Annotated in this window: 40 protein-coding genes, 1 pseudogene and 1 CRISPR repeat array (1 of these 42 cut by a window edge); of the genes and pseudogenes, 30 read left to right on the top strand and 11 right to left on the bottom strand. The window is 45.8% G+C overall.

Features of this window, described 5'->3' with window-relative positions:
• The 4 genes from QUB10_RS07785 to QUB10_RS07770 form a co-directional block, all read left to right on the top strand.
• Positions 1-1,303, top strand: partial view of an ATP-binding protein gene (locus QUB10_RS07785; protein ID WP_333201017.1) — the 3' portion only. Its footprint begins 2 nt before the window's first position; 1,303 of the gene's 1,305 nt are visible here — the last part of the coding sequence; only part of the start codon is in view: it crosses the left edge, with 1 base visible at position 1; the stop codon is at positions 1,301-1,303.
• A gap of 369 nt (positions 1,304-1,672) precedes the next feature.
• A complete protein-coding gene (locus QUB10_RS07780) occupies positions 1,673-2,119 on the top strand; it encodes a tellurite resistance TerB family protein (protein WP_333103984.1) in 447 nt (148 codons plus the stop codon).
• Positions 2,120-2,268: 149 nt separating this feature from the next.
• Positions 2,269-2,694, top strand: a complete 426-nt coding sequence (locus QUB10_RS07775; protein WP_333201014.1) for a thioesterase family protein — start codon at positions 2,269-2,271, stop codon at positions 2,692-2,694.
• A gap of 77 nt (positions 2,695-2,771) precedes the next feature.
• Positions 2,772-3,743 carry a putative 2-dehydropantoate 2-reductase gene (locus QUB10_RS07770; protein ID WP_333201012.1) on the top strand — a complete coding sequence of 324 codons (972 nt, stop codon included), beginning with the start codon at positions 2,772-2,774 and terminating at the stop codon, positions 3,741-3,743.
• A gap of 113 nt (positions 3,744-3,856) precedes the next feature.
• Here QUB10_RS07770 and QUB10_RS07765 read toward each other — a convergent pair whose 3' ends face one another.
• From QUB10_RS07765 to menA, 4 genes are all read right to left on the bottom strand, one after another.
• Complete coding sequence (locus QUB10_RS07765; RefSeq protein WP_333201010.1) at positions 3,857-5,278, bottom strand: 2-succinylbenzoate--CoA ligase; 1,422 nt, start codon at positions 5,276-5,278, stop codon at positions 3,857-3,859.
• A 75-nt stretch (positions 5,279-5,353) separates the two neighbouring features.
• Positions 5,354-6,487, bottom strand: coding sequence for an o-succinylbenzoate synthase (locus tag QUB10_RS07760; protein WP_333201008.1), 1,134 nt, complete (start codon positions 6,485-6,487; stop codon positions 5,354-5,356).
• Between the two features lie 11 nt (positions 6,488-6,498).
• Positions 6,499-7,299, bottom strand: a complete 801-nt coding sequence (gene menH, locus QUB10_RS07755; RefSeq protein ID WP_333201006.1) for a 2-succinyl-6-hydroxy-2,4-cyclohexadiene-1-carboxylate synthase — start codon at positions 7,297-7,299, stop codon at positions 6,499-6,501.
• A gap of 142 nt (positions 7,300-7,441) precedes the next feature.
• Positions 7,442-8,338 carry a 2-carboxy-1,4-naphthoquinone phytyltransferase gene (gene menA / locus QUB10_RS07750; RefSeq protein ID WP_333201003.1) on the bottom strand — a complete coding sequence of 299 codons (897 nt, stop codon included), beginning with the start codon at positions 8,336-8,338 and terminating at the stop codon, positions 7,442-7,444.
• Positions 8,339-8,721: 383 nt separating this feature from the next.
• On the opposite strand from menA, the gene QUB10_RS07745 reads away from it, so the two are divergent.
• Positions 8,722-10,155, top strand: a complete 1,434-nt coding sequence (locus QUB10_RS07745; RefSeq protein WP_333201001.1) for an isochorismate synthase — start codon at positions 8,722-8,724, stop codon at positions 10,153-10,155.
• A gap of 15 nt (positions 10,156-10,170) precedes the next feature.
• Complete coding sequence (gene menD, locus QUB10_RS07740; protein WP_333200999.1) at positions 10,171-12,207, top strand: 2-succinyl-5-enolpyruvyl-6-hydroxy-3-cyclohexene-1-carboxylic-acid synthase; 2,037 nt, start codon at positions 10,171-10,173, stop codon at positions 12,205-12,207.
• A 130-nt stretch (positions 12,208-12,337) separates the two neighbouring features.
• Here the strand turns inward: menD and grxC are convergent, their stop codons facing one another.
• Positions 12,338-12,652, bottom strand: a complete 315-nt coding sequence (gene grxC, locus QUB10_RS07735) for a glutaredoxin 3 (protein ID WP_333200997.1) — start codon at positions 12,650-12,652, stop codon at positions 12,338-12,340.
• A gap of 251 nt (positions 12,653-12,903) precedes the next feature.
• On the opposite strand from grxC, the gene QUB10_RS07730 reads away from it, so the two are divergent.
• Positions 12,904-13,119, top strand: a complete 216-nt coding sequence (locus QUB10_RS07730) for a hypothetical protein (protein WP_190731630.1) — start codon at positions 12,904-12,906, stop codon at positions 13,117-13,119.
• Between the two features lie 174 nt (positions 13,120-13,293).
• Here QUB10_RS07730 and QUB10_RS07725 read toward each other — a convergent pair whose 3' ends face one another.
• Positions 13,294-14,160 (bottom strand): WYL domain-containing protein, encoded by an 867-nt coding sequence (locus tag QUB10_RS07725; protein WP_333200995.1) that lies wholly within the window; start codon positions 14,158-14,160, stop codon positions 13,294-13,296.
• 97 nt (positions 14,161-14,257) lie between these two features.
• Here QUB10_RS07725 and cas3 point away from each other — a divergent pair, with 97 nt between their 5' ends.
• From cas3 to QUB10_RS07650, 16 genes are all read left to right on the top strand, one after another.
• A complete protein-coding gene (gene cas3 / locus QUB10_RS07720; RefSeq protein ID WP_333200994.1) occupies positions 14,258-16,450 on the top strand; it encodes a type I-D CRISPR-associated helicase Cas3' in 2,193 nt (730 codons plus the stop codon).
• 249 nt (positions 16,451-16,699) lie between these two features.
• Positions 16,700-16,987 (top strand): hypothetical protein, encoded by a 288-nt coding sequence (locus QUB10_RS07715; protein WP_333200992.1) that lies wholly within the window; start codon positions 16,700-16,702, stop codon positions 16,985-16,987.
• 34 nt (positions 16,988-17,021) lie between these two features.
• Positions 17,022-17,471, top strand: coding sequence for a type VII toxin-antitoxin system MntA family adenylyltransferase antitoxin (mntA, locus tag QUB10_RS07710; RefSeq protein WP_333200990.1), 450 nt, complete (start codon positions 17,022-17,024; stop codon positions 17,469-17,471).
• Complete coding sequence (gene hepT / locus QUB10_RS07705; protein WP_333200988.1) at positions 17,468-17,899, top strand: type VII toxin-antitoxin system HepT family RNase toxin; 432 nt, start codon at positions 17,468-17,470, stop codon at positions 17,897-17,899. Before mntA ends, hepT begins: the two co-directional genes overlap by 4 nt.
• Before the next feature lie 3 nt (positions 17,900-17,902).
• Positions 17,903-21,403 (top strand): type I-D CRISPR-associated protein Cas10d/Csc3, encoded by a 3,501-nt coding sequence (gene cas10d / locus QUB10_RS07700; protein WP_333200986.1) that lies wholly within the window; start codon positions 17,903-17,905, stop codon positions 21,401-21,403.
• A 57-nt stretch (positions 21,404-21,460) separates the two neighbouring features.
• Positions 21,461-22,516: a type I-D CRISPR-associated protein Cas7/Csc2 gene (cas7d, locus tag QUB10_RS07695; protein WP_333200984.1), complete on the top strand. Its 1,056-nt coding sequence runs from the start codon at positions 21,461-21,463 to the stop codon at positions 22,514-22,516.
• 5 nt (positions 22,517-22,521) lie between these two features.
• A complete protein-coding gene (gene cas5d, locus QUB10_RS07690; RefSeq protein ID WP_333104006.1) occupies positions 22,522-23,229 on the top strand; it encodes a type I-D CRISPR-associated protein Cas5/Csc1 in 708 nt (235 codons plus the stop codon).
• 343 nt (positions 23,230-23,572) lie between these two features.
• A complete protein-coding gene (gene cas6 / locus QUB10_RS07685; RefSeq protein ID WP_333200982.1) occupies positions 23,573-24,406 on the top strand; it encodes a CRISPR-associated endoribonuclease Cas6 in 834 nt (277 codons plus the stop codon).
• Positions 24,407-24,555: 149 nt separating this feature from the next.
• Positions 24,556-25,149 (top strand): CRISPR-associated protein Cas4, encoded by a 594-nt coding sequence (gene cas4, locus QUB10_RS07680; protein WP_333200980.1) that lies wholly within the window; start codon positions 24,556-24,558, stop codon positions 25,147-25,149.
• A 27-nt stretch (positions 25,150-25,176) separates the two neighbouring features.
• Entirely contained in the window at positions 25,177-26,178 is a 1,002-nt protein-coding gene (gene cas1d, locus QUB10_RS07675; protein WP_333200977.1) for a type I-D CRISPR-associated endonuclease Cas1d, read from the top strand.
• Positions 26,179-26,180: 2 nt separating this feature from the next.
• Positions 26,181-26,456 carry a CRISPR-associated endonuclease Cas2 gene (gene cas2, locus QUB10_RS07670; protein ID WP_333200975.1) on the top strand — a complete coding sequence of 92 codons (276 nt, stop codon included), beginning with the start codon at positions 26,181-26,183 and terminating at the stop codon, positions 26,454-26,456.
• Positions 26,457-26,707: 251 nt separating this feature from the next.
• Positions 26,708-33,487: a CRISPR direct-repeat array (repeat unit 37 nt; unit sequence GCCGAAAACAACCTAAAACCCTACCAGGGATTGAAAC).
• A gap of 135 nt (positions 33,488-33,622) precedes the next feature.
• Positions 33,623-33,778 (top strand): transposase, encoded by a 156-nt coding sequence (locus QUB10_RS34205; RefSeq protein ID WP_445251122.1) that lies wholly within the window; start codon positions 33,623-33,625, stop codon positions 33,776-33,778.
• 124 nt (positions 33,779-33,902) lie between these two features.
• A complete protein-coding gene (locus tag QUB10_RS07665) occupies positions 33,903-35,021 on the top strand; it encodes an alkene reductase (RefSeq protein WP_333200972.1) in 1,119 nt (372 codons plus the stop codon).
• Between the two features lie 255 nt (positions 35,022-35,276).
• A complete protein-coding gene (locus QUB10_RS07660; RefSeq protein WP_333099251.1) occupies positions 35,277-36,284 on the top strand; it encodes a protochlorophyllide reductase in 1,008 nt (335 codons plus the stop codon).
• 803 nt (positions 36,285-37,087) lie between these two features.
• Positions 37,088-39,148, top strand: a complete 2,061-nt coding sequence (locus QUB10_RS07655; protein WP_333200971.1) for a ShlB/FhaC/HecB family hemolysin secretion/activation protein — start codon at positions 37,088-37,090, stop codon at positions 39,146-39,148.
• Between the two features lie 13 nt (positions 39,149-39,161).
• Positions 39,162-39,401 carry a hypothetical protein gene (locus tag QUB10_RS07650; RefSeq protein ID WP_333200969.1) on the top strand — a complete coding sequence of 80 codons (240 nt, stop codon included), beginning with the start codon at positions 39,162-39,164 and terminating at the stop codon, positions 39,399-39,401.
• Positions 39,402-39,508: 107 nt separating this feature from the next.
• Here QUB10_RS07650 and QUB10_RS07645 read toward each other — a convergent pair whose 3' ends face one another.
• The 4 genes and pseudogenes from QUB10_RS07645 to QUB10_RS07630 form a co-directional block, all read right to left on the bottom strand.
• On the bottom strand, positions 39,509-39,952 hold the full coding sequence (locus QUB10_RS07645; protein ID WP_333200967.1) for a hypothetical protein: 444 nt from the start codon (positions 39,950-39,952) through the stop codon (positions 39,509-39,511).
• Positions 39,953-39,998: 46 nt separating this feature from the next.
• Positions 39,999-40,230 (bottom strand): annotated as a pseudogene (locus QUB10_RS07640) (DUF433 domain-containing protein).
• A 131-nt stretch (positions 40,231-40,361) separates the two neighbouring features.
• Complete coding sequence (locus QUB10_RS07635; RefSeq protein WP_333200965.1) at positions 40,362-40,652, bottom strand: hypothetical protein; 291 nt, start codon at positions 40,650-40,652, stop codon at positions 40,362-40,364.
• Positions 40,649-41,200: a DUF6036 family nucleotidyltransferase gene (locus QUB10_RS07630; RefSeq protein ID WP_333200963.1), complete on the bottom strand. Its 552-nt coding sequence runs from the start codon at positions 41,198-41,200 to the stop codon at positions 40,649-40,651. Before QUB10_RS07630 ends, QUB10_RS07635 begins: the two co-directional genes overlap by 4 nt.
• Positions 41,201-41,400: 200 nt before the next feature.
• Here QUB10_RS07630 and QUB10_RS07625 point away from each other — a divergent pair, with 200 nt between their 5' ends.
• The 7 genes from QUB10_RS07625 (at position 41,401) to cruG (ending at position 55,732) form a co-directional block, all read left to right on the top strand.
• Entirely contained in the window at positions 41,401-44,298 is a 2,898-nt protein-coding gene (locus tag QUB10_RS07625) for a two-partner secretion domain-containing protein (protein ID WP_333200961.1), read from the top strand.
• A 65-nt stretch (positions 44,299-44,363) separates the two neighbouring features.
• Positions 44,364-47,255 carry an S-layer family protein gene (locus QUB10_RS07620; protein ID WP_333200959.1) on the top strand — a complete coding sequence of 964 codons (2,892 nt, stop codon included), beginning with the start codon at positions 44,364-44,366 and terminating at the stop codon, positions 47,253-47,255.
• Positions 47,256-47,320: 65 nt separating this feature from the next.
• Positions 47,321-50,239 carry an S-layer family protein gene (locus tag QUB10_RS07615; RefSeq protein WP_333200957.1) on the top strand — a complete coding sequence of 973 codons (2,919 nt, stop codon included), beginning with the start codon at positions 47,321-47,323 and terminating at the stop codon, positions 50,237-50,239.
• A 119-nt stretch (positions 50,240-50,358) separates the two neighbouring features.
• Positions 50,359-52,974 (top strand): CHAT domain-containing protein, encoded by a 2,616-nt coding sequence (locus tag QUB10_RS07610; RefSeq protein ID WP_333200955.1) that lies wholly within the window; start codon positions 50,359-50,361, stop codon positions 52,972-52,974.
• 6 nt (positions 52,975-52,980) lie between these two features.
• Positions 52,981-53,232: a hypothetical protein gene (locus QUB10_RS07605; RefSeq protein ID WP_333200953.1), complete on the top strand. Its 252-nt coding sequence runs from the start codon at positions 52,981-52,983 to the stop codon at positions 53,230-53,232.
• A 123-nt stretch (positions 53,233-53,355) separates the two neighbouring features.
• Positions 53,356-54,297 (top strand): gamma-carotene 1'-hydroxylase CruF, encoded by a 942-nt coding sequence (cruF, locus tag QUB10_RS07600; protein ID WP_333200951.1) that lies wholly within the window; start codon positions 53,356-53,358, stop codon positions 54,295-54,297.
• Positions 54,298-54,529: 232 nt separating this feature from the next.
• Positions 54,530-55,732 carry a 2'-O-glycosyltransferase CruG gene (cruG, locus tag QUB10_RS07595; RefSeq protein ID WP_333200949.1) on the top strand — a complete coding sequence of 401 codons (1,203 nt, stop codon included), beginning with the start codon at positions 54,530-54,532 and terminating at the stop codon, positions 55,730-55,732.
• Between the two features lie 88 nt (positions 55,733-55,820).
• Here cruG and QUB10_RS07590 read toward each other — a convergent pair.
• The coding region (locus tag QUB10_RS07590) for a calcium-binding protein (protein ID WP_333200947.1) at positions 55,821-57,671 on the bottom strand (1,851 nt) is incomplete at its 5' end.

The raw sequence follows: 57,671 nt of genomic DNA, 5'->3' as shown, positions 1-57,671 counted from the left end.
GTCAGCCCTAACTTCTGGTGCGATCGCCCAAATCCGTTACCTCCAGCGCCTCGCAGCATCCCTGCTGCTGTATCAATCGGTTCTCAAAAGCCCCGCCGGTCAAGCCTTTCTCGATTTGCTGCAAGCCCTCCACCACAGCGAAGTCAGCGGTTTGGAATGTCAGGTAGCTTACGGGAACTGGTTCAAACTTCAGGCTGCTAAAAATTTAAGCTGGAAAGATTCTCTGATTTGGGAAATTCTCAAAGACGAAAACCCCTTTTCACGCCGAGCACAGCAAACAGATTTTGCAAGTTTGCCCCCCGCGTTGGTGGAGGCCGCCCGACATGATTTAGAAGTGCTGCAAAATATTTACGAATGCAGCAGCGAACAGTTGAGCAAGTGGGTGCGGGTAGCGGGTCAACTTGACGCAGTGCCTCCGATTTGGCATTCAGAAACTCGAGCAGAACAGGGAGATTTGCCACTGCACGGAAAACTGGAAAAATGGTCGAGCGCGGCGGAATCTTTGGCAGTTTATTACCGACAGTTTGGCACGGGTTTGTTTGCCGAATATCGCGCTTTTGCGTGGCGGGGAGGGCAGTTGGCGAGTATTTCTCATCCCGATCGCATAACTTTAAAAGAGTTGGTTTGCTGCGACTGGCAGCGGGATTCTCTGGTGAAAAATACGGAGTTTTTGCTGGCAGGTTATCCGGCTTTGCACGTCTTGCTATACGGCAGCCGCGGTTCGGGCAAGTCTTCTTTGGTGAAGTCGCTGTTAAATGAGTTTGGATCTCGCAATCTGCGCTTGATTGAAGTATCTAAATCGGATTTGCAAGATTTGCCGCTAATTGTCGAGCAGTTGCGGGGAGTTCCTCAAAAGTTTATTATTTTTGTGGACGACCTTTCCTTTGAGGAAGATGACGATGCTTTTAAAGCTCTGAAAGTGGTCTTGGAGGGGAATGTCACTGCTCGCTCTCAAAATGTGGTAGTTTACGCCACATCTAACAGGCGGCATTTAATTCGAGAGTTTTTTGACGACAGGCCTCGCCCCCGCGATGGAGACGAAGTTCACGCTTGGGATACTGTGCAGGAAAAACTTTCATTTAGCGATCGATTTGGCTTGACTTTAACTTTTGAACCTGCAGATCAAAACACTTATTTAACAATTGTCCGACATCTGGCAGAACTTGCTGACATCAAACTCGCTGCTGAGGATTTGGAACACCGCGCTAAAGAATGGGCAACTCGTCGCAATGGGCGATCGGGCAGGACTGCGCGGCAGTTTGTTGATTTCCTGAAAGCAGAGTTAGCCCTTTTTGACAAGTAGATCGTCTGCGCTGGGAGGGCGGGTTTTAACTGAGATGTTACATCCTTCTCAATAAGTTTTTTATGAACAGGCTTTTCGGCCTGTTCCACAATAAAATTCACTCTTTGTGGAACAGGCCGGAAAGCCTGTTGCTTACAAGGGTGCAAGATGCCTGTTTTAGCCGATATATGGGAAGGCAATTCAGGATCTGAATAAACCCGCCATTGCAGCGCCGAAGGGCGAAATAAAAATTCTTAATTTTTTCATAATTTTCTTGATAATAAATAACTAACCAAATTTGATATAATTATCAAAATCTCCCAAGAAACCTCCAGAGCCAGAACCCATCCTGACTCCATAAATCCACCACTAAATAATGAGGAAAATATCATGGGTTTATTTGATAAAGTATCGCAGACTCGCCAAGAAACGGAAGTAACGTTAGGGCCTGCCGAATCATTTGCGGCGATCGCACTAATTGCGGTAGCAGCCGACGGTTACATCAATGACAGCGAAAGTAAAGCGATTAGCATGACGCTATCTCGGATGCAACTGTTCCGCAGCTATCCCGATGACGTGATGAGAAAAATGCTCGATCGCCTGCTGATGATTCTGCAACGGCAAGGAGTTGAGGTACTGTTTAATGCTGCTTTGGCAACGCTTCCCGACGAACTTAAAGAAACAGTTTTTGCTGTGACAACTGATATCGCTTTAGCAGATGGCGAGGTTTCAGAAGAAGAAGAACAACTTTTGAACGATCTTTACAGTGCATTGGGGCTTTCGGAAGATATTGCACTCAAGATTATAGATGTGATGTTGATTAAGAACAAAGGTTAAGAAAGAAGGGAAAGGAGTGAGGAGGGCGAGTTTTACAATATAAAAAATTAGCACTTACTTAGCTGATAACTTCTCCCAAAGTGCGGGTTTACCGATATGATGGTTAGTAAAATTGCGATCCCATTTGCGATCGCCCGTTACTACCTCAAATGCCTTTCACTTACACCCGCACTGTTCGCTTTCAAGATACCGATGCTGCTGGAGTCGTTTACTTTGCTAACGTTTTGGCGATGTGCCACGAAGCTTACGAGGCATCTCTAGCAGCATCTGGAATTAATCTCAAAGCATTTTTCAGCAATCCCGAGGTTGCCTTTCCCATAATTCATGCTAGTGTAGATTTTTATCGCCCAATGTTTGCGGGCGATCGGCTGATAATTCAATTGACGCCCAAACAACTTACTGGCGATGAATTTGAAATTGCCTATCAAGTATTTTCTGAGGAAGTTGCAGGAAGAAGCGCTGCTAAAGCTCTGACTAAGCACGTCTGCATCGATGCACTTAACCGAACTAGAAAACAGCTATCTGAAGACTTGATGCAGTGGATGAGGAAATTTGAGATTGAAATTTCCGATTAGTTCTATCTTTAAATAATAACAGGGAATGACTGTCAAATTTCTGTTTGGTTGATAATTATTTCTGAATAGTTGATATTATGTCAAATCGCAATTATGCCATTGTGGGCACGGGAGCTTTAGGCGGATTCTACGGTGCTAGACTGCAACAAGCAGGTTTAGAAGTCAATTTTTTGCTACGCAGCGATTACGATTACGTCAAAAAACACGGTTTGATTGTCGAGTCTCCCGAAGGCGACTTCACCCTGCCCCACGTCCGCGCCTACCACGACGCGCACAAAATGCCTCAGTGCGACGTAGTAATTCTAGCGCTGAAAACAACTCAAAATCACTTGTTGCCCAAAATTTTGCCTCCTTTATTAAAGGATAACGGCGCGGTTTTAGTATTGCAAAACGGATTGAATACAGAACCGGAAGTAGCTAAAATTGTCGGTGCAGAACGAGTGGTTGGCGGGCTGTGTTTTCTCTGTTCTTATAAAGTTGGGCCCGGTCACATCTGCCACCTAGATTACGGCACTATCACGCTGGGAGAATATTCCCAAGAGTACAAAGCAATCGGTATTACTAATAAATTGCACCAAATTGCTGCGGACTTTAAACGTGCTCATATTCCCATAAAAATGAGCGATGATTTGCTATTGTCAAGGTGGAAAAAGCTGGTTTGGAATATTCCTTATAACGGGCTGTCTGTAGTTTTGGATGCGAGAACTGACGAACTGATGGCTAATCCTGATACTCTGATTTTAGTTGAGGAAATCATGGGGGAAGTGGTAGCGGGAGCCAAAAGTTGCGATCGCATTATTCCCGATGACTTTATCCCACATATGCTCGAATACACTGAGAAAATGAAGCCTTACCGCACGAGCATGAAAATCGATTATGATGAATCGCGGCCCCTGGAAGTTGAGGCGATTTTTGGTAATCCGATACGGGTGGCGCAGCAAGCAGGTATTAAGTTGCGGCAAATAGAGGTACTTTACCGAATGTTGAAGTTTGTGGATTTTCAAAGACAAGAAGCGGAGAGGACGAGAAGGCTATTAGGTTTGTCCTAATTGGCAATTGGCAATTGGGCGGGGCGGGTTTGTGAGATTTCTCGCTGGTGTTGTAGATATTGGTGAACCCGCCCTTACAGGAATTACTGTCAAATCCGGTTAATTCTATCGATTTACCGGCGATGACACATCGCAATTTCTTGCAATTGTTCTCGATTGACTTTGCCTTGAGAATTGCGCGGCAATTGTTCGACGATTACCCAATATTTCGGCCGCTTAAACTTGCTCAACTTATCTTCTATTGCCGCTTGCAGATTTTTGACAGTAACTTCGGAATTAGCGGGAACGTAGATAGCCGTAACGACTTGACCCCAATCTTTGTCTGGCAAGCCAATTACAGCAATATCCGCCACTAAATTAGTCGATCGCACAACGGCTTCGACTTCCGCCGGAAAGACATTTTCTCCGCCTGTGATAATTTTGTCGCTGCTGCGTCCGACGATATTTAAGTAGTTATTTTTATCAAAAAATCCCAAATCGTCTAATTGGAAATATTCGCGATCGCCAAATTGTTCAGGATAATAACCCAACGCCAAAGATTTAGCATTTACCACAATATTTCCGATTTGATTCTCGCACAAAATATCGCCCTTGGCACTGCGAATAGTTATTTTAGCGTGCGGTAAGATTTTACCGGAACTGTTATTGCCAGCGAGAAAATCTTGGGGTTTTAGTGTAGCAATTTGCGAGGCAGTTTCGGTCATGCCATAACTGGGCGCTAATTTGATGTGATAGTTTCTAGCTGTTTCTAAAAGTTCCGGCCAAGCGGGAGCACCGCCCAAAAGTACAGCACGAAACCGTCCCAGCCAATTAGCTGTATCTGGGTTTTGCAGCAGCCGTTGCAGTTGAGTTGGAACTAAAGAAATGAAAAATTCTTCTGGCTCAATCTGACATATTTTACCATTTTCTAATTCTTTAAATGGCTGAATAGCCAGTTTTCCTCCGGTAGTAAAGGAACGCATGAATTGCATTAAACCGCTGACGTGGTATAATGGCAAAACGCAGAACGAGTTGATTTTGTCAACTTGAAAATATTGTTTAAAGCCTTGCACTGATGCGGTTAGTGTTTCCCAAGTGTGGATGGCAAAACGAATTTTTCCCGACGAACCGCCGGTGGGAATCATAATCGTATCAGTACCGTTTTTAGTCGGCGAATGGAATTCGCGGCTATACAAACGAAGTCCGCCTTCGCGGACTGGGATATGGGGATTTTTGGGAAGCGGGCATTGTCCCCAAATTAAGTCTGGTTGAACTAAATCAAAGACTTGTTGCCATTCTTGTTTTACCCAGTTGGGATTGCAGAGAAAAATCGGGCATTTGGCGGCGCGGGCGGCGGTGAAACTGGCCAGGAATTGCACTGGTTCTGGTTCGGCGAGGCAAATTTTTGGGGGTGTTTTTTGTGCGGGATTTTGGGTGATTTCTTGAAATAACCGATCGACAATTCGGGCAAATTCGCGACTGTCACAACCGATCAGCCAATTATCGGCCAAGCCAGACGCGATATCCAGGATATTTACTGTTAGATTTGTTGCCATAGATGCTTTCACCAAGTTTCTCGATTCAAAACAATTACCTAACCGCTTGATTTAGTCGTGGGAGTAATCTAAAATCTAAAATCTAAAATCTAAAATCGAATGATTGTCATCGAACCAGCAATCTGTGCCGAAGCCGAGTGCTCTATTATTTAAAGACAATTCTGTTGCTAAGTTTAAGGCTGCTTGTCTGCCGATTTCGGTTTCAAATACTGATGATAAAACAGCGTCTATATTGTGAGTTTGACAAAATTTTCGCAGTTGGGATGGGGAACCAGCAATCGCAGGTTTAATGACGAAAATTCCCCGCCAGCCTTGGCTGTAGCACTCTTGGATACGATCGAGGTTGGCTGCAGATTCATCAAGGGCGAGATCAGTTGCATAAATAGCATTCAATGCTACCATTTCCTGAAACTGTGTTACTGGCAGCGGCTGTTCCAAAAATTCAATGCTTGCGGAAAAGTCACTTGCTTTTACCTCGTCGCAAGCTTCCAGCCATGTTTTAGCCTCCGAGTAAGTGAGTCCCCCGTTGGCATCTAACCGCAAAAATGCTTTTTCGCGATCGCACAAATTGTGCATTGCTTGGATTAGCTGCTGAAAAATCTTTAATTCTTGTTCAATTGCAGCAACACCAATTTTCCATTTAAACGTCCGATATCCCTCTAACCAAAGCACTTGCACAGCCTGCAAAGCTGTTTCTCCTGCAGGCAATAAACCGCTGAACCGATTTTTTTCTTCCTCATTCCCAACCTCTCTCCATTGGTGACTGCTTAAGACTGAACCCGCAATCAATCTCGATTTTAGGCGAAGTCTAGATCCCCCTAAATCCCCCTTAATAAGGGGGACTTTGAGAATATTTCTTGTCCCCCCCTTAGTAGGGGCGGTGCCCCCGTGCCCGCCCTTAGTTAGGGGGGATCTAGAGTTTGATAGTGCCGACTCAAAGCCAAATTGACAAGCCGGCAATTCAGCGGAAATAGCAAAAATCATTTCTGATGAAATATTACCTGACAACAGGTGACAAAAATCTAAAGCTTGCTCAAAACTTTCGGAACCAAACCAACTCAAAGGGGCAATTTCTCCCCAACCAATTCGACCATTTTCGTCAGTAAGTCGCAGGATAATTCCTGATCGAATATCCCAAATGCCGTGACTTGTTTGCAAAGGACGCTTAAATTTTCGCTGATAAGTGCGAAACTCGAATTGATAAAGCATTAGTTTTTTAGTTAATCATAAAATTCTCTCACAACTGATCCAAAGTTATCAATATTTTCAAAATGGATATTATGACCAGCTTTTGGTACAATTTCCAGAAGGGCGGCTGGACACAAGCTGGCAATTTCGGTATTTATACTTGTAAATTTATCATCATAAGCTCCCGCTAGCAAGAGGATGGGAATTTGATTTTGTGCGAGTTTTTCCCAGAGAGATGGCTGGTTGCCGGTTCCCATGTTGCGGAGTGATTTGGCTAACTCTAAGGGATTGTTTGCTAAGCGGGTTTCTATGAGTTTGTCGAAGTGGGGAGAGTTTTTTAAAGATTTGAATAAAGGGCGATCGTACCAGTTGAATAAAAAATCTTTAAGGTTGCTATTTTCCAGCTTTTGTGCTATCTGTAAATCGGCTTCGCGGCGGTGCGATCGCTCTTTTTCTGTCTTCAATCCTGGCGAAGCTGACTCTAACACTACTTTCTCGAATCTTTCTGGAAAATGTAATGTCATGTAAAGTGCCAATCGCCCGCCCATTGAATACCCCAATAACAAACATTTGTCTATTTGTAGATTATCTAATAAGTGTATCAATGCTTGGGCTGTATTTGATATATTGTAGCAACTTTCGTCGCCGTTGACTTGGGTTTTTCCGTGGCCGGGAAGGTCAACTGCTAAGCAGCAATAACTGTTAGAAAGTAAGGGAATGACCCTGCTAAAGTCTTGACTGCTGCCCGTGAATCCATGCAAAAATAAAAGTGTCGGCTGATTCTTGTTGCCAGTTAAGGAGTAGTTAAACTTATAATTATTAAATAGGTCCATATACACTTATACGATTCAATGTGAGGTACGGATTGCTAAATTAAAGAAGATTTTGAGAAGTCACCCAACTCGGCCAACTCTCCCAACTCCCTCAGCTTAGCAAACCATACCTCAATTTTACCGAAATTTTTGATTAGCCACTCTACAAAACAAACCCCAATGCCAGCAGCAATCCGCTCGAAAAATGCAGCGTAACTGCGATAAACTTAGAGTTGCTGACCTTTGCCGGTTGGTCGTGATAGTCTGTGACATGGCGGCAAAGGTCGATCGCAAATGGCAAACTTCCAAAAATCAACAGCGTCCAAATTGGGAACATTCCCAAAGCCACAAATAGCACAGTCAAAGCATAAATGCTACCGCATAACCACTGCAACAACTGAGCACCTTTTTTCGTACCGAGTCGCACAATCGGCGATTTTTTCCCCGCAGCCAAATCGTCCTCAACTTGATGAAAGTGAGAACAAAATAAGATGATACTCGTTGTAATTCCCACGATTGCAGAACCCACAAAATTAGTTGCAGACCAAGTTTGAGTTTGACTGTAATAAGCCGCGGCCAAAGCTAGTGGCCCGAAGGTGAAAAAGCAAATAATTTCTCCCAAACCCTGATAGCCAAGACGAAACGGAGGCCCTTGATAAGTGTAGCCGAGAGCACAGCACAAAACTACTAGCAAAATTACTGTTGGGTCTTTTTGCCACCAGCTTATGGCGCAGATTCCTGACACTCCGACTGCTAAAAACAGGTTTGCCAGCCCGAAAATTAAAGCTTTATTTCCGGTTAAGTTAACTAGAGAATGTGCCTTGTTTTTATCGATGCCTGTTTCTGAGTCAAATACATCATTGCTGAGATTCAGCCATGCTATAATCAAAATGGCTGACATTAAAAATGTCGAAAAAATTGACGAATTAATCGTTTGAGTTTCGGCAAAAGCAACTGCTGTTCCTACTGAAATAGGAATCACCGCAACGCTGTACATGGGCGGCTTGATTGCCGCCAGCCACAATTTACTATTTGGACGTTCAATTAACTTTGTTGTCATTACACAAACTTGATTCAATTGATAGCAGCGTAGTAATTTTACAATTTTATTGGTGAAGAAACTCTACTCTGTATCGGGTTGAGTGCGCGGCGGACATCCACACAGAGGCTGTGGCGGTACTCAAACAGCGCAAGTAGCCCGTGTGTAAACCTCTGCGGGGGGCGATCGACTTTTGGGAAATTTAGCCGATCGATCTTAAAGTTTTGTGTCTAAATGTTTCGATTGATCGCCCGACGGTCGGTTTTTTTCCCCAACAGAGCCCAAACAGGGAGGGAAACTCAAAAGGTCGTGTTTTGCGATCGCCCTCCCGTGCTTAGATCGAAATAGGGGTTTTAGCCGGACAAACCCACACTCTATCTGACAAATCTGCTATTCTCGCTTTCATGACAGTAATACCGCACCGCGCTAATCTCTTGCAAGACCGCAATCAACTGCATCAGTTTCTGTTAAATTGCCAGCAGTCTTTAACTGAAAAAGATCGCACAAAAATAGTTAGTATTTCTCAGGAAATTTACCCCCTCGATCCGCTAGCTGTACTGCAAGAGATTTCCGAACCTTGTCAGCGGCACTTTTACTTTGAAAAAAGAGACCCGATTGCCGGCAAAAGTTTTGCAATTGCCGCCCTTGATTCGGCAATCCATCTCACCGTAGCAGGAAGCGATCGATTTGTGGCAGCTCAAAACTTTATTCGTTCAACAGTTGCCAATACAATTACCATTGGTGCGGAACGCTTGCCATTTAGCGGGCCTCACTTTTTTTGTAGCTTTGCTTTTTTTGATGAGAACATTGCTGCTAATTCTTACTTTCCGCCCGCCACCATATTTTTACCAAAATGGCAAATTACCAGACAGAAAGATAGCTGCATTCTCGTCGCAAATGCAATCATAGAAAAAGATCGAAACGTTAAAAACATTGCTGAAAATATTTGGCAAACCTTTGATAAAATTGAATCTCGCAAATACCATAAACTAACTACTGCGATCGACAGTTCGATATCTTTGAAACAAATCCCCGTCAATGATGCCAGTCAATTTAAAACATCAGTCAAGTCTGCTTTAGAATTGATCGCATCTAAATATTTTAGTAAAATTGTTTTATCCCAAGCAATCAATGTGATTTCTCAAACCCCTTTCAGTTTAATAGATTCATTAAACAACTTGCGCCTCAGCTATCCAGATTGCTATGTATTTTCAACCAGTAACGGCAAAGGACAAAATTTTATCGGTGCCAGTCCAGAACGCTTAATTAGCATTCACAACAATCAGTTATTAACAGATGCTTTAGCAGGTTCAGCACCGAGGGGAAAAACTGAGGCAGGAGATACGAAATTAGCCCAGGGATTGCTAGAAAGCGAGAAAGATATTCGAGAACATCAGGTTGTGATTGACTTTATTGTCGATCGCCTGTCTAAACTCGGCATAACTCCCAATTTTTCCCCAGTTCCCAGACTGCTGCAACTATCAAACATTCAGCATTTGTGGACACCCATTACAGCTCAAATTCCCGCCGATATTCATTTATTAAAGATTTTAGCTCAACTGCATCCAACCCCAGCGGTAGCGGGCGTGCCGAGAGATATTGCCCTAGAACAAATTCGCCGCTGCGAAAGCTGCGATCGCTCTTTGTACGCAGCACCCCTCGGCTGGATCGATCGCACCGGCAACGGCGAATTTGCCGTGGGCATTCGATCGGCATTAATCGATGGCGATCGGGCTATACTCTATGCTGGTGCTGGTATTGTGGCGGGTTCCGAACCCGAAAAAGAACTAGCAGAAATTCAGCTCAAATTACAACCACTTTTAAACGCTTTGGTTTAGCAATATATTATAAAAATGATTGATTTTCGCAATACCAACACTCTCTGGTCTTCAATATTAGCAGAGACATTGCAACGACTGGGATTAACTACCGCCGTCATTTGTCCCGGTTCGCGATCGGCACCGCTAACAATAGCTTTTGCCCTGAACAACAAAATAGAAACTATTCCCATACTCGACGAACGTTCAGCCAGCTTTTTTGCATTAGGAATTGCCAAAAAATCCTCTTTGCCAACAGCACTAATTTGCACATCGGGAACCGCCGCAGCCAACTTTTATCCTGCGATAATAGAAGCGAGAGAAAGTCGAATTCCACTGCTAATATTCACCGCCGATCGACCTCCAGAATTGCGCGACTGTCACGCCGGACAAGCGATCGACCAAGTGAAAATATACGGCAATTATCCCAACTGGCAAGCTGAATTAGCGATACCTTCTGCGTCCAGAGGAATGCTAGACTATCTGCGGCAGACGATCGTGTATGCTTGGGAGCGATCGCAATTTCCAACACCAGGCCCCGTCCACCTCAACATCCCCTTTCGCGACCCACTTGTACCCGTTCCAGACATAGCTGTAGAAGTTTTAGAAACACAATTCAATCCCGAAGATTTCTTTGCAGGATTAGAACCAATTTTTGCAGGAGAAAGCTCTACCCCCCCCAGCCCCCCCTTGTTAAGGGGGGGAGAAGAAAGTAGAATGCAACAATGGCAAAAGTGCAGCAAAGGGATTATTATTGCAGGCGTTGCACAGCCCCAATTTGCCGAAAAATACTGTAGTGCGATCGCCCAAATTTCCAAATCCTTAAACTGGCCAGTTTTAGCTGAAGGACTATCTCCAGCTAGAAACTACGCCCAACTAAACCCCCATCTAATTTATACCTACGATTTAATCCTGCGAAACCGCGAACTAGCGGATAAATTAACCCCAGAAATCGCCATTCAAATCGGAGACTTACCCACAAGCAAAGAACTGCGAAACTGGCTAGACAAAACCCAACCAAAACGCTACATAATCGACCCCAGCCACCACAACTTCGATCCGCTACATGGCAAAACAATTCACCTGCGAACCTCCGTAGAAAATCTCGCAACTATATTAACTCTTGTCCCCCCCCTTATTAAGGGGGGGTTAGGGGGGGATCTAGCCCCTGCTGCCACTAATATCTCCCCTCAAGTCCCCCCCCTTAATAAGGGGGGGTTAGGGGGGGATCGAGCCCTTGCTACCACGAATATCCCCCCTCAAATCCCCCCCCTTAACAAGGGGGAATCAACTCAAATCCCCCCCCTTAACAAGGGGGAATCAACTCAAATCCCCCCCCTTAACAAGGGCGAGTCAACTCAAGTCCCCCCCCTTAACAAGGGGGGGTTAGGGGGGGTTCAAACCTCTCCCTCAAACGAATACCTCCAACTTTGGCGCAACACCGAAATCCAAGTCAGACAAACAATAGACCAAAAAATATCAGCAATTAACACCATAATCGAACCCAAAGTTTCCTGGCTGCTTTCCCAGATTTTGCCACCTGGAACACCGATATTTATTGCCAACAGTATGCCCGTCAGAGATGTAGAGTTTTTCTGGAAGCCGAACAACTTAGAAATCAAACCCTTTTTCAATCGCGGCGCTAACGGTATAGACGGCACATTATCAACAGCTTTGGGAGTTGCTCACCGCAATCAAAGCAGCATCATGCTAACAGGCGATTTAGCACTTTTGCACGATACAAACGGTTTTTTAATTAAGAATAAATTTGTCGGTCATCTGACAATCATATTAATTAATAACAACGGTGGCGGGATTTTTGAAATGTTGCCAGTTGCCAAATTTGACCCGCCCTTTGAAGAGTTTTTTGCCACGCCGCAGCAGATAAATTTTGCTCAGTTGTGTGCAACTTACGGCGTGGAACACGAGATAATAGACGATTGGGAACAGTTCAAACAAAAATTAAGTTGTTTGCCAAATAGCGGGATTCGCGTCTTAGAATTGCAAACAGACAGGCGATCGGATGCTAAATGGCGGCAAGATAATTTAGGTAAATTTGCTCAAGGTTCCTAGTAAGGACTTTTGTCAATAAGCCTTTCGCGGGCGGGCTCTTCGGCCCAACCCCTACTCCCCACAAGCAGAAAATTCACTCTTTGTGGAACAGGCATCTTGCCTGTTCCGGGAAATGCTGCAATATCTCAGTTTAAACTGCTGGTTGAGCTAGCAGCGGATCTAACTGTCCTTCTGCATCGAGTTTGTGAATGTCATCGCAGCCGCCTACGTGTTGGTTATTAATGAAAATTTGGGGCACGCTGCGGCGTCCGTTAGCGCGATCGGACATTGCCTTCCTAGCCACTTCGTCGCCATCAATTTTGTATTCCGTGAAATTTACGCCTTTCCACCACAGCAAAGTTTTGGCGCGGATGCAGTAAGGACAGGTTTGCCAAGTATAGATTTCCACATTGGCTTTGATGCGATCGGGCTTGCGGCCCAAGATGGGATTGAGAAAATCAAGCATTTTCAGTAGGGGGCTAAGGGTGGAACTCATTTAGACATCATACCCAATGTATAAATTCCGCTGGTATGGGCGCATCTGCCAGAGGTGGGTTTTAAGCTGTCGGGCGATCGCCCTGTGACCCAAGTCACAACTTTACTCTACTCGGATCACTTGCTTTCACCCCTGACAATCACCTTCGCGGCCTCATTAATATCACCGATCTTTTGAGGAAACCAGAAGATGATAAATATATCGAATTCAACCGCACTGCCATGCACCCCGTACAACTCCTCCCCGGCGCTATCTCTGAAATCCTCGCTTCTGTAACCGATACAGGCGTTTTGACTCTGGCGGATCGCTACGGTTTGATGGCCGCCACCTTCGACGACTCTCTGAATGACGAAGACAGAGGCTGTGTCAACCGCTTGCTGCGGGCGGTGCTCCGAGGCCGAGTGAAAGTAGTCAACGAACTTTCAGCAGCATTCTAATCGGGATTTGAAGTTTTGTTCTGAAGGCAGGGTGAGTCAGCGGTAGATGAAAATAGTGGAAACTCAGGCAGGAGTGGAAACAGCGGTAATTTGAATTCGATTTAAAAGTTTTCTCCTCTAACTCAACAACGGTTTTTTTGTCAAAGCAGCCTTTACCGGCTGCTTTTTTTTGATCTAATCGCGGATTTCGAGGTTGTACTGGCGGCAGAGGGCGATCAGTTTTTGTTGGAAGCGATCGCGCACTGACTCTGGGGCAACAATCGCGCAATCTTCCCAGTAAGGAGCGATTTCGCGAAAAAACCAGAAGGTATTTGAGATATTCCGAATCACTCGCTTGATAGGCGGATCGCCTTCTGGTTCACTGACTTCCTCATCTTCCTGCTTGCGTCTGTAGTTAAAGGCAAGTCTGCCGGATAAATGAAATTCTACGGGAATCCGCGCTAAATTTGGCAGCCAAGGTCGATCAACCGACATCACCGCAGCATCTTCAATGCGATCGAGCAGCAGCGTCCAGTTGTGTTCGAGTCCTGGTACGTCTTGATTACCTTCCGATTCTTCGCAGCGACACATTAAATACTGTCGCTTTTCTATGGGGACAATGCGAGCGTGCAAGATGGTGTAATGCCAAAGGCGATCGGTTGCATCCCGGTAAGACAGGCGGAAGGGTTGCTGTCTGTGAATAAAATTGTCGATTTTTTGCCGCCAAGTAGGTAAGGGGTTGCTCAAAAACTGATCGATTTCAGCCCGGAAAGGGAGAGTCAGTTCGCTGCGATCGCTCAACAATTGGGCAATAGCCAGCGCTTCATCAGTTTTGCCCAAGTCAAGCAATTGCTGTCGGGCGATGTCTAGGGCTTTGATGCGGGTTTGGGGCCAGTCGTGGTTGGGGGCGATCGTCAGTTGGCGGCGGGCGATGGCTTCTATCAGTTTCGATATGTTCGGGCGATCGCCCCACGTCTTCCCGAATTCTTGGGCCAAGGCTTCCAACTGGGATTTATCTCGTTCAGAAACCGATAGGGTGATCGATTGACCTTTGCGACTCATAAATATACGGACACTTTATCTTGGTACAGGGTTGATTATCTCTATTGTCGGTGTCAATATGGGGAATATCCACTTTCTACGGACACACTTTCAGCATATGTCCGACTACCAAATTACCCTCAAATCCGTTTATTCCTGTCCCGCTGCGGAGATTCCCCAGGAAGTCAAATTACCGGAAGGTTGGACACTTTCTTGGCATCAACTCGAAACTTTAAAGGCAATTCGCGATCCGAATATTGATGTCATTATCAATACCGCGATGACCGGCGACGGTAAAAGCTTGGCGGCTTATCTAGAAACACTTCTCCAAGGAATACTCCAAGGGTATTACAATGTCATTGGACTGTACCCAACAAATGAACTAGCTCGCGACCAAGAAATCCAAATTAAGCAATACATTGAGTTGTTTAAACTCGTTGATGAATTGCGAGTTTCGAGACTGAGTGGCCCGGAGTTAGAAATTTACGCCGAAAGTGAAAACATCAAAAAGTGGGAAGCGATCGCCACTCGCACTCAGCAATCTGAAATAATTCTTACTAATCCTGACATTTTTCACTACCTCCACCGCCACGCTTATTTAACTCCCAAAGATAGTCCGAATAAGCTGTGGAGTCCGATCGATACTAGATTCGAGTTATTCATTGTTGATGAATTTCACGTTTGCACGGCTCCGCAAACTGCCAGCATTATCAACACGATGCTGTTGATTAAGCACACCAACCGCCGCAAAAAGTATCTATTTCTGTCAGCAACACCAGACGAACAATTAATTCACCTTTTACAGAAAGCTGGTTTTCAACCGAAGATCTTTGATCCGCTGACAGAGAACAAATATCGGTTTCCAGATACAGCAAGCCAAAAAATTGAATTACAAGCAGAGGGATGGCGGCAAGTATCGCGAGCAATTTCTTTAACTTTCATTTCTCTGGAACCTACCTATCAAGCTACCGAAACTTGGCTTTGGGAAAATCGCAATTTAATCGAAGATTATTTTCGGCAGCATCCGGGTAGTAAAGGAGCGATTATTCTCAATTCAATTGCAGCCGTCAAGCGTCTAACTCCCAGATTTAAGGAATTCTTGCATACTCTCAGAGTTGAGGAAAACACCAGTTTGACGGGGAAAGGGGATAAAGAGCGATCGCTCGAAGCAGACTTAGTTTTGGGAACTAGCACCATTGATGTCGGCGTTGACTTCAAAATAAATTTCTTAATTTTTGAATCTGCCGATGCAGGCAGTTTCATTCAGCGGTTGGGACGGCTGGGACGCCATGAGAGTCACGAAAAAGATGGTAAAAAGATAGCATTTAATCAGTTTACAGCTTATGCTCTCACACCTAACTTTTTAGTAGCAAGACTATTTGAAGACAAGGATGCACCGCTAGTAGCAGATGGTATTTACGATCGTCCTAAATTCCACGCTCAAATCCGCGATAACTACCGCAAAATCAATGATTTCCGAGGCTATTACAAACGGTGGGCAGGGGTGCAGTCAGTTTTGCTCAGCAGCAGCCAAGGATTAGCCCACCCAACCATCAAACGGGAATTTGCAGAAAGTCATAAAGCATTTAAGAAAGATTGCGAACAAGTCTTTGACACCAGTTTGGGAAGGGTGAGAGGTTGCGTCAAGAAATGGACAATAGAATGGCAGGAGTTATCGAAACAAAAAACAGGAAATCCCATTGCCGAAGATGCTTGCACTTTTCGAGGTTCTAGTTCTCTTCAGTGTGGTTTGTACGACCTCACCGAGCGAAACGAAGCAGACCGATTTAAGACCTACGATTTGCCGGGAATTTTGAGCAATTTGGAAATTGAACCTATGACAGAAGCCGCTTATATGCGACTGCTGCAAGAGACAGCGGAACGCACAGGTCAACCCATCCCTAAAGGACGATTTGAACGCTGTTTAGCCTTTATGAAATTGCAAACTTATCGAGAGGAGCGAATCAATTGGAAATTTATCTATCCCGGAGATTTGGGCGAAGTTGCAGATACTTGGAAAGTTCAAGTTTTGTTGGCTATTCAGGTTTTGCAGCCGGGAAATCGCTGGATTAATGAAATTAACAAGCGGCTTAAATTGCGTGGTTTGGTGAGTTACGTCATCCGCTATCCGGTTCAGGAAGCTAAAAAACGGCTGCAATTGCCCATGCACTTTCAAATTTATCCAATTGACGAGTCTGGTAGGCACGAACCCGGAGCACCTTACTCGGTGGCCTTCGGTCAATCGGCCCTGCTTTTGGATACTCTCGCTTATCGGATCAAGAGTAAAGGGGGTGAAACGTGGATTTGTTGAAAGCTCAAGCCCTGATAGGGATTTGGCATCGTGCCGAAACCGATGCTGGGAAAGGAGGCAACCACCACTAGGAAATGGGTGAAGTTTCAATCCCTGATAGGTATTTATACTCTTGAGCAGAGTCAAGAAGTATTACTTTCCCAGGTGGAGTATAGCAGAAAGTGTAGAAGATAGTTTGATATGGTCTTCACTCATTTAATAGGGTGTAGTAGAATGACAGATGTTGCCCTACGACAGAGAGATGTCCCTATGTCCTCCCAGAAGATCGACCCCGACCAACTGCACCATTTGCTTTGCGGTCTAACACAAGACCTGAGCGAATTCCTGCGCCTATTTACTTCAATCTTACACAAATGTCAAAAACTTGTAACAATTCTTTACGAGCAGCAAAGTCAGATTCAGTGTTCTGAGGCTGAAAACATTTATCTCACAAGGATTAACAGCGATATGACAGACAAAATTTCTGAATTGGAATGTCAAGTAAATCCTTTTTCTCAGGATGGAGATGCTATTTGCAATTCAAGATTTATTGAATAACATCCTGTCGATACTAACCAAGGACTAAATTGCCATGAAAAATCAAGCATTGATAGATTTAGAAATACTTACTTCCCAACTTCCGAATAAAATTCCTTACCTCAAAATGTTAGTTTTGTTTGGCTCTAGAGCAACAGGCCAAACTCATGCTAAAAGTGACTGGGATTTTGCCACACTCTATGATGAAGACAAACGGAAAGCTTGCATTGGAGAGCGTGCTTTTGCTTGGTTTGAGGTTCCTCAAAAACTCGGTGAATTTTTTGAAATCAACAGTGATGAAATTGATGTTGTTGAGTTAAACAGATGCTCCTCACTTATTGCTCATTTTGTCGCTCGTGATGGCAAGGTTTTGTATGAAAGTGAACCCGGAGAATTTGAAAAATTCAAACAAAAGGCTTTGATGAGCGATTCAAAACTGAAGCAAACAGAGTGGGAGCTTCGGAATAAAATTGAGTTGTTTTTGAAGAAATGGGATGTAGTATGAGTATTGAGCCTACAGTTGTTTTAAGCAGATTGGAGTTTATTGGTAATTATCTTCTAGAATTAAGGCGGTTTCGAGGAATGAGTTTAGAAAATTACTTGAGTAGTTTTGACCATAAAACAATTTCGGAGCGAATTATGGAATTAATTGCTCAAGCTGCGATCGATATCAACGAGCATATCCTAACTCGCGACAAAAATATTCAGCCTCTCTCCAATAAAGACTCTTTTGTCAAGGCTGGACAATATGGGATTATCACCCCTGAACTTGCGACAGATTTAGCACTGTCAGCAGGACTCCGTAATATTTTAGCTCACAGATATTTGGAGATAAATTATGTAGAGCTATTCAATGGTATTCAAGCAGCATTAAATCAATATCCGATCTATATCCAACAAATCACTGAATATCTTAATTCTAGGAGGAAGTAGAAAATGGCCAAGAAGAATAAACCAACCGAGTCAGAATTTATACAACTATCACTTTTTGACGCACCACAGAATTTGAATGTTGAACAGTTTGATGATTTGGAAGAGGATGATTTGGAAGAAGAAGACGATGATGATGATTTGGGGTTGGGTTTTGAAAGTACCGATCGCGATATTGAACCGCCCCGACAGGAGTTAATTACCGTCAAGCTTTTGCGATCGGCAATCTTGGCTCAAAATCCCAATGACCCCATCATGGCTGATTTTGCCGAGTATGTTCTGCCCAATCTGCTGCGAGTGGCGATCGGCGTTACTGCTAAAGGCGGTAAATGGATCGAAGCACAAGAACAGGAACTCGCAGCAAAAGGCATAGTGATGAACAGGAGAAGTGCCTCCGATCAATCCCTCAATACTCATTTACTTAATGGACTGTTCCCTGCTAATTTAATCGAACAGCGCCTAGAAAAGTTGAACACAACCGTTAAGCGGGTGATTCGCGAACCAGAAAGACGGTTACTCGTTGCTGCTTTCATTCTCCACGACTTCGAGAAATTTGATTATGACAGATTTCCCCAGATGCCACAGAAATACAAAGATTTTCAGAAAAACAAGGAACATAAAATCCGTGAATTTTCAATCCCGGAACATAGAGAAATTATTGATGTCATCATTCACGACATCAATCTCCATCGCTTAATAAATCCCAACGATCCAGAAGCCTATCGCGAGTATATTGATGATTTACTCTGCATTGCCGATAACGCTCAAACGCGATGGAATACCAACTGGAATTTTTCCAGACACAGTGGACTTCAGCCTCAACTGGAAGGAGATAAACTGGTTGAATTGGCTAGATTAGCTTGTCTAGCTGACCGTTTGGCATCGATTGTGAAACATCCTCAAGACGCTCTCAAACCGGGTTTGAATAATCTGATTGGTCAAGTCAGTGACAGACAACTGAAACTCTCCTATCACAGCATTGCTGAAAATCGAGGTGTCCTCACTAATATTGTCAATAATGCCGTGATGGATGCCCATACTGAACTAAATTCAGAAGATATTCATTACTATGAGCCACTGCTTTATTTACCAACAGGCATCATTTATTTGACGCGGTGCAATGCACCTTCTGTTAAAGTTGATGGTATACCAGATCGAGTTGTTAATCAAATCAAATCCCTCTGTGCCAAAGAACTAGAAGACAGACAAACAGGTTTTAGTCGAGATGGTAAAGGCATGAAATATGCCGATTACTACAATTTATTTTTCGACATCCCTGATTTGATGAAAGTCGCACTTAAAGCAACGTTGAGGATTCTGAAGGATGGAAAAAAACCTGTTTCAAAAGACCGTAGCGACAATCTGATAAAATTTCAAAAACAGGAAATATTATCAGTTGATTATGACTTCCGATTTACCGATGATATTCGGATCGATCAACTTGCTGAATTTGGAGATTCAGTAAGCCGAAAAATTTGGGGAGATTGCGTTGCAAAAATGGAAGGGGAACGCAAGAAGCGCGAAGCAGAACGTAAGAAAGATCCAGAATTACCCAAACTACCAATAATTGATTTGACTCCAGAAAAGTTAATTAATCAAGTTGCAGAGTTCTGGAATCTTTCAGAACACCTACCAACTATCCGAGAAATTCAGCGAATTAATGAAAGCATCAAGGAACACAAACTCAAAGGTAGTACGGGCGGTGTTCCTTACGAATGGTACTATTTGGCAGCCAAATATATAGAACATCACTCTAGCATTGAGGATGTGCGTCCAGTTGGCGAGGAGTTAATTGCACATATTACAACTTTAATTCAGCCAATTTTATCTCAATACAATATCCCCGATGGTTGGGACGATTTGCGACTGTGGGTGACGCGAGTTGTGATGTTACAAACACCAGAATCAGAGCCAATCTCAGGTCAGATTTTCTTAGATGAGTTAGATCGTTATCAAGCTGCGAAAAAAACTGGACGCGGAAAAAAATTAATTTGTTCGATTTCTCATTCGGCTTATACCGTTACCGAACAAATGGAATCAGCCGTTTTATTCACACCGCAAGTTTATACTAACAAGCAAATGCTGGGAGGCTCTAATGCTAAACGCAATATTTCCAGTATTGCTGGGATCGAAATGATGCTGCGACAGATTTTAATGAGTCAAACTCAGGAAATTGGGGCACGTTTTGAGGATGCGAAATACCGCTATCTCTACTTTTATCCCACTTATTACTGCACTCCTGAAACTAACGCATTTTTGCATCAGGCTTACGATAATATTTTCCAAACTCGCTTCGATACGGGAGTTCGCAATCACTTTATTAGCAAGGAACTTCAGGCTAATTTTGAATTGAGCCGCTATCAAAGTGTAGATGTCTTTCATTTGGATGAAAGAGCGGAAGGTAAAAAGGACAAGGCATTCAAGCTTACTTATCCCGAAAATCAACCGCTGACCTTTTATTTTATGGCTTTGCCTCCTGAAAAGAAAGGGAAAGATAAAAAAATAACTGATACAGAATCTTGGATTATGCCAGCTTGGTTGGCATTTGCATTTCCCATGATTCTGGATGTCAAAACTGTGGTTTCGGAGTCGCCAATCCCGCCATTTAATGACGGTGCTGAGTTTGAGGAAAGCGTATTTTTAGACAGTGCACCGCCAGCTTTTCGGGTTTTGACGAAGCGCGATCGCTTTCGTCTCGACTATATCTTAGAAGGATGGGAGGAAAACGGCAAAAAATACCCTGCACCTTTAAATGCTTTGACTGCTGCTTATGCAATTCATTTAGATGTGAATGCTAAGCAGGGAAAATCTGGATACGATGCCAATTGGGGCAAACTGAGCGAACTCGCAAAAGATTTTGAAACTAGCCCGCTTTATGTTTTTGCTTACTTAAATAATTGGGTTCGTAAGCAAAAACTCGATGCACCAAGTTTGAGTAAAATTAAGCTTTATGCTCACTCATTTTACCCTTGTTTTGACCACTACGTTACCTATAAACCTGAATGGAAGGACTTAATTGTGGAAGCAGCATCACCCTTGAATCATCCGAAAAAACTTACCGAACTTTATCGCAAGTTCTACCGGGCTAAATCGACTCCCGGAAAACCGACCAAATCAAATGCAATTCTCAAGCCAATTGATGAAGCTGCAGATGTAATTCTCAAAGCATATAAGGAGGGAGGATTTAATTTAGTCCAAACTGTAGCTGCTAAAATCTTTAAACTGATGGAGCGAGTGCATAACTCTACCGCGGAGGGACGTTGGGTGATTGCTAAACGGGATGAGGAACGCGAGGCAATTATGGACTTTGCGAATTACTTTGTTATTGAAGTGTTTGAAAAGTCTTTTGCAGGCGATCGCGCTCGTTTAGCTGGTCGTCAACTCAACCTCATTCGAGATACTTGCGAGTTCCTTTATCGCCTGGAAAGCGATAAGGAAAATCGTGCAAGTAAAAAGCTAGCAAGTGATAAGGATTTTGAAGATAATGATGCTAAAAATGATGAGTAACTAGCTAGCTTTGCAACTCACCCGACTTAATGTACAAAACCTAACTGGAGACAAACAATGACTTTTTTGAAAAATGTTGACCAAACCAAATGCTTCCAAAATGAAATTCCCTACAAACCAATGGGAAAATATATCCATTTCTTGACTATTCGTGTCACCGAATCCTATCCCTTATTTCAAACAGACCAAGAACTTAATAAGGCGAGAGTGAGGGCGGGAATAAAACGCGAGAATCGCGCTCCGATCAGCCGTCTGACGATGTTCAAGCGCAAACAATCTACCCCGGAACGCCTAGTGGGTCGGGAATTGCTTCGCAATTATGGATTTATGACCGCACAAGAGTGCGAGTACAACGTCCGATTTGCAATGGATAACCCCGATTGCATTATCTATGGCTTTGCTATTGGTGATTCTGGATCGGAAAAATCTAAGGTGGTGGTTGATACTGCATACTCAATCACACCCTTTGATGATTCTCATGAAACCTTTACGCTTAATGCCCCCTACGAAAATGGCACAATGGCAGCGAAGGGAGAGATGAAAGAATTACCAAAAGGCAAAGATAAGGGCAAGTTAGATGGAGAAATTGGTACAACTACAGCCAGAATTAATCAACAAGATCACATCCGACCACAGGTATTCTTTCCGAGCATTATCACTCTAAAAGATGCTACTGAGGCAGGCTTTCTATATGTCTTCAATAACATCCTGCGTACCAGTCGCTACGGTGCACAAACCACTCGTACAGGCACGATGCGTAATGAATTGATTGGTGTTGTTTTTGCCGATGGCGAAATCACGAGTAACCTCCGTTGGACTCAGGCAATCTACGACCTGTTTCCTGATGAAGTTCTGCAATCTCTTGACCCGTTAGATGAAGATGATGTGATGGAGCACGCTAAGACTGCTATTCAATCTCTGTTGGATGACGAACCGATTGTAAAAATTCCTTTCATCAATGAAGAATTTGATGCTCTTCTCAAAGAAGTTAAGGCTCTGACGAGTAATGAGACAACGCTCAAAGCAATTTTAAAGAAAGCCGATGACGAGGCTAAAGCTTACGCGAAGAAGCATATCAAGGGTAAGGCAGGAGCTACAGCAGCAGCGGAGTAACAACAATGGCTTTTATTTACCGCTGTCAAATCGAGTTGCACGATAGCCTTTATTTTGCAACTCGCGAGATAGGGAGACTTTACGAAACTGAGCCGGTAATTCACAATTACGCGCTTTGTTATGCCCTCGGTTTGGTGGATAGCGAAATCTATTCCACCACCGTTTCTGAAGAACATTCCTATCGCTATTTCTGTCCCGAACAAGTTCCTAAATACGAGCCGCATTTAACGGCGCTCAACCAACAGGGGATTTATGTTACTCCGGGGCGATCTATTTCTCACTCCTCTACTCTCAACACTTGGAAATATGCCAACAATAACTATCACGTTGAGATGGAGAAAACTCAGAAAAATATCCCTAGTTTTGGCAGAACCAAAGAAATTGCGCCGGAAAGCAAATTTGAGTTTTTCATAATCTCAGAGAAGTCTCTGAAACTGGCAAAGTGGATACGGTTGGGAAAGTGGATGAGCAAAGCAGCAGTCGAAATCGTAGAACAGAAGGAAGTGAAGCGCTCGACTTCTGAAGCTAACTTAAATTTTCCCTATCTGCTAAATCCTTTAGATGTGATGTTTTCCCATCAAGTGATTAGCTACGATGTGGTTAATATGCCTCCGGTTAGCCTCATCCAAAATGTCAAAATGCTAGGGCGATATTACGAGTTTGAGCCACTCAAAATTCCCGCTTGTATGGAATACCGCTTTCGGGCAGATTAATAGGAGGCAGAGCCTCTAGAAATGCGTTCCCAGGTAGAACCTGGGAACGAGCAATTTACCATAATTCCTGTAGGGGCGGGTTCACCAATATCTGTAATAAAAACGAGAGATTCTGTAAACCCGCCCCGATCTTCAATTATGGTCGATCGTTCCCATATCTTATCATATTATATCCCTTGGCTTGACCGTAATACCCCGACCGGGGCGGGTTTTTGAGATTGTCAATTATTGGCAGATATTGTTGGTAAACCCGCCCCTACAATATTATCGGTAATCGATCGCAAATCATATCATTTCCTGGTGGTCTGCAACGCTTTCAACAATCACCAACCATTAACCAAATATGCCACACAGCCTAGTCCTCAACATCCTCCCCCTGGCCCCAATTCCCCCCGGATACCTCACCGGCAGACACCTGCACGCCCTCTTCCTCACCCTCGTGAGTTCGGTTGACAAAAAACTCGGCGATCGCCTCCACGATGCCGCCGCCCAAAAATCCTTCACCCTCAGCCCTTTGCAAACTAAAAAATGCCCTTTCAAAAAACACCATTTCCTCCAATGGGAACACACAGAATCGATTCCAGAACACACCCTCTGTTGGTGGCGAATTACTCTGCTTGATGACACTTTATTTGGCAAGTTAACTAATCTTTGGCTGAACCTCAATCCGTCGAAGCCGTGGCATCTCGGACCCGCAGATTTGATGATTACTAAGATTCTCGGAACGCCCCAAGTAGATCAGCCTTGGGCTAATGCTTGCGATTACTCTCAATTGTACGATCGCGCTTCTGAAACTAATCGCTTAATTGCCTTCAGTTTTGCGACTCCTACTACCTTTCGACAGGGCAAATTTGATTCAGTGATTCCTACTAGAGACTGCGTTTTTAATAGTCTCCTCAGTCGCTGGAATAAGTACAGCCCGATCGCACTTCCCGATCTTTCCTTCGATGCACTTTTTTCGACATTTGTCAATATCCGCAGTGAAAAATTGACAAACTATCAAAGCGATTTTGTTGGCATGGTTGGGGAGGTTAGTTATCGGATTTTGGGAGATGTCGAGCCTTTAGCGATTAAGCAAATTAATGCTTTGGCTGATTTTGCTGTTTACTGCGGGGTGGGGAGGAAAACTCCGATGGGGATGGGAATGACTAGGCGGATTGTTGTTAATAAGAGTTAAAGAGATTTTGAGGGCGGGCAAGATACCGGAATTCCAAGGCGGGCAAGATGCCCAACCCCTACTCCCCACAATAACACTAAACTCTTGTGGAACAGGCATCTTGCCTGTTGCTAATTCCAATTACTAATTTCCTACAAACCATCAAAAAAATGAACGATTCTGATTACATTTCGATCGCAACTCTCAACCAGTATTCTTACTGTCCTCACCGCTGTTGGCGAATGTCTTGTGCGGGAGAATTCACCGATAATCAGTATACCATTGAAGGGACAAGTTTGCACGATCGCGTTCACACGATGAGCGAAATTAACCGCAATGAAACTTGGCAGGTGCGGGCGATTTGGCTGAAATCCGAGCGCTACAAACTGATTGGTAAATCGGATTTGATTGAGTCGGCTGATGGTAAGATTTACCCCGTGGAATACAAGCGGGGACGGAAGGGGGAATGGGATAATGATGAGTTGCAAGTTTGCGCTCAAGCGCTTTGTTTGGAGGAGATGACGGGGAAAACTATTGCGACTGGATATGTGTATTACGCGCAATCGCATCAGCGGCAATTAGTGGAGATTTCTGAGCAATTGAGACAGGATGCGATCGCCACCATCACCGCTATCCAATTTTTGCTGCAAACAGGCACAATGCCTCGACCTAATTATACCAAACGCTGTCAAGGTTGCAGCCTTTATCAGCAATGTTTGCCGCAAGCTGCTGATAAAGTCCTGCGCTATCAAGAAGCTAATTAATCCAAACTACAAATTTAGGAGTCAATCATGGGGACACTGTATATCAATCAAGATGATGTGTTTATTGGGAAAACAGATGAACGCCTCAATGTCAAGGCAAAAAATCAAATCTTACAGGATGTGCCTTTGATTCATTTAGATGGAGTGGTGATTTTGGGACGGGCGACTATTTCTCCGGCGGCGATCGCAGAATTGCTACAACGGAAAATTCCTCTGACTTTTATCACCGATACTGGTCACTATTTGGGTAAGCTAGAACCGGAATTAAGTAAAAACATTTTCGTTCGCAATGCTCAGTGGAAAGCGGCGGGGGAAACTTCCCAAGCTATTCATGTTGTCCGGGGTTTTATTCGCGGAAAATTGAAGAATTATCGCAGCAGTTTATCTCAAACTCAGCGGGAACATTCCGAACTAAATTTAGCATCGGCAATTATGCAGATTTCCAATGCGATCGCCAAACTTGACAAAACTGACAATATTGACTCTTTGCGCGGGCACGAGGGGGCTGGTAGTGCCGCGTATTTCGGAGTTTTTAACCAATTAATTCGCGCGGAAGGCTTTGTGTTTCAACCGCGACACCGCCCTGCTACCGATCCGGTGAATTCTTTGATGAATTTTGCTTACACGCTGCTGCGTCACGACGTGCAAAGTGCGATTAATATTGTGGGATTTGACCCTTATTTAGGATACCTTCATATGCAGCGCTACGGCCGCGTGGGTTTAGCATTTGATTTGATGGAAGAGTTCCGCCCTTTGGTAGCAGACAGTATCATTTTGAATGCGATTAACCGCCGGATTCTGACGCCGAATGATTTTACTGTGGAACCGCTGAGTAATGTGGTGCGACTGTCGGAAACGGCACGGAAAGAGTTTCTGAAGTTGTATGAAAAGAAAAAGCAGTCTGAGTTTAAGCATCCTGTTTTGAAACGCAAGTGTACCTATCAAGAAGCTTTTGAAATTCAAGGGCGGCTGTTGGCGAAATATTTGATGGGCGAAATTGACAAATATCCACCTTTAGTTTTGTACTAGATATGCACATTCTGATTTCTTACGATATTTCGGAAGACAAGCGCCGGACAAAGATTCACAAAATGCTCAAGTCTTACGGGCAGTGGATGCAGTACAGTGTGTTTGAGTGTGCTGATTTGAGCGAGACTCAGTATGCAAAGTTGCGATCGCGCCTGAACAAACTCATCAAACCCAACGAAGACAGTATTTTGTTTTTCCCGCTGTGCGCTTGCTGTCAGGGTAAGATCGAACGTATTGGTGGGGTAGTGCCTGCAGATCGCACAATATTTTTTGCTTAGTTTCCGTGAATGGGTAGGTGTTAAAATCGGGGTATCAAATTTTTCGGCTCAAACACATGTCCAGCAAGAGTTTGATGCCCCCAGTCTAAAAAAAACCTTCACGGAAAGTCTGTAAGCTTTACAGGATAAGCTTTTGGAGGGAGTATGGAAATTTGGGTATTGACAAGCCGCAGGCTGGAATGGTACTTTTGTTTGAGATTCACGGAACTGCACCTTGAAAACCAAATACAGCAAGGCTTCTGGAACGGGCGGCCGAAAACAACCTAAAACCCTACCAGGGATTGAAACTTTCTTTAGGCATATCAGGTGCTATCCCATCAATCGCCGAAAACAACCTAAAACCCTACCAGGGATTGAAACATAGCTTACGATATTAATCTCAAAAAACCTCTCATGCCGAAAACAACCTAAAACCCTACCAGGGATTGAAACCTTGCTCAATCGTCAGACCGAGGAGCCCAGAAGCCTTTAAAGAGCCGAAAACAACCTAAAACCCTACCAGGGATTGAAACTCGGCGGTACCTTGAAATAAAATCAGCTAATACAATAGGGAAGCCGAAAACAACCTAAAACCCTACCAGGGATTGAAACTATTTAGAGAATTGCGCGATATTATTGGTTTGCGCCGAAAACAACCTAAAACCCTACCAGGGATTGAAACTTTAAACCAGCTCTATTTTGTTGAGGAGCAGAAGCCGAAAACAACCTAAAACCCTACCAGGGATTGAAACCAAAATTTAATAAAATGCTTCTGCAACGGATGAATTCCGCCGAAAACAACCTAAAACCCTACCAGGGATTGAAACCATGATCCGTTAGCCAGTTCGCCATGGTCATCAAATCGGGCCGAAAACAACCTAAAACCCTACCAGGGATTGAAACGTAGCGGCCGTGCTTTGGCTGTACCACACAAAGTTGAGTGTGAGCCGAAAACAACCTAAAACCCTACCAGGGATTGAAACAAAATGATTTCGATTCTTTTGTCTTTGTACTTGATGCCGAAAACAACCTAAAACCCTACCAGGGATTGAAACACTTGATAACCCTACTGGTAGAAGCCCTTATTGCCGCCGAAAACAACCTAAAACCCTACCAGGGATTGAAACATAAACAACTGGATTTCCTTTGAAAAGATAAACGCCGAAAACAACCTAAAACCCTACCAGGGATTGAAACGTTTGAGATGTATTTCACTAGGACGCGCTTCTCTGATAGGCCGAAAACAACCTAAAACCCTACCAGGGATTGAAACACTCAAGACTGCTAGAATCAGTCAGTACAGAGTGTTAAGCCGAAAACAACCTAAAACCCTACCAGGGATTGAAACGAAAAACTCGAATCAGAACACAATGAAAATACCCAAAGCCGAAAACAACCTAAAACCCTACCAGGGATTGAAACGATAAAAACTTGTCAGCAGTGCATACACCACGCGGTAGCCGAAAACAACCTAAAACCCTACCAGGGATTGAAACGCGACACCTAAAACCCTCGCTCCAAAAGCCTTGCGCCGAAAACAACCTAAAACCCTACCAGGGATTGAAACTTCCACCTAAAGCGCCTCTTGTAGGAGCTCTGCGCCGAAAACAACCTAAAACCCTACCAGGGATTGAAACGTTACTATCGGCAATTGCGAGTATTCTGCAATCCGCCGAAAACAACCTAAAACCCTACCAGGGATTGAAACTTCGGAAAAACTACACAACTCTATAGCTGCTGGTGCCGAAAACAACCTAAAACCCTACCAGGGATTGAAACTCAATTCCTCTGGCGTATAATACCCCGCGACGCGGCGCATGCCGAAAACAACCTAAAACCCTACCAGGGATTGAAACCTCATCCTCTCCGAGTTTGAGGAACGAGCTATCTTAGCCGAAAACAACCTAAAACCCTACCAGGGATTGAAACGGCTTCTGAGTCAGAAACAATTACCTGGAACTTTAATAGCCGAAAACAACCTAAAACCCTACCAGGGATTGAAACAATGCTATTCACATGAAGTAGCTGGAATGATAGGCCGAAAACAACCTAAAACCCTACCAGGGATTGAAACCTATTTTAAGCTTGTCAACAATTCCAGAGTTAGCGCCGAAAACAACCTAAAACCCTACCAGGGATTGAAACATTGAGCAATGGCTATCAGAATATGCCACAATAGCCGAAAACAACCTAAAACCCTACCAGGGATTGAAACATTACTTTGACGATCTAAATACTTGAATTTTAGCCGAAAACAACCTAAAACCCTACCAGGGATTGAAACAACCCACTTAGAAATTTGCAATGGAGGGATTCCGGCTGCCGAAAACAACCTAAAACCCTACCAGGGATTGAAACCCGAGCGACCCATTGCGCTGTTTGCGGACTACGAGTTCGATTTTGTGCCGAAAACAACCTAAAACCCTACCAGGGATTGAAACAAAATATTGCAATCGGATATCAGATGAATGATGAAACGAGCCGAAAACAACCTAAAACCCTACCAGGGATTGAAACCAACACTCGCACCCGCCAAACTGATTGTAGATGCTCATAAGCCGAAAACAACCTAAAACCCTACCAGGGATTGAAACTAAAACTGTCACAGTGCCAGAGTTGATAATTGACGGCCGAAAACAACCTAAAACCCTACCAGGGATTGAAACCTTTTTCATTGCGAATATCAAGCTCGTTGCGAGCCGAAAACAACCTAAAACCCTACCAGGGATTGAAACTCTTAAAAACGCTATCGCACTATAAGCAGCATTCAATGGCCGAAAACAACCTAAAACCCTACCAGGGATTGAAACCAACTATTGTTTGCTAAAGTTAAAAAAGCAAGAGCCGAAAACAACCTAAAACCCTACCAGGGATTGAAACTCTGCACAATGCGGGGTCAACTCAACTACTCGCAGCCGAAAACAACCTAAAACCCTACCAGGGATTGAAACTTTTGGTGCTTAGACTTTGAAAGATTTTAATACACAGCCGGCCGAAAACAACCTAAAACCCTACCAGGGATTGAAACTTTTGTGCGGTCGGCTGATGCTGTGGGCGATTTGCCGAAAACAACCTAAAACCCTACCAGGGATTGAAACTTCGAGTACGATCGCATGTTCGACAATGTTGTCGGGCCGAAAACAACCTAAAACCCTACCAGGGATTGAAACGCTTTGATATCTCACGATGGAAACATCAGGACCCATCAAGCCGAAAACAACCTAAAACCCTACCAGGGATTGAAACTTGTAATTGATTCGGATTCGTCCGCCATCGCGAGCTCCTGCCGAAAACAACCTAAAACCCTACCAGGGATTGAAACTTTTGACGTATCGTTGAAAGTCCAGTGAAGAATCGCCGAAAACAACCTAAAACCCTACCAGGGATTGAAACAAATAAAGGTTTAAGTACAGGGGATTTATGTGTGCCGAAAACAACCTAAAACCCTACCAGGGATTGAAACGAAAGGATTGAAGTTTTAGGTGGTGGCAGTTGGGCCGAAAACAACCTAAAACCCTACCAGGGATTGAAACCTCGCCTTTGCAGGCGATCGCATAAATCTAATGAGCCGAAAACAACCTAAAACCCTACCAGGGATTGAAACTTAAAGAGCTATCTGAGTAACGATAAATCAAGCTATATAAGCCGAAAACAACCTAAAACCCTACCAGGGATTGAAACTTTAAAAAACGTGACACCGCGAGTGCAGAAGTGGAAGCCGAAAACAACCTAAAACCCTACCAGGGATTGAAACAATTGGATGATATCAAGCAAGAAATTGAAACTAAAAAAGCCGAAAACAACCTAAAACCCTACCAGGGATTGAAACGTCAATATCGCCAGCAGATTTCTCCTTTTGCCCCGCCGAAAACAACCTAAAACCCTACCAGGGATTGAAACAAAAATATCCCACAGCGCTTTATTGCTTCATCCGCTGGGCCGAAAACAACCTAAAACCCTACCAGGGATTGAAACCTACGATGCTGCTCAAAGTTGGGAAACTCAGAACCCGCTATAGCCGAAAACAACCTAAAACCCTACCAGGGATTGAAACCAAAAAAATGGCTACCTGATGGGGTAGCCGATGGGCCGAAAACAACCTAAAACCCTACCAGGGATTGAAACGTACTTTTCGGCTTCTATTGGGTCAATATAAAAGCCGAAAACAACCTAAAACCCTACCAGGGATTGAAACTGAACCTATTTGAGGTTGGTTGGTCTACTGCTGAGGATGAAGAGCCGAAAACAACCTAAAACCCTACCAGGGATTGAAACTACACTGGTAAGTAGTTAGGTCAATGCGGGTTTCAGGCCGAAAACAACCTAAAACCCTACCAGGGATTGAAACTCCTTCTCTGCTCCCATCTCCCAGTTTCCTGTAGCGCCGAAAACAACCTAAAACCCTACCAGGGATTGAAACAATTTGAACGCAAAGCTGACATTCAGATTGCTGCTGAGCCGAAAACAACCTAAAACCCTACCAGGGATTGAAACAAGACATGATCTTTTATGAGGTCGGGAAGATTTGCCGAAAACAACCTAAAACCCTACCAGGGATTGAAACCTTTGTGCCGTGACTCCAAATCTTCCCAATTTTTGAGCCGAAAACAACCTAAAACCCTACCAGGGATTGAAACCTGTGGGTTCAGATGACGGTTCAGCACAGTCAAGAGGCCGAAAACAACCTAAAACCCTACCAGGGATTGAAACTCCAAAGGTGCGGGCCTCATCATTGGTGAGGTTGCAATCGAAGCCGAAAACAACCTAAAACCCTACCAGGGATTGAAACGCAATCGTAGGCAAGCTGCTTTAAGCAGTCGATGCGGGCCGAAAACAACCTAAAACCCTACCAGGGATTGAAACTAGCAGCCGATCGCCCTTGACGACCGATCGGCAAAGCCGAAAACAACCTAAAACCCTACCAGGGATTGAAACTTCCCGTGCATATTTCCGTAAATTCATGTATCCGCCGAAAACAACCTAAAACCCTACCAGGGATTGAAACTAAGGATTCCAGTTACTTACAAAATCGAAAAATTGAGCCGAAAACAACCTAAAACCCTACCAGGGATTGAAACTTGGTATTCTGGGACGCGGGTATCAAGATTAATGGGCCGAAAACAACCTAAAACCCTACCAGGGATTGAAACGGGATAGACGGTAAAGCTTCCTGTTTTTTCCTCGTGGAGCCGAAAACAACCTAAAACCCTACCAGGGATTGAAACTTTCGCAGCGCTGTTGCACAGCTTGCAGAATGTCTGGCCGAAAACAACCTAAAACCCTACCAGGGATTGAAACTTTACCAGAATCGGTATCTATCCAAGATTTCATTCGCCGAAAACAACCTAAAACCCTACCAGGGATTGAAACTTAAAAAATGAAGTATTGCGTGAGTAAGTTGCCGAGCCGAAAACAACCTAAAACCCTACCAGGGATTGAAACAGCTAATAGAAACCGCTGATTATTTCTTATTAGCGCCGAAAACAACCTAAAACCCTACCAGGGATTGAAACCTTGAACGGAGAAATGGATCTGAATTCATATTTGGGCCGAAAACAACCTAAAACCCTACCAGGGATTGAAACTCCCAAACCTGCTAGAGTGCGGGTGTGAGTCACGATTATGCCGAAAACAACCTAAAACCCTACCAGGGATTGAAACTCCAAGTTTGCCGACGATGACGATCGCGTATCACGCCGAAAACAACCTAAAACCCTACCAGGGATTGAAACCGAGTATCCGTACCGCCCTCTGAGCTAGGTATGGAGCCGAAAACAACCTAAAACCCTACCAGGGATTGAAACAGATTTACCCGCTGCAAAACTATCTCGCCGCCGACGGTAGCCGAAAACAACCTAAAACCCTACCAGGGATTGAAACCTCTCATTGCTTAATCTTTAGCTCCTCTATTTGGGCCGAAAACAACCTAAAACCCTACCAGGGATTGAAACCTAGTAGCAGCCCAAAGCTTGAGAGAGGAAGGGATTACGCCGAAAACAACCTAAAACCCTACCAGGGATTGAAACCTTCTTCCACATCAGCATCAGGGGAAGCGAGAGCCGAAAACAACCTAAAACCCTACCAGGGATTGAAACTGAGTAAATCTGCAACTCTAGAAATTGCATCAGGGTCAAGCCGAAAACAACCTAAAACCCTACCAGGGATTGAAACCGTTTGGTGGGTGTGTTTCGGGATTCGCCGCTGTGTCGAGCCGAAAACAACCTAAAACCCTACCAGGGATTGAAACTTAATGCTATATTCATGATGTTTTAGTGTTATAAGCCGAAAACAACCTAAAACCCTACCAGGGATTGAAACTCTAATGTGGCGACATGATCGACCACCGCCAAAGCAGATGAGCCGAAAACAACCTAAAACCCTACCAGGGATTGAAACTCGGCTTCGGCAATAATTTCTTCCAGGTCGCGTTCGCCGAAAACAACCTAAAACCCTACCAGGGATTGAAACGTAGAAAGATTTTCAGGCGATAAAGACGTGTTTGGCCGAAAACAACCTAAAACCCTACCAGGGATTGAAACCGCTCTAATCTTGGCGTGGTGTCTGTTATAGGCTGTGCGCCGAAAACAACCTAAAACCCTACCAGGGATTGAAACTTTGAATAAAAACATAGCTTGCCTCATCAATACGCCGAAAACAACCTAAAACCCTACCAGGGATTGAAACATAGCCCCCTCCTTTAGTAACTATTGAATTTCTGCCGAAAACAACCTAAAACCCTACCAGGGATTGAAACAAGTATTTTTAATAAACCCATGATAGCATCTTTGCCGAAAACAACCTAAAACCCTACCAGGGATTGAAACGGAACCCCAAAACTGGGGAAAAGATGGAGATTCCAGCGCCGAAAACAACCTAAAACCCTACCAGGGATTGAAACGACCCAGATGATGAATTAGGAATATACCTAGAAGCTAGCCGAAAACAACCTAAAACCCTACCAGGGATTGAAACCGCCCAATCCTAAAGCACTAAATGCTAGGCGCGACGCCCTCCAGCCGAAAACAACCTAAAACCCTACCAGGGATTGAAACTTTCGGAAGTATTCAGCAGTATTCAGCAGAGGAGGAGACAGGAGGAAAGAGGGTATTCTTCTCCTGACTCCTGACTCCTGACTCCTGACTCCTTCTTCGCCGGAAACAAATTTACTTCCAACACTCACAGCAGAGGTGGTGCTCATCGATAATCTCACATTTGATAAAAGTGCTCCGATTCAGGAATTGATTCAAACAGCAGGGTGTAGACTATTATATTTACCGCCATACTCTCCAGAGTTTAACAAAATTGAACAAAGAAGAGTCTTGGCTAAAAAGTCAAAATCGTAAACAGCTTGATGAGTTTGATTGCTTACATTTTGGCGACCCTTGGATGTCTTGCGCCTGGGAGCATAACACCGGCCGTTGCTAAATGTGATTTCCCAGACTCTTCTGTTGAGAAAACCTCAAAATTATGACCACTCAAACAACTTCTCCACTCCTACTAAGCCCCTTCAAAATCGGAGATTTACCCTTAAAAAACCGGGTACTCATGGCACCCATGACGAGAGCCAGAGCCGGTGAAGCGCGGATGCCCAACGCCTTGATGGCAGAGTATTACACTCAGCGAGCCTCCGCTGGTTTAATCATTACAGAAGCCACAGTGGTTTCTACTCAAGCTAATGGTTGGCTCAATACACCCGGTATTTATTCAGACGAACAAGGCGAAGCTTGGAAACAAGTTGTGACTGCGGTTCATGCCCACGAAACGCCGATTTTCATGCAGCTTTGGCACTGCGGACGAGCTTCCCACAGCAGTTTTCATCAAAACAATCAATTGCCAGTTGCAGCCTCTGCCATCAAAATAAACGGAGAAGGCATTCATACCCCTCTAGGCAAACAACCCTACGAAACTCCCCGCGCTCTAGAAACCGATGAAATCTCCCTGGTTGTAGAAGATTATCGCAAGGCGGCAGAACGAGCTAAAATGGCAGGTTTTGACGGTGTAGAAATTCACGCGGCAAACGGCTATCTCATTGACACGTTCCTCCAAACAAAAACCAATCACCGCACTGATTCCTATGGCGGCACAGTTGAAAATCGCTACCGTTTTCTTAAGGAAATTGTAGAGGCGATTATCACAGTATTTCCGGCAAACAAAGTGGGAGTTAGACTTTCTCCCAACGGTGTTTTCAATGACATGGGTTCTCCCAGTTACCGCGAAGATTTTCTGTATTTCGCGAAGCAGTTAAATGCCTATGATTTAGCTTACCTTCACTTGGTGGACGGTCTAGCTTTTGGCTTTCATGAATTGGGAACACCGATGATGATAGGAGAGTTTCGCGATGTGTTTGCAGGGCCGCTCGTCGGCAACTGCGGATATACTCAAGAACAGGCTGAAACGGCCCTGAGCAGCAAAGTTGCGGATTTAATTGCTTTTGGTCGAGATTTTATCAGCAATCCTGACTTGGTAGAGCGTTTTACTAATGGTTGGCCGCTCAATCCGCCTGCTGAAGTCGGCGTCTGGTATTCTTTTGAGCCTGAAGGTTATATCGATTTCCCTAGATATCAGGAATCGGCGGCTATTTCTTAATTGAGTTGGTTGGGGCGGGTTTATCAATACCGAGTATGTCAATCATAGATAATGGTCAACTCGCCCCAACAGGATTTATGGTTAATTCACCAAAGTAGGAGTGGGAGTTGAAGCGATATTTAATTGTCATCGCCGGTTGAGATCGAGAACGTTTCCCCATATCCTAATAACCATAGGGTACTTTAAAACATCCAAGCTGCTAGCTCAGGGTTTGAGTGCCTGAAAATAATCAATAGCGGAAGCGCTTTTAACAAGATGGCACAAAATCACAAATCAACGGTTATCATCACCGGCGCTTCCTCCGGCGTCGGTTTGTACGGCGCGAAAGCTCTCGCAGACAAGGGATGGCACGTAGTCATGGCCTGTCGGGACGTGCGAAAAGCCGGAGACGCCGCCCGCGAGTTGGGTATACCTGAAGGCAGTTTCTCCATCATGGAGATTGACTTGGGCGATTTGGAGAGCGTGCGCCGGTTTGCTCGCGCATTTAAGGCCAGCGGCAGGCCTCTGGACGCTTTGGTGTGCAACGCGGCCATTTATATGCCTTTGATTAAGGAACCGCTGCGGAGCCCGGAGGGTTATGAGTTGACGATGACTACCAATCACTTGGGTCATTTCCTGCTGTGCAACCTGATGATGGAAAATATGAAGCCTTCCTATTATTCCGATGCGAGAATCGTGATTTTGGGAACCGTGACTCACAATCCAGACGAGTTGGGCGGGAAGATTCCGCCGCGCCCGGATTTAGGCAAGTTTGAGGGTTTTGAAGCGGGTTTCAAAGACCCGATTTCGATGGTTGATGGCAAGAAGTTTGAACCGGTCAAGGCTTACAAAGATAGCAAAGTTTGCAACGTGCTGACGATGCGGGAATTGCACCGCCGCTTTCACGAATCCACGGGGATTACTTTCACTTCGCTGTATCCGGGATGCGTCGCGGATACGCCGCTGTTCCGCAATCACTATCCCCTATTTCAGAAGCTGTTCCCGCTGTTTCAGAAGAATATCACCGGGGGTTACGTGTCGCAGGAGTTGGCGGGGGAAAGGCTGGCGATGGTGGTTGCTGATCCCGAATACAAGCAATCTGGGGCTTATTGGAGTTGGGGGAACCGCCAGAAAAAAGATGGTAAGTCTTTTGTGCAAAAGGTTTCTCCCCAGGCCCGCGATGATGAAAAAGGCGAGCGGATGTGGGAGTTGAGTGCTAAGTTGGTGGGATTGACTGACGGGGCTCAAATGGGTGCTGCGGCTGGTGCGGGCCGCTCTGCATAATTCAAAGTTACAAATCCCCTTGATCAGGCTTGGCGCTTGAAACGGCGTCTACGCACAGGAAGTGGGTAGACGCGGACTCAATAATAAAAGGGGTATTAAAGCAGGGCTGTTTCATTCTCTTGTAGGGGCCGCCCCCCGTGGCTGCCCCAATTCCTGAAACAGATACAAAATCGTGGGTGGATGAGGAGGGTAGGCACGGGGAGTAGGGGTAGCACTACCCCCTACAAAATCATCGTTTTCTTGAGAATGAAACAGCCCTGGTATTAAAGTCGGATTTGGTATGATGCACCAAAATCAAAGAAACCGGGTTTTTTAGTGGCTTTGCGGGTTGTAACTCACATCTTGCACTATTATTAAGAACAGGCAAGATGCCTGTTCCACAAGAAAATTTATCTCTTGTGGAACAGGCATCTTGCCTCTTCATAAAAAAATTATTGAGAATGGTGCCAGCTCCCAGTTGTAGCGCGTCTTTTCGGACACAACCCGGTTTCTGGTTTACCGTGGCGTGCAGGACTGTTCTGGTTGCGACCTTAGCATGAAAGCGTAGGTTTTGCAACCCAAAATATCGGCTTTTTTTTACTGTTTACGATCGACTTACACGATATTTTTTCGGATAATAAGCCAGTTGGTGCGTAAGTCTTGGGAAATGAACAGCCGTCGATCGACCTTTTGGTTTGTAGCCGTCGCCGAAACTGTTGGCTGGGACGGCTGTTTCCTTTTTTTGCTGTTAAGATTGATTTTTACTTGAGGGTGCTCTATTGCGGAAAATATTTTCACCCAATTATTCGAGATAATTAGATTCTATGGCTTGTCGATCGCAAAAACTATTTTTATTCGCTGGTATTTTTGGGTTAGTTTTGTTGGGAAAACCAGCCAAAACATCCGCTAGCACAGTTGAAATTTTGGCCTCAAATGTTGAGGATTTGGCCGCAGTTAGCAGCGGAGGCGATCGAGCTTTCCTTCCCGATACTAATCTTGACAAACGCGAAGACTTGCCGATAAAAGACGAGCAAACGCAGTTACCCACAGAGTCAGAACGATCGGCTTTGGCGACAACTCTACCCTTATCCCCATTTGCGGAAATCCCCGACTTAGAGTCGGAAGCGGCAAATTCAGCCGATCGCACTTTCAGCACAAAAACTCAAGAAACCGAGCTTTTTAACTCCGATCAAAAACTAGAAGAAAATATTGACCCACAAAAAATTGATTTGGGTATCGATCGAACCTCGCAACTAGCCCAACTGCCCAACCCAATTTTGCCGCGAGAACCAGAATTACCACCTCCTGAGCCGCCGCAACCCCCTGCGCCGTCTCCCCTCCAACCCACCCAGCCAACACCAGTTGAAAGCGAAATTAGACCAGGCATTCTGGGTACAATTAAGGTCGATCGCTTTGAATTTGAGGGCAACACAGCTTTTAGCGATCGCGAACTCGCAGAAGTTACGCAACAGTTTGCCGGTCGCGAAATCACCTTTGCCGAACTGATCGCAGCCGAAGCAGCCGTCACTCAAAAATATGTAGCGGCAGGATACATCAATTCCGGCGCTGTAATTCCCGCCAACCAAACCTTTCCGAGAGAAGGAGGTGTGGTGAAAATTCGGATTGTAGAAGGCGGATTAGATGAAATTGTGATTACTGGAAACAGACGCTTAAATTCAAATTACGTGCGATCGCGCCTAGAACGGGCTACCAGACGCCCCCTGAATCGCGATAGCCTGCTGGAAGCCTTGCAAATGCTGCAACTCGACCCCTTAATTGGCAATATTTCCGCCGAATTGCAAGCCGGAAGCCGCCCGGAAAACAGCCGCTTAGAAGTGCGCGTAAAAGAAGCAGACAGCTTTAGCGCTGAAGTGTTCGCAGACAACAATCGATCGCCCAGCGTCGGCAGTTTTCGGCGCGGTATCCGCATCAATCAAGCAAATTTGCTCGGTTTGGGCGACGGATTAGAGGTATCTTATGCTAACACCGACGGCAGCAATGAATTCAACGGCAGCTACACAGTCCCCGTCAACGCGCGCAACGGCACGATTGGGTTCGCTGCGAGTGCTGCTAGCACCAATATCATCGAGGAACCGTTTGATGCTGCCCAAATCGAGGGGAAATCGCGCACTTACGAGTTAACTTACCGTCAGCCGATTGTCGAAAAGCCCGATCGCACTTTGGCTTTGGGACTGAGTTTTTCGCGGCAAGAAAGCGATACATTCCTGTCAGGGAAACGATTTGCGCTTTCGGCGGGAGCAAATGAGCGCGGCGAAACCCGGGTTTCGGCTGTGCGCTTTTTTCAGGAATACGTGCAGCGGAGTTCCAGCCAAGTGTTCGCGGCGCGATCGCAGTTTTCCCTCGGCACTAATTTTTTGGGCGCGACTGCGAACGATAGCGGGCCCGACAGCCACTTTCTGGCGTGGCGCGGACAAGCGCAATACGTGCGGCTGCTAGCGCCCGAAACCTTGCTGATAGTGCGTTCCGACATTCAGTTAGCCGATCGCCCCCTGCTTTCCCTCGAACAAATTGGGATCGGTGGCGTTCAAAGCGTGCGCGGATACCGCCAAGATTTGCTGTTAACTGATAGCGGTGCGATCGCGTCTGCTGAAGTGCGAATCCCGGTTTGGCGTGTCCCGGAAGTCCAAGGTTTGTTGCAAGTCGCTCCGTTTATCGATTTTGGGGTAGGGTGGAACCATTCGGAGGAAAAGCCGAATCCTGACTCGGATAAACTGCTGGGTGCGGGTTTGGGCTTAGTTTGGCAGATGGGCGATCGGTTGAATGTGCGTTTAGACTATGGTATTCCTTTGATCAATGCTCGATCGGGCGATCGAACTTTGCAGGAAAAAGGCATCTACTTTAGAATCAATTATTTTCCGTTTTAAATTGTAGGTTGGGTTGAGTGCGATCGAACCCTACGCAACGCTAGAGCCCAACACTTTCATCTTTAGCGCTGACGGTCAAATTTTATTAAGTGGCGGCCTCGATCGCACGATTAAACTGTGGGATATCCTGACAGGATGTTGTATTAGGACGTTGATGGGCGATCGGCTGTATGAAGGCATGAATATTCGAGGCCGGGCGGAATTGACGAATGCTCAAAAAGCGACATTGAAAGCGTTAGGGGCTTTGATTTGACACTCGATAGAGCTTCCGAATCATCTCCAAGGTCAGGCAGTGTTTACCAGATAACGCCTGAGTTAAGCGACCGCGCTGCGGGGTCGGCTTGAACGAATTGTTAGCCGTCAAGGCCGCGACTGGCTAATTTCTTCAAGCACTCCGGTTTGACCGTTGTTACATTTTCCAACTAGCAGCGAAATTGTGCTTGAGTAATTTTTCAGAACAGAGTAGCGTGTAGCAGTAATGCGTACACTCTTGCCTTCAAGTGAATAAACAATTTTAGAGTAGGTGCTATAGTCACCACGGGCCTTTGCAACGGGCATGACTGCACGAATTAGGTCTTTATATTTCGGTGCTGGAAACTCCAGGGTTCGCTGCCTCCCACCTGGGTAAGTCCGCACATTGCGAATCAGTGCTGTGTCGCAGTAAAGATCAGCTACGGCTGGATCAAATGCGCGCTCAAGCGATTGATAGTTAGCAAACACTTTTTCAGCTTTGTTTAGCTCGTTAGCTAGCACCGGATTGGTAAATAGCACAAGGAAGAGAATAGATTTCGTTAAGATTTTCATGAATAGTCCAAAGATTAAAATTGACGGCTAACTTATAAAAGTAATTTCATGCGGATAAGGTCGCAGTCATAAACCGACGCTCGCGGTCAGCAGCATAAGCTATGCTGGCTTTTAAATCTTCTCGCGTCAGATCGGGAAAATCACCCTTGAATTTCTGCTTCGGTCATCTCGGAAGCTAGGTACTCAAGCACTTCATAAACCGTAATTCGCAAGCCGCGTACACAAGGCTTACCACCGCGTTTATTTGGTTCGATCGTGATGTGGTTTCGGTAGTTCATAGTTAGAATTATCGCGATCGTGTTCTCGACCTTTGCAAAATCTTAGCCTATGGCTGCGGATCTGGCAAGGTTGTCAATCTTGTTTTTAATACGATCGCGCAAAAGTTTTTTGAAATAGCGTAATCCCATTCTCATAGCTTATACATATAACCAAGTTCAAGTGCGTTGCAAAAGCTATTCAGGCGATTCAGCAAAGCATTGTAATAGAGGTAAGCATCATCCCGTTCATCTTCAAGAAGAGCATACAGGGTCAGTTCTGGCTCTGCTGCTAGACGATCTTTAGGAACATCTAAGCCCGCTTCGGCTAGGCGCGTTGCTGCGATCGCGACTAACAATGACCCAACTGTATTCGTCTTACCATGATGAAGCTCGTCCAATCCAGGTAGAATTAGCTCCGCTCCCGGCAACTCATTCAAGCTCATGACTGTTCCTCCTCTGAGTTACTTTCAAAACGTTCGATGAAGTTCTCAACTTTGCTTCTAAGCACATCAGGATTAAGAGAGGGAAATCGTATTAATTCGGGTGCAATGGCTTCAAAGCTCTCACGTAGTTCTTCTAAGAAAAATAATTTATTTTCATACATGGCTTGAACATCTTTAATGTCACGGTCAAATCCCCTGGATAGTTTGGAGAGCGCTTGGGCTGTAAAGTCATAGTGATAAAACGAGATTTGACCGTGTTTGCCAATGAAGATGCTCCTGTCACGCCAGCCCGGAAGTGGGGGCAAGAAATCTTGTGGGGAAGCTAGTTCGATATTGATGTTCAATTCTTGTTTGATTTTGGCTATCGCTTGAAAGATGCCTGGGGGTTCAGGATCTAGACGAATATCGATATCAACTGTGGAACTCCGCCATCCAATCAGTAGGGCACTAGCACCACCCGTAAAATAAATGCAGCCTGAACCCTGAGCTTCTCTACCCAAGACTTGCATCAATCGTTCTATCTTCTGAGAGTCAACATTTGGACGCATATTCTACACACATATTTAAACAGAAACAGATTTCCTCAGCCGTCGCACTAAAAAAAGCTATCTTGATTATATTTGGGAAAAGTCCACTTTAGGGGTGAAAGAGAGCCGATCGAGCACTGGGGCGATCGCACTGATATAATCCAAATATATAATTCTGATGGAACCGGAAACGATATTATTTATATAACAGGATTTAAGGTATGTCTCGCCTGTCTTCCGGCCTACTGTTTGTTTTCTTATTGCTATTTCCCTCGAAAACCTTCGCCCAAATAATTCCCGATAATACCCTGGGCCCGGAAAGTTCGCGCACTGTTCCCGATACAATCAACAACTTACCCTCAGATAGAATCACTGGCGGCGCAACTCGTGGTGTTAACCTATTTCACAGTTGGCGCGAATTTAACATCCGTGAAGGGCGGGGAGCTTATTTTGAAAATCCCAGCGGAATTGCCAACATCTTCACCCGCGTTACGGGCGGCAACCCCTCAAATATTTTAGGGACTCTGGGAGTTTTAGGCAACGGCAACTTATTTTTAATTAACCCAAAAGGAATTATATTCGGGCCGAATGCGCGGTTAGATTTGCGCGGTTCGTTTATCGGTTCAACGGCTGACAGTATTGTGTTTAATAACGGCTTTGAATTCAGCAGCACAAACCCGCAAACATCCCCGCTGTTAACCGTTAATATTCCCGTTGGTTTAAGATTTAGAGACAATGCCGGTGCAATTGTCAACCAATCGACGGCTTTAGGAAAGGTAAACCTGCCAGCCTCTGCTGTGCCCATCCCGATTAGCGATCGAGTTGGTTTAGCAGTAGAACCAGGTCAAACTTTAGCACTGATTGGCGGCGACATCCAACTTCAAGGCGGCAATTTAACCGCCAGCGGCGGACAAATTTTACTCGGTAGCGCAACGAGTCCCGGTTTAGTTAATTTTGCAATGACAGCGGAGGAAAAGGGAAATTTAACTTTAAATTATGACAATATTCAGAACTTTGGCAATATTCAAATATCCGATGGCTCACTGATTAACACCAGCGGAATTGGTGGTGGCAGAGTAGAGTTAAAAGGTGGAAATGTCGCCCTCAGCGGTGCGCGAATTTATGCGCTGACACTGGGAAATATTGATGGTAGAGGTATCGATATCAGCGCTCAAAAGTTGCGGGTGGAAAACGGAACGCAATTTTCTACCCTGACTCTAGGAGATGGTGCAGGAGGCCATATTAACTTCCGGGCTGCTGATTCAGTAGAAATGAGCGGGCTGGGAGTTGAGGGCTATCAACAGGTTGCAATTAAATATTTGGTATCGGGAACTACAGACCCGTTTGACCCGCTATTTGTGCTGTTGAATGCTAGTGCTGGCGCTGGTTCGGGGGGGGATATTACGATCGACACCGGCCGCCTGCTATTCAACAATGGGGTAGTAGGTAGCGGGATAACTTTTGGTGCTGGAAGGGGAGGAAACTTAATCATTCGCGCCAATACTTTTGAGATGGTGGGTTCTGGAATCAACAACGGGACAGCGAAAGAAAGTACCGGTGCGGGAGGAAGTATTAGTGTTGATGTCAATCGATTAATTATGCGCGACGGTTCTCTTCTGGGTACTACAAGTTACAGCAGCGGCCCGTCGGGGAATATCAACATTAAAGCTGCTGAATCGGTAGAATTGTCTAACACCGGCCCGAAAACTGTTGTGTCAACTGGCATCAGCACGCTGAGTATCGGTTCTAACGGAAGGGCGGGGAATATTAACGTTGATACGAAGCGGTTGACTCTTTCGGGAGGTTCTGCTTTTACTTTAGGAACGGGTGTTTTAGTTGGCAGGTTTTTGTTTTCTCAGGAGGGGGGGCCGGCGGGAAATTTAACTGTTAGGGCTACTGAGTCAGTAGAAATTTCAGGTATTTCCCAAGTTTTGACCAGCGGAATTCAGAATGCTAGCGCGCTGACTTCTGGAACTTTGAGCTCTAGTCGGGGTGGGGATATTCGGATTGATACGCCAAGCCTGACTGTGCGGGATGGGGGGATAGTTTCTACGAGCTCTTTGGGATATGGAGATGTGGGGAATATTACTGTTAATGCCGATCGCATTTCAGTCAGCGGCAGCGGAAATAATGGTTTGTTTGTCAGTACAATTGATGCTTCGGTGGGCAAGACATTCGGTACTAATCCCAATGCTACGGCAAATGCCGGTTCGTTGAATCTGAATGCCGATCGACTAATTGTCCGAGATGGAGCTACAGTGACAGTGCAGGCTACGGGAACCGGACGCGCTGGTAATATCAATATTGTCGCAAATTCGATCAACCTTGACAACAAAGCGAGGATTGACGGCACGACTATATCGGGTACTGGGGCAAATATTAACCTGCAAGCGCGAGACATCCAATTGCGCCGCAACAGCCGAATTACCACCGATGCAGGCACTTCGGACGGTGGCAATATCAACATCAACAGCGACATTCTTGTCGCCCTCCCGCAAGAAAACAGCGACATTACAGCCAACGCCGGCACTGCAGGCGGCGGCCGCGTCAATATCAATGTCCCCAATGTCTTCGGTTTTACAGCAGCGAGTCGCGAACAAGTCAGAAGCAGGTTGGGGCTCAGTGACGGCGAATTTGCAGCGTTGCAAGTAAGTCCTACTTCTCTAATTCCTAGCAGCGACATCGCCGCGATTTCCCAAAGTGGCGGCGCGGCTTTGCAAGGGGCGGTAACATTTAGTTCTGTTGGAGTGAATCCCGCTCAAGGTTTAGTGGAACTGCCGCAAAATGTGGTCAATCCGGCTGCGTTAATTGCTGCAAATCCCTGCATCGAAGGGGCCGAGAACGAGTTTACTGTGACGGGGCGGGGGGGATTGCCACCGAGTCCTAATGAAGTTCTCAGCAGCGCAGGAGAACCGTTTCCGTGGGTGGAACCAGCGGTAGGTGGAAGTCAGCAAGTAGAAGGTCAAAGAACATCCCTAGAAATTCGACCAACAGAAATTATTCCCGCTCAAGGTTGGGTAATGGACGATCGAGGACAAGTGACGCTGGTAGCCTATAATGCTGGTGGTGTTGCATCTCTTCGCAGTCCGAAACCGACGGGTGTTTGCGTACCTCAATAGGTACTCTTCAGCTTTTAGCTAACCCCTTGCTATTTTCCTAATACTAAATTAATCAGACTTAAAAGATGCGCTGCCAATCTTGGGCCCTATTTTTTGCATTCTTACTCCTGTGTCCTTTCCCCGCCGTCGCTCAAATTATCCCAGACAGCAGCTTGGGTGCAGAAAGTTCGCGGACAGTGACCGATACTATCAACAACTTACCCTCGGACAGAATAGAAGGCGGTGCAACTCGCGGCGTTAACCTATTTCACAGCTTGCGTGAATTTAACATCCGTGAAGGGCGGGGAGCCTATTTTGCCAATCCCAGCGGAATTGCGAATATTTTTACCCGCGTTACTGGTGGCAACCCTTCTAATATTTTAGGAACTCTGGGAGTTTTGGGAAACAGTAACTTGTTTTTAATTAACCCCAAAGGAATTGTCTTTGGCCCCAATGCTCGGTTAGATTTGCGCGGCTCATTTATTGGATCTACTGGTAGCGGCGTTCTCTTTGATAATGGGTTTGAATTTAGTGCAGCTAATTCTAATGCAGTGCCATTGTTAGCGATTAATATTCCTGTGGGTTTAAGATTTAGAGAAAATCCCGGCACAATTGTTAACTCTTCCCAAGCAATCGGCCCCACACCAACCTTACCGCCCTTGCCCGTAGAAATTCCTGTTTCTAACAAACTTGGTTTAGCAGTAGACCCCGGCCAAACTTTAGCATTAATTGGCGGAGACATTCAACTCCCAGGTGGAAATTTAACAGCTTATACCGGACAAATATTACTGGGAAGTGTGAAGAGTCCTGGTTTAGTGCAATTTGAACCAACTGCTTTAGGTCTGAATTTAAACTATGGCAATATTCAGAACTTCGGCAATATAGAAATGAACGGTGCATTTATAAACACCAGCGGATTAGGAGGCGGGAAAATTGACATCACAGGTGGAAATGTCACCGTCAGTAGTTCGGGAATTTATAGCCTAACATTGGGAAATATTGATGGCAGAAGTATTGATATTAATGCCCAAAACTTGCGAGTAGATAAAGGGTCGCAAATTCTCACCGCCACATTGGGAGATGGGAAGGGGAACAATTTAAATATCCACGCTACTGACTCAGTAGAAATGAGCGGGCTGGGAATTGAAGGCTATCAGCGGTTTTATAGCCAATATCTACCCTCTGGAACGTTCAACCCTTTTGACCCGCAAATAGTTCTGAGTGCTGGTACTGCTGGCAGTGGAGCCGCCGGAGAGATTAACATTGACACTGGACGGCTGCTGCTGCGCGATGGGGTACTGGGCGGTACAGTCACTTTTAGTCCTGGAAATGCCGGAAATCTGAATATCCGTGCTAACACCGTCGAACTCGTCAGTTCTGCGCTCAGCAGCGGAACAAATCGCGGAAGTATCGGCTCTGGCGGCAGCATAACTGTTGAGGCTCAACGCTTAATCATGCGCGGTGGCTCCAATCTCGTAACTATCAGCCGCAGTGATGGAGCATCGGGGAATATCGCCATTAAAACTTCTGAATCTGTAGAATTGTCGGGGAGTCTCCCTGGAAGTACGGCGCAAACTATCCTCGGCACCAACTCTTTCGATGGGAATGGGAAAGCTGGGGATATTACCATCGACACTAAGCGGCTGACTGTTTCTGATGGAGCCTCAATTACTTTATCTACGGGTTCGATTATTGGCGAAACCGTGTTTTCTACCAGTGGGGGACCTGGAGGAAATTTAACTATCAGAGCTTCAGAGTCGATAGAAGTGAGCGGCGTGTCTGGAGTTTTAGGGGATGCGGGTTTCGCACCGAGTTCTCTGGGTACTCAAAGTACAAGCTCTGCTAGGGGTGGAGATATCCGCCTCTCTACGCCCATGCTCACTGTAAAAAATGGGGGTATTATTTCTGCGGCTTCTTTGAGCGCAGCAGATGCGGGAGATATTAAAATTAATGCCGATCGCACAGAAGTCCAAGGCAGTGGGAATAGCGGTCAGTTCAGCAGTAGAATTGAGGCTTCGGCTGGCAGGGCGCTGAATTTTGTCAATCCCAATGCTACGGCAAATGCGGGTTCGTTGAATCTGAATGCCGATCAATTAATTGTCAGAGATGGAGCTATAGTGACGGTGCAGGCTACGGGAACCGGACGCGCTGGTAATATCAATGTTGTCGCAAATTCGATCGCTCTTGACAACAAAGCGAGGATTGACGGCACGACTGTATCGGGTACTGGGGCAAATATTAACCTGCAAGCGCGAGACATCCAATTGCGCCGCAACAGCCAAATTACCACCGATGCGGGTATTTCTGATGGTGGCAATATCAACATTAAAAGCGATATTTTGGTGGCTTTACCACGAGAAAATAGCGATATTACTGCTAATGCGCGATCGGCAGGCGGTGGGCGCGTGAATATCAATGTCCCCAATGTCTTCGGTTTTACAGCAACGAGTCGCGAACAAGTCAGAAGCAGGTTGGGGATCGGTGACGGCGAATTTGCAGCGTTGCAAGTAAGTCCTACTTCTCTAATTCCTAGCAGCGATATTGCGGCGATTTCTCAAAGTGGCGGCGCGGCTTTGCAAGGGGCGGTAACATTTAGTTCTGTTGGAGTCAATCCTGCTCAAGGTTTAGTGGAACTGCCACAAAATGTTGTCGATCCGGCTGCGTTAATTGTGGCAAATCCCTGCACGCAAGGGGCCGATAGCGCATTTACCGCTACTGGGAAAGGAGGAGTGCCACCGAGTCCTAATGATGTTCTCAGCAGCAATTTTAGCCAGTTTGATTGGGTGGAACCAGCGGTAGGTGGAACTCAGCAAATAGAAAGCCCAAGAGCTTCCATAGAAATGCGGCCAACAGAAATTATTCCCGCTCAAGGTTGGGTAATAGATGAGCAAGGAAAAGTAACGCTGGTAGCGTATAATTCAAGTAATGGTGCATCTCTTCGCAATCCGAAACCGACGGGTGTTTGCGTACCTCAATAGGTACTCTTCAGGTTTGAGCTAACCCGTCGCTATTTTCCTAATACTAAATTAACAGGAATTAAAAGATGCCCCGCCAATCTTGCGCCCTATTTTTTGCGTTCTTACTGCTGTTTCCTTTCCCCGGCGTCGCCCAAATCATCCCCGATAATAGCTTGGGAACAGAAAGTTCGCGGACAGTTCCGGACACGATTAATAACTTACCCTCGGACAGAATAGAAGGCGGTGCAACTCGCGGAGCGAATTTATTTCACAGTTTACAACAATTTAACGTTGGTGAAGGACGAGGCGCATATTTTGCCAATCCTAACGGGATTGCGAATATTTTTACCCGCGTTACTGGTGGCAGCCCTTCCAATATTTTAGGTGTGTTGGGAGTTCAAGGTAATGCTAACTTATTTTTACTTAATCCGAAAGGGATTATCTTTGGCCCCAATGCGCGGTTAGACTTACGCGGCTCTTTTATTGGTTCAACAGGTAGCGGCGTTCTCTTTGATAATGGGTTTGAATTTAGTGCAGCTAATTCTAATGCAGTGCCATTGTTAGCGATTAATATTCCTGTGGGTTTAAGGTTTAGAGAAAATCCCGGCACAATTGTCAACTCTTCCCAAACAAAGGCTCCTACATCCGCCTTACCACCACTACCCATAGAAATTCCTGCTTTTGAAAAACTCGGTTTAGCCGTAGATCCCGGTCAAACTTTAGCATTAATTGGCGGTGACATTCAACTGCAAGGAGGAAATCTAACTGCTTATACCGGACAAATTCTTCTAGGTAGCGTCAAGAGTCCAGGTTTAGTGCAATTTGAACCAACAGCTTTAGGTCTGAATTTAAACTATGGCAATATTCAGAACTTCGGCAATATTGAAATGAACGGTGCATTTATAAATACTAGCGGATTAGGAGGTGGGAAAGTCGATATTCGAGGTGGAAATATTAATCTTAACGGTTCAGGGATTTATGGACTGACACTCGGAAATATTGATGGTAGAGGCATTGACATCAATTCCCAAAACTTGCGAGTAGAGGGGGGATCGCAAATTTTCGCATCCACACTGGGAGAGGGGAGAGGAAGCGATATCAACATCCGCGCTACTGACTCAGTAGAAATGATCGGGTTGGGAATTGAGGGCTATCAGCAGCTTACAGAAAATTTTCAGACATCTGGAACAGGCAACCCATTTATTTCGCAAATCGTTCTGTTTACTAGCACTATTGGCAGTGGAGCCGCCGGAGATATTAACATTGAAGCCGGACGGCTGTTGATGAGCAATGGGGTAGTGGGCGGTGCCCCCACCTTTGGTGCCGGGAATGGTGGAAATCTGGCTATCCGCGCCAACACCGTCGAACTCGTCAGTTCAACGCTCTATAACGGAACAACGAACGAAAGCACTGGTCAAGGCGGAAACATCTCTGTTGAAGCGCAACGGTTAATACTGCGCGATGGCGGTGCGTTTGCCAGCTTCAGCCTTAGTGATGGAGCATCGGGGAATATCGCGATTAAAGCGAGTGAATCTGTGGAATTATCGGGTAGTCTTCCTGGAGGTCTAGGGCAAACTCGGCTCGGCACGAATACTTTTGATGGGAATGGAAAAGGTGGAGATATTAGCATCGACACTAAGCGGCTGAGTGTTTCTAATGGAGCCACAATTAGTTTAACGACTGGTGCTATTTTTGGCGAAGTTGTGTTTTCTACAAGTGGGGGGACGGGAGGAAATTTAACTGTGAGAGCCTCCGAGTCTATAGAGGTGAGCGGCGAGTCAAGATTTTTGGGGAATGCGGGCTATGTTGCAAGTTCTTTTGTTACTCAAACTGCAAGTTCTGGTAGAGGTGGAGATATCCGCATCTCAACACCTAAACTAACTGTGCAGAATGGGGGGGTTATTTCTGCGGCTTCTTTGGGTATAGCAGATGCAGGAGATATTACAATTAATGCCGATCGCTTACAAGTGCAAGGTATTGGGAGTAACAGTGGGTTGAGGAGTGGAATTGAGGCCTCGGTTGGTAGGGCGTTTAATGCTGTCAATTCCACTGCTAGCGGAAATGCAGGCTCGTTGAATTTGAATGCTAATCAATTGATTCTTCGGGATAGTGCAGTTGTTAACGTTCAATCTTCAGGAACAGGTAGGGCTGGCAATATTAACGTTGTAGCTAACTCAATTGCCCTGGATAATAAAAGCATCATTGATGGCACTACTGTCTCTGGTACAGGGGCTAATATTAACCTGCAAGCGCAAGACATTCAGTTGCGGCGCGGCAGTCGAATCACCACGGATGCAGGTATTTCTGAGGGCGGTAATATCAGAATTAATAGCGATATTTTGGTAGCTTTACCGCGAGAAAATAGTGATATTACAGCTAATGCTCGCACAGCTAGGGGCGGACAAGTTACGGTCAATGTACCAAATATCTTTGGCTTTACAAGCCTTAACCGCGACCAAGCCAGGAGTAGTTTAGGACTGACTGATGCTCAATTTGCAGCGTTGCAAGTAAGTCCGACTTCTCTAATTCCTACCAGCGATATTGCGGCGATTTCCCAAAGTAGCGGCCCGGCTTTGCAAGGTACTGTAACATTTAGTGCTTCTGGGGTGAATCCTGCTCAAGGTTTAGTGGAACTGCCGCAAAATGTGGTAGATCCGGCTGCTTTAATTGCGGCAAATCCCTGCACGCAAGAGGCCCAGAGCGCATTTACCGTCACTGGGAAAGGAGGAGTGCCACCCAGTCCCAATGATGCCCTCAGCAGCAATTCTAGCCAGTTTAATTGGGTGGAAGAGGCAGGAAGTTCGGCAACGAATGTACAGGATGTAACCGATGTAACCGATCGAGGGAAGAAGAAGGAAGAAGGGGAAATCCCCGATCGGGAAGTTGTTCCGGCGCAAGGTTGGGTGGTGAATGCGAAAGGAGAAGTTATGCTTGTTGGATATAATCCGGGTAATGCTGCTGACTCTCGCAATCCTCGACCTAGTTCTGTTTGTGTGCCGCGTTGAAATTAGGTTTTTTTTACCGCAGATGTAGGCGGATTAACACGGATTAACGCAGATAAAGAATAAGATGTATTTGGGTGAGTTAGTAGGTGTGTCTGCGCTTGTAATTTTATTTTCTAAATATGAAGTTTACCCGATCGCTCCGACAAGTAATTCTGTTATTTGTGATTTCCTGTCTGCTAGCAATTGCGATTCCTCCTGGAATTGCTCAGGTTAATCCACCACCAGCGGTGCAGCTTGTTCGACAAGCTCGAACTCTGTACCAAGAGGAACGTTTTTCGGAAGCTGTACCTTTGTTGCAGCAAGCGGCGGCGCAGTTTGAGGCAAAAGGCGAAAATCTCGATCGCGCCACAGCTTTGAGCAATTTAGCTGCAACCTATGGGCAGTTGGGGCTTTGGGAAGAAGCAGAAAAAGCTGTAAATTCGAGTTTGTCGGCTGTGCGAACCCAAGCCAACACTCCCGAACAGCAGCGGATTTTGGCTGAAACTCTCAACATTCAAGGACAGTTGCAACTTGAACGGGGGCAGACTCAAGATGCGATCGATAACTTGGAGTTAAGCGCTAAAATTTTCGAGCAAATTGATAGAAAGAACCAACTTTTTCAAGTTCAAATTAATCAAAGTCGGGCTTGGGAAACTCTCGGACTTTATCCCAGGGCTTGCAAAATGCTGTTAGCTTCTTTCAAGTTGGAAAACCAAACTTGCGAAGTTTCGACAGCGGGTGTGGAAACTTTGAAAAATCAGCCAGTTTCTCTCGAACAAGTCCGGGCAACTCATGCTTTAGGGCGGGTACTGCGGGTTTTGGGACAACTGGAACGATCGCAGGATGTGCTTTCGGCGGGACTCGAAGCAGCCCAAAAATTAGGTAGCAGGCCAGAGGAGGCTGCAATTTATCTCAATCTGGGCAATACGGTACGGGCTAAAAGCAATAAACCGGGTTTGACACCAGAACAGCGGGCTGATTGGGAACGCTTGGCCCTAGAGTATTATGGTCGATCGATCCAGGCGATGCCGGATCGATCGCCCCTACAAATTCAGGCAAAGTTAAACCAATTGAGTTTGTTACTCGATCGCAAAGATTGGTCGGAAGCAGAGGCTTTGTGGCGTTCTCTCGAACCTCAAACCGATAAATTTGGGTCGAATCGCGCCGGACTTTACGCTCAAATTAATCTAGCTCAAAGCTTGATGAAATTAGCTCAGTCGCCTGCGAAAACTTTGAGTTTAAGCGAGATTGACACCATGCTCGATCGCTCTGTCGAACGAGCAAACAGTTTGGGCGATAAACGCATACAAGCTTATATTCTGGCAGCGAAAGGCAAACTATCAGAAATCCAACAGCAGTATCAGAAAGCGGAAAATCTCACAACTGAGGCTTTGAGTTTAGCACCGGCTTTTCAATCTCCCGATATTGCTTATCAATTGTTTTGGCAACTGGGACGGATTCGGAAAGCTCAGGGAAATACAGAAGGGGCGATCGCTCAATATACTCAAGCTGTGAATGTACTGTCTTCTTTGCGGGGCGATTTGGTAACAGTCAATCCCGAAGTGCAATTTTCGTTTCGGGAAAGTGCCGAACCGGTTTATCGGGAATTAGTCGGGCTGCTTTTGCAAGAGGAATCTCCCAGTCAAACTAAATTGAAACTAGCGCGCCAAACGGTGGAATCTTTGCAGTTGGCAGAATTGGACAACTTTTTCCGGGATGCTTGTGCTGATGCTAAACCAAAGTCGATCGAGGAAATTGATCCGACTGCGGCGGTGATTTATCCGATTATTTTGAGCGATCGTTTGGAGGTAATTTTGTCAATTCCCGGCAAACCCCTGCGCCGCTACGCTACGAAGAAGTCTCAAGCCGAGTTGGAAACTGCCTTCAGACAAGCCAAAAATACCATCAGGCCTGCTGCTTTCCCCCGCGACAGGAGGCAACCCGTTGAACAGGTTTATGACTGGTTAATCCGCCCCGCAGAGGCGGATTTGACCGCCGCCGGGATTAAAACCCTGGTATTTGTGCTCGACGGTTATTTGCGGAATCTGCCGATGGCTGTGCTGCACGACGGTGAAAAGTTTTTGGTAGAAAAATACAATATTGCTTTGGCGCCGGGATTGCAATTGCTGGCACCGAAACCGCTGAACAAAGTCAAGTTAAAAGTGCTCACCGCTGGCCTCTCGGAAGCGCGTCAAGGCTTCTCGGCTTTGCCGGGGGTGAAGGAGGAAGTTCAGCAAATTGCAGCCGAGATGCCGGCGAGTTCGCTGCTGAATGAAGATTTTGTCAGCGGGCGATTGCAGGATCGAATTAAAGCGGTATCTTACCCGATCGTCCATTTGGCAACTCACGGTCAGTTTAGCTCGAATGCAGCGGATACTTTTATTGTGACTTGGGATCAGAAAGTGAATGTTAAGGAGTTCGATCGACTGCTGCGAGCCCGCACTGGGGAGAAACAACAGGCGATCGAACTTTTGGTTTTGAGTGCTTGCGAAACTGCTTCGGGCGATAACCGCGCGGCTTTGGGTTTGGCGGGGGCGGCAATTCGATCGGGTGCCCGCAGCACCGCCGCCACCCTTTGGCAAGTCAACGACGAATCTACAGCTATCTTTATGGCTGAGTTTTACAAGCAGCTTGCTTCTTCTAAAACCAGCAAAGCTGAAGCCCTCCGCAACGCTCAATTAACGCTGTTGCAAAACCCACAGTATCAGAATCCGTATTTCTGGGCACCTTTCGTGCTTGTGGGCAATTGGCAATGATTTAAGATGGGGCATTGGGAATTGGGAATTGGGCATGGGGCATTGGGAATTGGGAATTGGGCATTGGGCATTGGGCATTGGGCATTGGGCATTGGGCATCGGGCATGGGGCATCGGGCATTGGGCATCGGGCATTGGGCATTGGGCATGGGGCATTGGGCATTGGGCATTGGGCATCGGGCATTGGGCATCGGGCATTGGGCATGGGGCTGGCAGTCAACTGACAACAGTCAACAGTCAACAGTCAACAGTCAACTGACAACAGTCAACTGACAACAGTCAACTGACAACAGACAACTGACTCAAATGCAGTTGGTTTTTTGTTAAAGTTTGTAAACTGTTAAGAGTGCTTTTTGCATCTAATATTTTTTCGAGGAGTCCCATGAAGCAACTTTTGATTGCTGAGCGCTTTTGCTTAATTGCCCACGTCTTGTCAATGGCTTTTGGATTGGCAGGGTTGCTGCTGATTTTACCCCGTCCCGAATTGGTGATGAGTTTGCCACCAGCAGGGCAAACGCTATTCCAGTGGGGGATGGCTGGGGGTGGAGTAGTTTATATCATCTTTGGTGCTGCAGCAGTTGCTCTCTATGCCTTGCGGACATTGGGTTGGGGTGCAACTCTGGCTTTTTTAGTGCCTTCTGTGTTTTTGTCCTTGAGTAGCGAGTTGTTGGGAACGAGTACGGGTTTTCCCTTCGGGCACTACCATTATTTGAGCGGTTTGGGCTACAAAATTGCAGGGCTGGTTCCGTTTACAATTCCCCTCTCGTGGTTTTATCTGGGACTGGTTTCCTATGTAATTGCTCGCGCTGGAGTAGCTGGCGGTAAGGGTGAACTCAATTGGGTGCGCCAAATAGGGGCGATCGCCCTTGGTGCTTTGCTGCTAACAGCTTGGGATTTTGTACTAGATCCGGCGATGAGTCAAACTTCTGTGCCTTTTTGGGAGTTTGAGGAACTTGGCGCTTTCTTTGGGATGCCTTACCGCAATTTGGCTGGCTGGATGGGTACGGGGGCGCTATTTATGTCCTCCGCAGCTTTCTTGTGGAGAAAAACACCGATTAAATTAGAGCGATCGGAATTGGGTTTGCCCTTAATTGTTTATTTGGTAAACTTTGCTTTCGGAGCAATTATCACTGTAGTTTCCTTGGATTCTCGGTTCTGGTTCCCAACATCGCTAGCGGTGCTTCTGGGTGTAGTTCCGGCGATCGCGTTAAGCTGGATCGCTAAACCCGCAACAGGTGACGTAACAGAAACAATGCCGTCTTTGGAGACATCTGTTCTCACGGCCCAAATTCCACCTGAGCCCGTGGGGGTTTTGCGTAAGTGAGTTGCTAGTGAGCAACCCCGGCTGATTTAGCAAAAATTTACACTAAATTTTGAGCTAGTTTAAAAACCCGGTTTCTTGTAGAAACCGGGTTTTTCAATGGCGATTTTTTCATTCCCAATTCCTGTAATATGTTTGAGGTCAAAATTTTATTAAATTTTTAAATTGACACCAACCGTAATTCCCAATTCTTCAATTGAAAATCTAAAATCTAAAATCTAAAATCTAAAATCCCATGATCGCCCCTCACCTGTTCCCCCAATCGCTGACAAGTATCATCGCTGTCGCACTCTTGGTGCTACAATTGCCCGCCGCAGCCCTTCTGATGTCGCGTTTGATTAAAGGCCCATCGCGCATCCCGCCCCTAGAACCCGATTCGCCGACGCTGGATTTGTTAGGTTCTTGTACTGCGGTAGTACCGACTTTGAACGAAGCCGATCGAATTTCGCCTTGTTTGGAAGGATTAAGCCGCCAAAGTTACGAACTCCGAGAAGCGATCGTGGTTGACAGCTATTCGGTAGACGGAACCGGAGATTTAGTCAAAGCTGCAGCACAAAAAGACCCCCGGTTTCGCTTGATTAACGACGATCCGCTGCCGGCGGGTTGGGTAGGGCGTCCCTGGGCGCTGAATGCGGGTTTTTTGGCAAGTTCCGAGAAGTGCGAGTGGATTTTGGGGATAGATGCGGATACTGTGCCGCATCCGGGTTTGATTGCGAGTTTGCTGAAGACGGCGGCGGCTGGAAATTACGATTTGATTTCGCTGTCGCCGCAGTTTATCCTCAAGTATCCGGGGGAGTTGTGGCTGCAACCTGCTTTGTTAATGACTTTGGTTTATCGGTTCGGGCCGACCGGGACTGGCGGGGATGTGCCGGAACGGGTGATGGCGAACGGTCAGTGTTTCTTGTGTAAGCGCGAGGTTTTGGTGGCATTGGGGGGCTATGAGGTCGCGAGGGGTTCTTTTTGCGATGATGTGACTTTGGCTCGCTATGCGGCTGCTAAGGGCTTTAAGGTGGGCTTTTTGGATGGGGCTAAGGTGTTGAAGGTGCGGATGTATGAGGGGGCGATCGAGACTTGGAATGAATGGGGTCGATCGCTGGATTTGAAAGATGCTGCTTCGGGCGGTCAAATCTGGGGCGATTTGTGGCTGTTGCTGGCGGTTCAAGGTTTGCCGGTGCCGATTGTGTTGTGCTATTTGTTGTTTGGTTCGCTGCCGCCGGTTGGTGTATTTGGGCACTTTTGGCTGTTGGGATTGAATGTATTTTTGGTTGCGGTGCGATCGGCTTTGTGTTTCGCGATCGCACCTTCTTACGATACAACTGGGGCATCGGGTAAATGGCTGTTTTGGCTGTCACCTTTGGCCGATCCGCTGGCGTTTTTGCGAATTCTAATTTCTGCTTTAAATCAGCCTACTCAGTGGCGCGGCCGAAAGTATGAATAATCGTTAAATTTTGGCTACAGCTTTTAAAATTGGTAGAAGTGCGATCGCCCTTTTGGATCGAATGGGCGATCGTACTTTTCTTGATTTCCTAAATCAACCGGAAATTAGCCGATGTTATCGCATTGGCACTCACTCCAATCATCACACCTAACTCTTCTCCTGTCAAGACATTTTTGATGAGAGTTCCCTGAGTATTTTGAGTGATTGCTAACTGGCTAAAGCTCAAACCTCCGGTTAATCCAATCAAGTCTTGGCCGATTGTAAAATCAGCGATGATATCAAATCCTTGACCAGTTGTTAAGACAAAGATATCATTGCCGCTACCGCCAATCAAACTATCATTACCCAAGTCTCCGTAAAGAATATCATCACCTTGACAACCAGTGAGAGTATCGTTGTCTTCGCCTCCGTAAAGAGTATCATTTCCTTCGCACCCTCCCAGGATATCTGCTGATTCGTTACCGCTAATTAAGTCATTACCTTCACCGCCGCAGATGGTATCCGAACCTAACTGTCCAAACAGATTGTCATCACCTTGACTGCCAAGCATTATGTCGTTACCTTTGCCTCCATATAAAACGTCATTATCCTTACCGCCATCGATGAAATCATCATCTTTATCACCCAAAATGATGTCATCACCTTCGCGGCCATTTAGGGAGTCATTGCCTTTGCCTCCGAAGATTAAATCCTTGCCCAATTCGCCAAGCACGATGTCGTTTCCTTCATCTCCATAGAGGATGTCGTCACCTTTGCCTCCGGTGATGAAGTCGTTGCCTTGGTTGCCATTAAAGATGTCGTTGCTGGCACCACCATATAAGTTGTCATTCCCGGATTTGGCATCGAATATATTGCCGTTGTTACTGCCGAGAAATTCATCGTTTTGGGCAGTGCCTATTGGAATTCCCGATACACCAAGTATGGTGTTTTCAACTGCATTGGGTTGGTTTAAGTTGGGATAGGCAATGTCATCGCAGATGCAGTCATCATTGGGGATGTTGCTGGTTGTTGGTGTTGGCGTTGGAGTCGGTGTTCCCGATGGTGTTTCCGATGGCGTGGGTGTTCCCGTTGGTGTAGGTGTTCCCGTTGGTGCCGGTGTTCCCGATGGTGTCGGTGTTCCCAATGGTGTAGGTGTTCCCGTTGGTGCCGGTGTTCCCGTTGGCGTCGGTGTTACCGTTGGCGTCGGTGTTCCCGATGGTGTCGGTGTTCCCGTTGGTGTCGGTGTTACCGATGGCGTAGGTGTTCCCGTTGGTGTCGGTGTTTCTGTGGAATTACTAAAGAGAATGATGTCGCTTGGTGAGAGAGAATTGGCTTTGATAGAGATAGTTTGACCATTCCCTAAGTTTAAGACTAAACCCGAAGGGGTAGATTGTAATGCTGCGAGCACTTGTTCCGGTGAGGTGAAACCGAAGGCGACATCAAGTTGTAATTTATCTTCTCCAGGGGTGAAGTCTAAAATTAGGTTTTGTCCGCCGAAAGTACCAGGAAGGGAATTAAAGATAAACGTGTCATTGCCAACTCCCCCGGTGAAGGTGTTGTTGCCAACTCCGCCATTGAGGGTGTCATTGCCAGCGCCACCATCAAGAGTGTCATCACCATCGCTACCGCTAATATTGTCTGCGTTGCTTGTACCGGTGAAGTTGTCGTTAAAGGGACTGCCAATGATAGTGACAGGTTGAGTGATGTTGCTGAAGTTTTGAGTAAGGCTGTTGGGGGACGACGAATAATCGAAGAAGTTGGTTGGAGTGGGTGTTCCCGATTGTGTCGGCGTTCCCGTTGGAGTAGGTGTTCCCGATGGTGTCGGTGTTCCCGATGGTGTTCCCGATGGAGTGGGTGTTTCCGATGGCGTGGGTGTTCCCGATGGTGTTCCCGATGGAGTGGGTGTTCCCAATGGTGTCGGTGTTCCCGATGGAGTGGGTGTTCCCAATGGTGTCGGTGT

It is taken from the genome of Microcoleus sp. B5-D4 (genome assembly GCF_036705145.1).
GTDB lineage: Bacteria > Cyanobacteriota > Cyanobacteriia > Cyanobacteriales > Microcoleaceae > Microcoleus.
The sequence above is the reverse complement of the archived record's forward strand: the minus strand, read 5'-3'. Positions and strand labels throughout refer to the sequence as shown.

Bases quoted from the DNA above. Each gene is read 5' to 3' on its own strand.
- cas10d (WP_333200986.1), top strand. From the start codon at position 17,903: ATGGCCAAGAAGAATAAACCAACCGAGTCAGAATTTATACAACTATCA.
- mntA (WP_333200990.1), top strand. From the start codon at position 17,022: ATGAAAAATCAAGCATTGATAGATTTAGAAATACTTACTTCCCAACTT.
- QUB10_RS07765 (WP_333201010.1), bottom strand. From the start codon at position 5,278: ATGGCAACAAATCTAACAGTAAATATCCTGGATATCGCGTCTGGCTTG.
- QUB10_RS07730 (WP_190731630.1), top strand. From the start codon at position 12,904: ATGCACCCCGTACAACTCCTCCCCGGCGCTATCTCTGAAATCCTCGCT.
- QUB10_RS07625 (WP_333200961.1), top strand. From the start codon at position 41,401: ATGTCTCGCCTGTCTTCCGGCCTACTGTTTGTTTTCTTATTGCTATTT.
- cas4 (WP_333200980.1), top strand. From the start codon at position 24,556: ATGAACGATTCTGATTACATTTCGATCGCAACTCTCAACCAGTATTCT.
- cruG (WP_333200949.1), top strand. From the start codon at position 54,530: ATGATCGCCCCTCACCTGTTCCCCCAATCGCTGACAAGTATCATCGCT.
- QUB10_RS07725 (WP_333200995.1), bottom strand. From the start codon at position 14,160: ATGAGTCGCAAAGGTCAATCGATCACCCTATCGGTTTCTGAACGAGAT.
- cruF (WP_333200951.1), top strand. From the start codon at position 53,356: ATGAAGCAACTTTTGATTGCTGAGCGCTTTTGCTTAATTGCCCACGTC.
- cas2 (WP_333200975.1), top strand. From the start codon at position 26,181: ATGCACATTCTGATTTCTTACGATATTTCGGAAGACAAGCGCCGGACA.
- menA (WP_333201003.1), bottom strand. From the start codon at position 8,338: ATGACAACAAAGTTAATTGAACGTCCAAATAGTAAATTGTGGCTGGCG.
- QUB10_RS07620 (WP_333200959.1), top strand. From the start codon at position 44,364: ATGCGCTGCCAATCTTGGGCCCTATTTTTTGCATTCTTACTCCTGTGT.
- QUB10_RS07780 (WP_333103984.1), top strand. From the start codon at position 1,673: ATGGGTTTATTTGATAAAGTATCGCAGACTCGCCAAGAAACGGAAGTA.
- QUB10_RS07615 (WP_333200957.1), top strand. From the start codon at position 47,321: ATGCCCCGCCAATCTTGCGCCCTATTTTTTGCGTTCTTACTGCTGTTT.
- QUB10_RS07660 (WP_333099251.1), top strand. From the start codon at position 35,277: ATGGCACAAAATCACAAATCAACGGTTATCATCACCGGCGCTTCCTCC.
- cas5d (WP_333104006.1), top strand. From the start codon at position 22,522: ATGGCTTTTATTTACCGCTGTCAAATCGAGTTGCACGATAGCCTTTAT.
- QUB10_RS07655 (WP_333200971.1), top strand. From the start codon at position 37,088: ATGGCTTGTCGATCGCAAAAACTATTTTTATTCGCTGGTATTTTTGGG.
- QUB10_RS07645 (WP_333200967.1), bottom strand. From the start codon at position 39,952: ATGAAAATCTTAACGAAATCTATTCTCTTCCTTGTGCTATTTACCAAT.
- QUB10_RS07610 (WP_333200955.1), top strand. From the start codon at position 50,359: ATGAAGTTTACCCGATCGCTCCGACAAGTAATTCTGTTATTTGTGATT.
- grxC (WP_333200997.1), bottom strand. From the start codon at position 12,652: ATGCTTGATTTTCTCAATCCCATCTTGGGCCGCAAGCCCGATCGCATC.
- QUB10_RS07715 (WP_333200992.1), top strand. From the start codon at position 16,700: ATGTCCTCCCAGAAGATCGACCCCGACCAACTGCACCATTTGCTTTGC.
- menD (WP_333200999.1), top strand. From the start codon at position 10,171: ATGATTGATTTTCGCAATACCAACACTCTCTGGTCTTCAATATTAGCA.
- QUB10_RS07605 (WP_333200953.1), top strand. From the start codon at position 52,981: ATGGGGCATTGGGAATTGGGAATTGGGCATGGGGCATTGGGAATTGGG.
- QUB10_RS07745 (WP_333201001.1), top strand. From the start codon at position 8,722: ATGACAGTAATACCGCACCGCGCTAATCTCTTGCAAGACCGCAATCAA.
- QUB10_RS07665 (WP_333200972.1), top strand. From the start codon at position 33,903: ATGACCACTCAAACAACTTCTCCACTCCTACTAAGCCCCTTCAAAATC.
- hepT (WP_333200988.1), top strand. From the start codon at position 17,468: ATGAGTATTGAGCCTACAGTTGTTTTAAGCAGATTGGAGTTTATTGGT.
- QUB10_RS07635 (WP_333200965.1), bottom strand. From the start codon at position 40,652: ATGAGCTTGAATGAGTTGCCGGGAGCGGAGCTAATTCTACCTGGATTG.
- QUB10_RS07770 (WP_333201012.1), top strand. From the start codon at position 2,772: ATGTCAAATCGCAATTATGCCATTGTGGGCACGGGAGCTTTAGGCGGA.
- menH (WP_333201006.1), bottom strand. From the start codon at position 7,299: ATGGACCTATTTAATAATTATAAGTTTAACTACTCCTTAACTGGCAAC.
- cas7d (WP_333200984.1), top strand. From the start codon at position 21,461: ATGACTTTTTTGAAAAATGTTGACCAAACCAAATGCTTCCAAAATGAA.
- cas6 (WP_333200982.1), top strand. From the start codon at position 23,573: ATGCCACACAGCCTAGTCCTCAACATCCTCCCCCTGGCCCCAATTCCC.
- cas3 (WP_333200994.1), top strand. From the start codon at position 14,258: ATGTCCGACTACCAAATTACCCTCAAATCCGTTTATTCCTGTCCCGCT.
- QUB10_RS07775 (WP_333201014.1), top strand. From the start codon at position 2,269: ATGCCTTTCACTTACACCCGCACTGTTCGCTTTCAAGATACCGATGCT.
- QUB10_RS07630 (WP_333200963.1), bottom strand. From the start codon at position 41,200: ATGCGTCCAAATGTTGACTCTCAGAAGATAGAACGATTGATGCAAGTC.
- cas1d (WP_333200977.1), top strand. From the start codon at position 25,177: ATGGGGACACTGTATATCAATCAAGATGATGTGTTTATTGGGAAAACA.
- QUB10_RS07760 (WP_333201008.1), bottom strand. From the start codon at position 6,487: ATGCTTTATCAATTCGAGTTTCGCACTTATCAGCGAAAATTTAAGCGT.